Source organism: Methylomonas sp. MED-D, assembly GCF_050276835.1.
In the GTDB taxonomy this organism is placed as follows: domain Bacteria; phylum Pseudomonadota; class Gammaproteobacteria; order Methylococcales; family Methylomonadaceae; genus Methylomonas; species Methylomonas koyamae_A.
Genome location: NZ_CP189965.1, coordinates 2639365 through 2697035 on the forward strand (window position 1 = coordinate 2639365; position 57671 = coordinate 2697035).

Here is a 57671-nt window from a genome sequence, read left to right on the forward strand (position 1 = left end):
CGTTTATCCAGGCCCGCTGCCGAAATCAATATCGGCGCGGTGGTGCGGGAAGTGGAAGGCCGGTTTCAGATGGCCGAATGTTTCAACCCGCAAAAACAAGGGGTTTGCGCACTTCAAAACGGTTGCCGCTTGACCGGTTTATTGAGCGACGCGGTCGAACAATTTCTGGCGGTACTCGACGGCGCGGCGCTGAGCGACGTAGCGCTGGAACCGTAAATCCCACGCGGTTAGCGGTAATGATCGCCGACGTATGGGTTGCTTTTGCGCTCCGCGCCGAACGTCGACATCGGCCCATGTCCCGGGATGAATTTTACGTCGTCGCCGAGCGGCCAAAGTTTCAGACGTATCGAGTCCAACAACGCCTGATGGTCGCCGCGCGGAAAATCGGTACGGCCGATCGAGCCCTTGAACAATACGTCACCGACAATGGCCAAACGCGCGTCGCTATTGTAAAAAACCACATGACCCGGCGTGTGGCCGGGGCAATGTAGGACTTGTAAGGTATTGAGTCCAACCTGAACGCTATCGCCGTCCCGCAACCAGCGGTCCGGTTTAAATATCTTGGTTGGCGGAAAACCGAACATCCGGCATTGCTCCGGCAACAGCTGTATCCAGAAATCGTCGTCTTGATGGGGACCGGCGATCGGCAGGCTCAGCTTTTCCGCTAGCGCCGCAACCCCGCCGACGTGGTCGAGATGACCGTGAGTGACCAATATCGATTCCAACTCGGCGTCGTGTTGCGCAACGGCCGCCAAGAGCAGTTCCAGGTCGCCGCCCGGATCGACCAAAGCGGCCTTGCGGCTGCGTTCGCAGACCAGCAGCGTGCAGTTTTGCTGGTAAGCGGTGACCGGGATAATCTGATATCGCATCGTTAAATGTTCAGCAACAAATGTGCCGGCGCCTCCAGGCATTCCTTGATGATGCCGAGAAATTGCACGGCTTCCTTACCATCCACCAAGCGGTGGTCGTAGGACAGGGCCAAGTACATGATGGGCCGGATCACGATTTCGCCGTTCTCCACGATCGGCCTGTCCTTGATCGCGTGCATGCCTAAAATCGCGCATTGGGGCGGATTCAGGATGGGCGTGGACAGCATCGAACCAAATATCCCGCCGTTGGTGATTGTAAACGTACCGCCGCTGAGATCCTCGACACTGATGGAGCCATTGCGGGCTTTTTGTCCAAAGTCGTGTATGCCTTTTTCGATGCCGGAAAAATCGAGTTGATCGGCGTCGCGCAGAATTGGAACGATCAGCCCGCGCGGGGTGGTGACGGCGATACCGATGTCGTAATAGCCGTGGTAGATGATGTCGTTCCCGTCTATCGAGGCGTTGATGGCCGGGAAACGCTTCAAGGCTTCTATCGAGGCTTTGACGAAGAAGGACATGAAGCCGAGCTTGATATTGTGCTTGGCTTCGAAACGGTCTTTGTATTGGTTACGCAAATCGATGACGGCTTTCAGATTGACTTCGTTGAAGGTCGTCAACATCGCCGCGTTTTGCTGGGCGTGCAGCAAGCGTTCGGCGATTTTGGCGCGCAACCGGGTCATCGGTACCCGTTGTTCCGGACGTAGACTGGCCACCGCCGACGTCGACAGCGGGGCGGGGGAGGCTTCGACGGCGGCGTCGACCGGCTTGCTTGCCTGTTGCTCCTGCAAATAGTCCATCACGTCGCTCTTCAATATCCGCCCATGTTTGCCGGATGCTGGAATGGCCTGTGGGTCGAGTTCGCGTTCGGCGACGATTTTGCGGACCGACGGGCTCAGAACCGGCTCGACGCCACTAGCCGTCAGCGATCCGCCGGGTTTGTCGGCTTGTTCGTCCAGTAGCGCCAGGACCTGACCGGCGACAACCGTCGAATCGTTCGGAATCAAAATTTCCTTCAGGACACCCGATCGAGGTGCAGGCACCTCGAGAATGACCTTGTCGGTTTCCAGATCGGCCAGGTTCTCGCCGGCCTCGGCCCAGTCCCCGGCTTGCTTGTGCCAAGCGACCAAATTGGCATCGGAGATGGATTCGGGGAGGCTGGGGACCAATATTTCAAAGCTCATGAGTTGTTCCTTCGTTGCTACCGTAAAGTGCGGTGTGAACCACCGCTTTTTGTTCGTTGAGATGGGTTTTGTAATTGCCAACCGCCGGTGCGGCGGAAGCTACTCGGCCGGCATAGCCGATCGTAATCTCCGGGGAAACGTGTTCGATGAAATGGTGTCGGCTTTGGTACCAGGCGCCCTGGTTTTTCGGCTCTTCTTGACACCAAACGATGTGTTCGACGTTGGGGTATTTGTCCAGTTCCTGCTTGAATCGCTCATTCGGGAACGGATAAAGCTGTTCGATCCGGACGATGGCAACGTGATTCAGACTGTCTTGGCGCCGGGTTTCCAGCAGATCGTAATAGACCTTGCCGGCACACAGTATTAGTCGAGTCACATGAAACGGATCGATATCGTCGATTTCCCCGATAACGGTCTGAAATCCGCCGCTGGTCAATTCGTCCAGCGTAGATACCGCCAATCTATGGCGCAGCAGGCTTTTCGGACTCATCACGATCAACGGTTTGCGGTATTGACGCAGCATTTGCCGCCGCAATAAATGAAAAATTTGCGCCGGCGTCGTCGGCACGCAGACCTGGATATTTTGGTCCGCGCACAACTGTAAATAGCGTTCCAGACGCGCCGAGGAATGCTCCGGCCCCTGACCTTCGAAACCGTGCGGGAGCAGCATCACTAAGCCGCTGAGCTTGCCCCATTTGGTTTCGCCCGATGCGATAAACTGATCGATCACGACTTGCGCGCCGTTGGCGAAATCGCCGAATTGCGCTTCCCAAATCACCAATTTGTCCGGCTGCGTGGAACTGTAACCGTATTCGAAACCCAGCACCCCGGCTTCCGACAGTAGCGAATTGAAAATTTGCGGCCGGCCTTGCCGATCGCTCAAGTGTTTAAGCGGGATATAGTTCTCGCCGTTGGCCTGATTCAATAAAATAGCGTGGCGATGGGAAAACGTGCCGCGGCCGATGTCCTGGCCGGTCAAGCGAATGTCGTAACCGTCCATCAACAACGTGGCGTAGGCCATATTTTCCGCGAAGCCCCAGTCCATAGGCAAATCTCCGTCGGTCATTTTTTGGCGATCGTCCATTACCTTGGCGACCCGAGGGTGCAATTCGAAACCGGACGGCAGACTTTGCAGCCGCAAATTGCAGAAGCGGATGCGTTCGATGCTGACCGTGGTGTCGATCGGGATATCCCAATGTTTATTCAGGTAGGGTTCCCAACGTGCCGAGTAGGAATACACCTTGTTTTCGATGATAGGCCGGGAAACCGGCTTGCCTTCGTTCAACAACTGCATGTAATTCTGTTCGAGTTGCTGAATGCCGGCCTCGTCGATCACGCCTTCCTGCACGAGTCTTTGACCGTAGATTTGCGGCGGCGTGGCGTGTTGGTGGATGGCTTTATACATCATCGGCTGAGTCGCCGCCGGCTCGTCGGCTTCGTTGTGGCCATGACGGCGGTAGCAGATCAAGTCGATGACGACGTCCTTGTGGAAGGTCATTCGATAATCCAGCGCCAATTGGGTGATGAAGACCACGGCTTCGGGATCGTCGCCGTTGACGTGGAACACCGGCGCCTGAATCATGTTGGCGACATCGGTGCAATACAGTGTCGAACGGGCGTCGAACGGATTGCTGGTCGTGAAGCCTATCTGGTTGTTGATGACGACGTGCACGGTACCGCCGGTCGAAAATGCCCGAGTCTCCGCCATGTTCAAGGTTTCCATGACGATGCCTTGCCCGGCGAAGGCGGCATCGCCATGTATCAACACCGGTAGGATGACGTCGATACCGCCAATGCCGTGCCTATCTTGGCGAGCCTTGACCGAACCCTCGACCACCGGATTAATGATTTCCAGATGAGACGGGTTGAAGGCTAGCGTCAAATGTATCGGACCACCCGGAGTGGCGATATTCGACGAAAACCCCATGTGATATTTAACGTCGCCGGTGAGCGCGCCGGGCATTGAGGTGTGAGTGCCTTCGAATTCGCCGAATAATACCGCCGGACTTTTACCGAGTATGTTGACCAACACGTTAAGACGGCCGCGGTGAGCCATGCCGATCACAATTTCCGTGACCTTGCTTTCGCCGGCGCGCTGGATCAATTCGTCGAGTATCAAAATCAGCGATTCGCCGCCCTCCAGCGAAAAGCGTTTTTGACCGACATATTTACGATGCAGAAACTTTTCCAGGCCCTCGGCGGCAATCAATTGTTTTAACAACCATTGGCGTTTTTCCGGGTGACTGGAGAAATCCGGTTTGGCACCTTCCAATTTGTTTTTGATCCAGCGTTTGGATTCGTCGTCGACGATATGCATGAATTCGCTGCCGATGCTGCCGCAATAGATTTGCTGCAAAGTCTGGATGATCTCCCGCAACGGCAAACGATCCACCCCGCACAAACCGCCGGTATCGAACAGCGTACTCATATCCGCGTCGGTCAATCCGTAATAAATCGGCTCCAAATCGGCGGGCATCGCCGCGAGTTTGCCCAAAGGATTATTACGGGCGATTTGATGTCCCTTGACGCGGTAATGGTTGATTAAGCGAGCAACCGCGGATTGCTTTTTGACGCTTTGTTCGGTAAACCCGCGCATTTTGGCGAGGCGACCGGGTTCGGCGATCGCCAGCTTCTCGAAACGCTCGACGATGATGCTGTGCGGTGTATCCTCGGTGGAGCCGCGATGAATATCGTCGAAGCGCCGCCGCCAGACTTCAGAGACCGTACTGGGATCGTGCAGGTATTGTTCGTATAGGGATTCGACGTAAACGGCGTTGCCACCGTAAAGCGAAGATGATTCTTCGAACAGTTTCAAGAGGCTAGTCATATCCGGGGCGGCTGGAATCACAAGTAAGGAGCATTATGGTAGAGCTAAAATGATATATTACCAAGCAGTAAGTGCGGAACCGCGCCGGTCGATATTCCGGCTCGAGCGGTATTTCAGCCCTGGGAAACGTCGGTAAACACATGTCTGAAAATAAAGTCGTTATCAAAATAAACTACGATAAATCCAGAAGCGGTCAAGTACCCCAAACACCGAAGATGGTAACTGTTTGGCATACCGGGCGAATTGCCGCGGTAGCCGGGTTAATGGCGGCGGCTATCATGCTATCCGCGTGGTTATTCATCGACAATAGCGAGCAAACCCCGGCTAACCTTACGCCGGAAACCTTGCCAATGGCCCCGGAAACTAGTATGCGGTCTGACAACTCAATTGTGGCGCCGCAAGTTGAAACGTCGCCGTTGGCGGCGCGAAAATCTCCCGGAGAAACTCCGGTTTCTCCAAGCTCAATCTCGGAACAGAAACGTCAACCGGCCATCATTTACTCAAGGAAAGTGATCCGGGCATCGTTAACCTACGGTATAAAGGATACCGAGCCGACCGAGCAAGTCAAATCGGCTTCCGTTCAGATCAGGAAGGAGCCAATCGAGTTATATTACTTCAACGAGGTGAAAAACTTGAAAGGTAAGACCTTGTTTCATCAATGGTTCAAGGACGGCCAGCCGGTACTCAAAAAGACAATCGAGGTAAAAGATAATAAAGCCAAGGTTTGGACTGCTAAAAACTTGTCGTCCAGGGATAAAGGTCAGTGGCGAGTACAGTTGCTTGGAAAAAAAGGCGAACTATACTCAGAGACGGGATTCGATGTAATCCAATGACGGTATTTTATTTATTACAAGTTGATGATAGAATCCGTTGCGTCATTTAATTATCTGAGGAATATATGACTGATTTAACTACTTTATCCGAATCTGAATTGCAAGCAGTTATCGAAAACGCCGAGAAAGTCTTGAAAGACAGACAATCCAGCAAACGCAAGGAAGTAATTGCACAAATCAAGGACTTGGCGACTTCTATCGGCGTTGGCGTTGAAATACACGAACTCGACAAAAAAGCCGAAAGAAAAATCGGTAAAGTTGCCGCGCGTTATCGTAATCCGGCGGACGCCAACCAAACTTGGTCCGGTCGCGGATTGGCACCAAAATGGATGCAGGAATTACTGGCCGCGGGTCGCGACAAAGCGGAATTTGAGATCGCTTAATCGATCGCTTCGGTTCCCTGATTTGCTATCCAGGTCCGCAACCGATTAACTAGCCAGTCAGGGTCGTCCAGCGGTAAGTCGTGGCCAGCCCACGGATGGCTATCATTGGATAATTGCCAGCGTTGGCTAACGGCACTAGAGCAGGCCGGAGCGACCAGTCGGTCGCCGAGGCCGCTCAATACCAACCAAGGCATGCCATCGGGCGGGGTTTTCGGCCGAAATCGAGCCGCCGCGATCAATTGCTTGGCGGCGTTGCTCGGATTTACCGGGCGTTCGCTTTGAATATCGAGCCAAACCTTACTCAATTCCTCGATATTTCGAGTTTGATTCGAGACCAGCTCCAAAATTCGCCGTTCGCGGCGACCGATTTCCCGCTCCAGTAAAATATTTGCCAACGCCCCATAGCTTTGCCAGCGTAGCCGTCGATAAAACGGACTCACGCCCGCGAAACTCGTATTGATCAAGCACCCTGCGGCTACGTCTGCGGGATAGCGACACGCCCACTCCCAGGCCACCATGCCGCCCAGCGACAACGCCAACAGCGTGACGGGGCGTTCAAGCGCGCCGGCTCGATAGGCTCGCTCACGGGTTAGTTCCATGATGCTACCTATCGAAGTCGGGCAGGCCTCACGAAAATGACTGCCGGTACCGGGTAAATCCACACAGGTGACCCTGGAGGCTGGGAAGGCTGACCGCAGGCGTAAGGGAAAGTCGCCCCAATGCGCGGTTTCCCTCGCTAGACCGCGCAGCAGCAACCAATGACGACCGGCCTCACCCATACCAATTCGCCAAGGCTTGGCCGCGCAAGATTTGCTGCCGTTCCGGGTCCAGAATCGCCCAAGCGCCGGGATGCAGCAAACACCGGTATAAAAAATCGAACAACGTCAAGTGGCGGCGCATGATGCGTTGTTGACGATGCGGTAGTAACGGATGGAATAAGCCATGGCGTTGGAATAAATGGGTCGGATTTTTGCGCAACCACAACCAGGACCCCATTTCCAAGGTCAACGGTAAAAACAATTTGCCTCTGGCACGGCGCGCGACATGGTCGTCGTAAAGGTAATCCCATAAATCGCCGCTGATCACGTATTCCTGACTCATCGGTTCGATTTTGTAAACGTGATGAGGGTAGCAGGCGTCGAACAGTTGCTTCAATGCGCAGGCCTCGGCGATGTCCGGGTACGGGGTATGGTTGGAGGCATACGGAAACCACAGCCGGTCCTGGATCCCGAAGCCGGAATGCAGGTCCACGGCGATCGCTAGCGGAGCAGGAAACAGCTCGTCGTGGACGACTCGGCACAGTGCCTGGGCTTCCTTCTCCATCCGCGATTCGTCGCCCCGGTACCAAGGCAAGCGCGCGCTCAGTCGCTGGCCGCTGTATAAGCGGGTTTTGCCGACGCTTTCGATCGGCGAATTGCGCATCAAATCGACCCCGTTCCCGTTGCAGCGCGTACCCCGGAATACGCCGACCGGATTTACGATCGGCATAAACACCAGCCGCGACTTGGTCAAGCGAGTGTTGAATTCCTCGTCCCAGTCCAGCAAAGCCGCTATGGTCTGCATATAGGCCAGGATTACTTCGGTGCCGATTTTCTCCAGGCCGTGGATGCCGCCAAAAAAGGCCAGTACCGGAGCATCCGGGCGTTCGGAACCGAGGCTGATGCAGTGAATCGGGAATTCTCTACCCTTACAGGCTACGGTTTCGACAACGCGGCATCTGGCACGAGAGCCCAGGCGTGCGACGACCGTCTCGAGTTCGTCGAGTTCGGAAAAAGCACGTTGCATGATTGGCGTTACCCCGCCAAGGATCGCTCTATATAACGTTGGCGCTTTTTCGGCGCAATTTTATCGACCTCGACCATGATCAGGCTGTCTATGCAGTTATTGAAGTCCGGATCGATATTGAAGTCGATGAAATGACAGCCGTTATCCACGCATAATTCCACGTATTGCTTGTATAAGGTTGGCACCTTGACGCCCAGCTTTTTCAGTTCGGAATTGAGAATCTTGAAGCTGGTTGAATAGTCGCCGGCGAATTCGGCGGCCGCGAAATTCTGACCGGTTTCGGAAATCGTGAACGGCATCCTGGCAATCGCGTGGGGTAGGGTGGCACCGAATTGCTGGCGGTAAAATCCCACGATTAACTCCTTGGCGGCGTAAGGATAGGCGTTACTGATACTGACCGGCCCGAACAAATATTTAATATCGGGACGTTCGCGCAAATAGGCGCCGATGCCATACCAGAGATACTCCAGACTATGCTGCCCCCAATAACGCGGTTGCACGAAGCTGCGGCCCAGTTCGAGGCTGTTGGGCAGATAGTCGGCGAACTCGCTTTTCAAGTCGAACAAGGTTTGACTGTAAAAGCCCTCGACGCCGTGATTGGCCAAAATGCGCGGACCGTCGCCGACCCGGTAGGCGCCGACGATTTCCAGGTCGTTGTCGTCCCACAATACGATATGGCTGTAATACACGTCGAACTTATCCAGGTCCAGCGCCAACCCGGTACCTTCCTCGACAGTGCGGAAGGTCAGCTCGCGCAAGCGGGCGATCTCTCGCATCACCGGACAGTCGTCGCGAAATTCATATAGAAAGATCTTTTTGCCATCGCGGGTTTCGCCCAGCAGACGCGCTTGGAACAAGGCTTTTTTAATCGCCTTGGTATCGGACGGATGCACGACGGTCGCCACCGTGTCGAACAAGGCCAGTTGGTTTTTCTTGCCAAGATTCTGCACGTGCTTGCGAAAGCGCTGGCTCAGTTGTTTATTGGTTTGCTCGGTTTCGGCGTAAGCCTGGTAGGGGATAGGCGCACCGACCCGAAAGCTGATTTCTTGGCCTTTCTTATTGAACATTTCCTTGACCAACAGAAAGGTGCCGAGCGGTTTGTACAGCGTGGACATGCTGTAAAACAACGCGGAATTCTTGGCCTTGATATGGATGGGTAAGATCGGGCATTGGGCTTTGCGAGCCAGCTTCAAGAAACCGGTTTGCCATTTGCCGTCGCGTATGCCCTTGGGCGTGATCCGCGATACTTCGCCGGCCGGGAAGAAGATGATCGCTTCCTCGTTTTCCAATGCATCCAGCATAATTTTGTAGGTATTTTTCAGATTCTTTTGTTCGGACAGTACGTCCACCGGCAAGAATATCGATTGCAGCGGCTCCATGTGGTACAGCACGCGATTGGCAACGATACGCACATCTGGTCGCACCGAGCGGATCAATTTTACCAACGCCAAGCCGTCCAAGGTGCCGATCGGATGATTGGCGACGATCAGCAGCCGCCCCTCGGCAGGGATGTTGTTGTAGGATTCGTTACCGACTTGGTAGCTGAACTTAAAATAATTCAGCAATTTATCGAGAAACGCGAAGCCACGCAGATGTTGGTTTTCGCGAATGACGTCGTTGAAGTCGTCTTCATGTATCAGTTTTTTCAATGCCTTCAGCAGCAGTTTGTTGTCCTTGCCGAGTTTCAGGTCGGGGTAAGTCTCGTGCAAAATGCGTTCGGCATCGATCATGGGCGAATATCCTGGTCAAAACGGTAGTTGCCGGGATTCTAATGACAGAATATGTCAGAAATATGTCAACGCTTGGCGCGGCGGAAGCGCGCCGATTTGGATAGACTTGCTACTCGAGCGCGTTTTTCGCGCGCTCGAGTAGCGTGATCGCTTAGGTTTAATTTATTGAATGGCGCATTGCGTTCTGGTGCAGAGCAGGGCCTGGCGGCGGGCGTCCAGCAGGTTGATCACGCCGTTCCGGTCCAGATCGGCTGGGTCTTCGCTACCGCGCGCCGGTCGGTTACGTAACGCGAGCAGGGCGTTCAGATCTTGCTTGTCCACATCCTTGTCGGCGTCCAGGTCACCGGGTACGACCATGTTCTCGCAGCTGTCGGGCAGATGGTTGGCGTTGGTGTCGCCGGTTAGACGCAACTTGATGTCGCTGACATCGGAGACGCCGTTATCGTTACAGTCCGGATACACATTTAAATAATAGACGTCCTGTTCGCCGTTATAGGTCGCCGAATACGCCACGTGAGCACCCAATGCGTCCGAAACCAAGTGAGTGTAATCACCCAGTTTTTGCGCTCCCAGCGGATAGGCGATGTGGGTGTTGAACACCGGCGTCACCGGCCGATTCTTGCTCCAGGTCAGGCCGCCGTCCCAGGAGTAGGAATAATACAAGCGCGACAGCGCCGGCCGCAGATTGTCGCGGGTGTCGTACCAGACCGCGTCTATCCGGCCGTTCGGCGCCACGCCTTGCATTGCGAACCACTGGTAGGCGTCCTTGTGCGGTGTGTCGTCGTTGATTTTCACCGGCGCGGACCAAGTCAGACCACCGTCACTACTGCGAATGAATTTGACATCCTGGTTATCGGCGCCGGCCGGATCGACCGAAGACATCAAATAAATATTGCCGCGTAATGGCCCGTCGGACTGATCGACATTCACTTGGAGATCTCCCGGCGGACCGTATTGATTGGGATTGTTCTGAAACTGGAACATGACCGGCGAGCCGCCCATATCGACGGGTTGAGTCGTGAAACTCGGCAACGCGTCGGGATCGCGGGCGTTCAGCGAGGTCGCCAACAGATACTTGCCGAATATCAATTTGGCGCCGACCAATTCGCCATCCTCGCTACGGCCGCTGACATAGGTTTGACCCGCGGGGCCCACCGCGATCGTGCCGAACGCCGGACTCTCCGGAATCGCGACCGGCGCCTCGAAGCTAACGCCCCCATTGCTGGAACGCGTAAAACGGCGGTCGTCCAGACCCTCGCGCCAGACCAGATAGACGTGGCCGTCGCTGGAGGTGCCGCTACGATCGATGCCGATCCGGCCCTTATCGGCGCCTTCGCCGTAAGCGTGGACCGGTACGCCCCAACTGATGCCGCCGTCCGTGGACTTAAGGACCTGAACGTCTTGAGCGTAGCTGCCGGTTGCATCGTAGTGGAGGTTTTGATAGTAGAAATCGCCGGCCGAATCAACGTCCACCATGATATTGGTGCGCTGTTCGCCCGGCGTGACAACGCCGGGGAAATGCCAGGATAGCCCACCGTCGTCGCTGTAAGCCCAACCACCTTGGCGGTTACCGGACGCTACCGTCGCAAACTGCTTCCAGCCGGCGACCAATCGTTTGGGGTTATTGGGGTCTTGGGCGATGGTCGGCTCGTGCGCGGCGTCGCCGGTAACATTGCGGCCGACTGCATCGACGTTCATTTGCACACTAACGAACTGTTGGTAAGTCACGGCGTTTGCATTTGCCAGCGGCGCTTGCGCGCCCAGCAGCAGCATGCACGCGGCCGTGATCGGATCGAGACGGCCGCCGGTCATCGTTTGACTCCACGCCGGCGGATGCCGGTCAAGCCAATCAATCCCGTGCCGAACAACCAAACCGCCGCCGGCACCGGCACGGCGGCCACTTGACCGCAACCGGCGAAACTGCCGACACCCAAACAAAAGTCACCGACATCGGCTTGGCGGGCACCGCCTAAAAAATCGGCATTCTCCGGGCTCATCAACAAGTCGCCGCTCAATTGCCAGTTATTGGCGTCGGCGATTATCAGACTCAAATTCGCCAAATCGAACAACACCATGCTAAAGCTGATGTTGTTTTGCAGGTACCAGCCGCCCGGTGTGCCGGCCTGTCCCAAGTCGTCCCAAGCGGCTTGCCGGTTGGCGACGCTGTAACGCAAGCTGAAGTCGCCAGTCACCAGCGAACCGTTGTAGTTGCCGCGAAACAATTCCACGCCGGTCATGCCCAGACTACCGGTTCCGGTCAGAGTTTCGCTATCGATGGCGAAATTGGGCGTCGTCGCTTTTACGTAGCGATTTTGGGCCTGACCACTCGGATTGACGGCGCTGACCGGCGTGATGTCGTGAACCAGATTCACCGCCGGAATTTCGGTTCTGCTGGTATTGCCGAGATAGAAGTAGGAATCGCTGAACTGGGTGTAGTCGGATTGCGTCGTGTCGAAGTAAGCGACCAGAAACTCACCGGGCGCGCTGGAGCTGCCGCCCACCAGCACCGCCAAGGCCTCTCGGTCGTATTGGGTCGTAAACGTGCCGCCCAAATCGGCGTGCAGCGCGGTTGCGTTGGCCAGGGCCGGCATGCCGGCGCTCAACGCGGCTATCGCCGCCGCGCTATACCAGCGCGCTACTGACTGCTCGATGCGCTTAAACATGGCTAGCCTCCGAACCGAATATGGTCATTCGGCGGCCCTTGCCACCCAGAACCGCCAAGCCAGTGCCGAACAGCCAAATGGCACCGGGCAGCGGAACCGCGCTGACTTGACCGCATCCGGCAAAGCTGCCCGCGCCTAAGCAAAAGTCGCCGACATCGGCCAGCGCGCTGCCCCTCAGCATGCTGGCATTTTCCGGCGACATCGCCAGATCGCCGCTAAATTGCCAGTTATCGGCATCGATCCAGCTAATACTTAGGTTGCTGAAGTCGTAAACCGCCATCGTGAAATAAATATTGTTGTCCAGATACCAACCGCTGCCACCATGGTTTTGGCGAGCGGCATCGAAACGTACCGCGAAATCACCGTTGACCAAGCCGGCGCCGTTGGGTGGGTAGTTTGGCGCGAAGAAGCCTTGGACGCCCGCCAAACCGACTTGACCGGCGGTGCCGCCGGCCAGGTTTTCGGTATCGATGTGAAAGTCCGCCGACGTGGCTTGTTGAAAGCGTTGCGCGGCTTGACCGGCAATATCGCCGCCGATCGCGGTAATCGTGAAGGATTGGTTCAGCGCCGGAATTTCGGCGGTAGCGACTTGGCCGACCAGGGCGCCGCCACTATTGGCGGGATCGGTCGGGTCGGCCGCCACCGCGTCCCAATATGTGCTGAGGTAATAGCCACCGGCGTAAGGTGCCAGCGCGACAGCGTCCAGATTCATTGTAAACGTGCCGGAGTTCGGCGCGTTTAGAACCAAGGCCATCGCATTCGGCGACAGCGCCAACGCGGCAACCAAGGGTAGCCCGAGGCGGATTCGGTAAAAAGGCAAAATAGGCATCGCGATTCCTGTAAAAAACGTTGAGCAAGCGCCGCGCCGGCACAATCTGTCGCGGCGCTCTGATCGAACCAGCAAAAAGGTTGGCTTAATCCGCAAGGTTCTTACGGCGCGTCGCACCGACCAAGCCAATCAGACCACTACCGAACAACCAGACGGCGGTTGGCACGGGTACCGCCGCCGGAAGGTTCATCGAAAGGCTGCCGACGACTGCGTCGGTGGCGGAAATCCCCAGGAACGATCCCCAGGTCAGGCCGAATGGGCTGGGATACTTATTGCTGCCGCTTCCAAAAATCAGGTCGCCACTCAAGGTCAGTTCGCCGCCGGCGTTCACGGTTTCGCTGGTATTGGTCAGTTGCAAAAACGTGGTGCCCGAGAAAAATTGGTCGTAAGTCACCAGATTCCACACGCCGCCGATTTTTTGCAGACGAAAATCGTAAGGTGTCAATGAGCCGCTACTGGTGCCGGGTACCGACATGCGCATGCCGCCGCTGAGACCGATTTGGCCGCTGGCGGTGTTACCGACCTCCATCGTGGTCGCTTGCAGCGTGCGGTTGACGGCGGCGTAACTGGTCGTGGTGAAATTGGTGTTGATCGGTAGCGTCATGTCGATGGCCGATGCAACGCCGCCGACGGTATCGGCGGTAATGGCGATCTGGTTGTAGCTGGCATCAAAGAAGCTATCGATCCGCCAACCACCGGTGACGGCGGCTAACGCCGCGTTGTCGATTGAAATGCCGACGCTGCCGGTAACGAGCGCGGCTTCAGCGCTGGCAGGCGCGAGAAATCCGCCCAACATCGCGATGGAAAGAGCACCGGCGGTGGCTAGTTGCAATCGGTAACTGTGTTTTTGTGTCATGGCATGTCCTTAAAGGGTCGAAATAATGAAAATGTCTGGCCGCAAGGCGCACGTTTCCCGTAACGCCGGACCGAGTTTTCGGTCCGGCGCTGGAAGCGAACATGGCAGTACGGGCAACCCGGCGGTCTTTTGGTCCAAAGATCCGTGGTTTTCCGGCTCCGTCTCGCGGCGGATGTGGCGTTTTTGCCGCCGGTCCCGGCGGCTTCACTCTAGTTCCTTAAGTGATCCGTCCTTTAGCTCCGTGTGTTCAGGCGACCTAATAGCGGTACGCGATGTTGAAATACAGTTCGGTATCCGCGCCGGGTGCGACCCGGCCGTCGAAATAATCGAAAGGTCGATAATAATGTTCGCCGCTAAGGTTTTTGACGGTGGCCGCCAATTTCCATGCCGACGTTTCGTACCCCAGACTGGCGTCCACACAGTGGTAGCCGGAGGTCTTGAAGCGGTTGTCCTTGGATAAATAGGCGCCCGCGCTTAAATTCACGCCAACCCCGATTCGCCAACCGGGTAGCAAGGACGCCGGCAGTTGGTAATTCAACCACAGCCGCCCGGCCTGGTCGGGCACCTGAGGCAAACGGTTACCGGCCGGAACGCCGGCTTTATCGTCCTGGTAGCGCGCCAACGTGTACGCATAATTGCCAAGCAAATCCAGCCCTTCCGATAACCGCCAATTCAAGTCCGCTTCCGTGCCCTCGGCGCTTTGACCGCCGGAGGCGGTCGAGCGTAGCAAGGCGTCGCTCCCATCCGGCACCGCCACCCGTTCGCGGTCGATTCGGTACACGGCAAGTTGGCCGCGCCAAGTACCGTCGATATCGAATTTCAAACCGGTCTCAACGTGGCGCGCCAATTCCGGCAACGGCGTATCGGCAAACTCGACGAAGGGCTGGCCGCGCATACCTTCGCTGTAACCGGCAAACCAGGTCCAGGCTGAACCGATGTCGACGGCGACGCCCAACCGGGGCAACCATTTCTCGGCGTCGGTGCTGGTCGAGCGGCCGCTCGCGGTGTTTCGAAAATCGATGGACACCTTCCCTCTACGCAAGCCGGCCAGCAAATGTAGCCGATTGTAAAAACTGCCCTGCCATTGCAGATAGCCGCCGTAGGTCAGATTACCGATAAACTGGTTTGGCTGCGCCGGTTCGGGGACGGCATACCTTAACCCGAAGTTGGGTTGGGCAAGATCCACCAAACCGGTATTCGCCAAATCGGCGCCGACGAAGCCAATATCGTCGAGTTCGCCGCGGTCGGCACCGATGACCAAGGTGTGCTCGCTGTTTTCCGAGGCGAACTTTCCGGTCAGATAGCCGAGCACGCTGAACTCGCGTTGGCGTTGATACAGCTCGGCGTTAACCAGCCCCCATGCCGACGCTCCCAATGCGCTCAGCGGCCGATCGGCTATAAAGCCATCGTCGCCGAATAGCGTTTGCACCCGCTGATCGAAACTGGCTCGAGACACCCGGCTTTTCAGCGTGATCGTCCAGTGCTTATCCCAACGATGCTCGAACTCGCCCCAAATCGCTTGGCTGTCCGAACGGCTTTGGGGCGCATCGGCCGGGCCGATAAAGCTGTCCGGTGGGAGCCGAAACCGGCCGGCTAAGGTGCCGGTGGCCGGCAAGCCTTGATACTCGGTTTGCCGCCAATGCGACAATTTCCCGCGCAAGGTAAGCTTGTTACGATGGTTGTCGGTGAAGGTCAGGGCCGGATTCAAGTTGTAACGCTGGGTCTCGACCGCATCGACGCGGTTGCCGGCATCGGTAAATTCACCGGTCATCCGCAGCCAAACCCGGCTATGCAAAGGCTGATTGATATCGAAATTCGGTTGAAAGTAGTCGTGAGATCCCGTTCGGAAGCCGAATTCGCCGAAAGCCTCGGGCCGAGCTTGCTTGGAAATCAAATTCACGACACCGCCGACCGGGGCGCCCGAGCCGCCGGCGTAGAGCAGGGCGTTGCTGCCCTTGAGCACTTCCAGGCTGGCAACGTTAATCGTGCTTTCCCGGTCGCCGGGATTGTAATACTGGGTAAAGCCGTCCAGCAGTTGCTCGGAGGGAAAGCCGCGAATGAGCGTCCCTTCCAGGACCGGCGAATACAAGGGATTGCGCGCCACCACGCCGCTGACGTTGCTTAAGGCCTCGCTGACCGTGACGGCTTGCTGGTCGTCCAGCAGGTCGCGGGTAACGCCGGCGACTGTTTGCGGAATCCGTCGCACCGGCGTGTCGGTCAATGTGGCGCTCTGCATTCGGTCGAGGGTATACGAGGCGACATCGTCGGCCGGTTCGGCAATCGGTTTGCCGATGACCGTGACTGGCGGCAACGCAACCGGAGCCCGTCGCGGGTTGGTGGGGCGCTCCCCGGTCTCGAGCGTGATCGTACGGGCGTCCAGAAAGCGGAATGTCAACCGGCTGTTTTGCAATAGGGTGCGTAGCCCTTGTTCCACGCTCATGCGTCCCTTCAGTGCGGGAGCGCTCAGGCCGCGCAAGTCGTCAACCGGAAATACCAATTCAAGGTTCGACTTGGCGGCGAACTCGATCAGCGCGTCGTTCAACGACTGAGCGGGTATGTTGTAGTCGAATCCGACCGGCTCGGCCAAAACCGGTATCCAAACCATCGCGCCGCTCAGTGAAGTGACCACGCACAGCAAAGCGACTTTGTCGACGCCTGTGGCCGGCGTGGCGACTTGGTCTGAGTGGTAGCTGCGGCTGGGTGCGGGTCGGTGTTTCAAACGTCTTCCTGTTTTGAAAATGACTGTCTTCAATAAGGAAGTCGTTCGAGCGAGAAAATCGACTACGAAAAAAACAAAAAAATATCCGAGAGCAACACAAGCGCCAAGATGAACAGGATTTCGCCGACTCACTATTCGAAACATTGCAGTCATGGCTTAAGTGCAAGCGGGAACGTAATCGTGGTGATCGGGCGTGGGGCGCGCCCAGCGGCAAGCGGGAGAGTAAGCGGATTAATGATGTAAAACCGTCCAAAACGGTCCTAGCCGAGACGATTTTAAATTCAAGGCCAAGGTTAGCGTTTTCAGCGCGCTATCCGGATCGTCCAAGGCAAACACGCCGCTGACGCGTTGCCTGGCCAATTCGGTATCGCTAAGAAAAATCCTGCCGTAACGATAACGTTCCAATTCGGCAACCAATTCCGCTAAGGGCTTGTCGTTGATGATTAGGCGACGCTGCCGCCACGCGCCGGATTGATCCAGCCGCACAGGGGCGGGTGCCGCCAAGGGCCGGCCTTCTCGCAGTTCGACGGCCTGACCGGCCGCGACTTCGAGTTTGGTCTCGCGGCCGGCGCTGACCGCGACGGCGTGTTCCTTGACTTCGATTCGGGTCAAGCCGGCGTCGGTTTTATAGACGTCGAATATCGTTCCCAGGGCGCGCACGGTCACATCGGCGGCCGCTACTTCGAACGGTCGCGTGCTGTCCGGAGCCACGCTGAAACTGGCCTGACCGTGATGCAATACAATACGGCGCAGCCCGGCATCGAACTGGACCGAAATCGCGCTGTCGGTATTCAACATCAGCCGGCTACCGTCGCTTAGGCGGATATCGCGCAATTCGCCGGTTTGGGTACGATAGTCGCTAAGCAGCGCGTCCAGCCAGTGGGCCTGACGCGGCAGAATCAACTGCGTTGCCAGTAACCAGGCCGCGGCGATGGCCGCGACGCCTTGTAACCGGCGCCAACGGTGTTTGCGAGGTTTGGGAGCGACCGAGCGCATCAAAGGACGTGTACTCGAAATTGGGGCGGCACTGCTCGGTCGTGGCTGTTCACGTCCCGCTAGAACCATATCGTGGAAAAGCGCTTCCGCTAGGTTATACGCGTCGGCGTGAGCGGGGTCGCTGGCTAACCAAATCGCGAAGTCTTCCAGATCGGCGTCGGTCAATTGGTCGTCGCGCAATCTGACCAGCCAATTCAAGGCTTGTTGTTTAGGCGAAGTATCGGGAAGCGCGTCGGAGGAATCGGACATGCTGAGATTAGGATAGGCGGAGAGTAGTTGTGGTGCGGCCGGTCAATCGGCCAAACGGTTCGCGCAGTGATGCATCGCTTGTGCCAACAGTTTGTTCACCAAGGACTTGGAGATATCCAAGCGCTCGGCGATTTGCGAATAGGTGAGGCCTTCGACACCATGCAGCAGAAAGACCGTTCGACATTGTAACGGCAGCTCGACTAATGCGCTATGAAGCGCTTGCAGACGCTCGCGCCCGATCAGAACACGTTCGGTACTGGAGGCGGGACAAGCGACGGTTTCGGCGATTGTATCGAACGCCTCCTCGGCGGTGTGACGGTCACGCACCATCATTTTACGCTGATAATCGACCGCCAGATTCATGGCGATTCTAAATGCCATGGCCCGCGTATTCTCCGGTGCTTGCTGCTCGACGACTCGCCGCAAGCCAAGATAGGTATCGTGAGTCAATTCGGCCGCGATGTCCGGACACTTGATCCGACCAGTCAAAAATCGCAGCAGTTCCGCGGCTAGCGAGTCGCTCCAATACGCATTGCTATCGGTTAAGTTTCTTACAGTCATGGATTTTAAGTAGCGGCGGCATTGGCTCTCGCCAATCCCGGTATCGGTGGCGGGGCATCACCGTCCAGCAAAAATGGGGCCGCTTAATTTAAAAGCCGCAAGATGCGGCCGTTTGCCGTTGTTGTGGAGCCGACAGACTTGCAAAAAACAAGGCAAATCACGGAACCAGGATCTGTCACATAACACAGATTAATTAACGGTAAAAAGTGCGGTGCGTATTCTGCCGCATAGCCAATCCGGTAGCGTTGAAATTGGCCTATACTTTGCCATTTTAAAGCTCAGGAGATCGCTAATGAAAAGCGTGTATTTTGTTCTTATTCCGACCTTAGTAATTGTGTTGCCGAACTTAGCGGTCGCCGAACTGTACAAGTGTAGCGAGAACGGTAAGATCACCTATCAAGCCAAACCTTGTCGGAACAAGTCCGCCGAAAAACAAGTGGATATTGAAATCAGCAACCCCGAGCGTAACGCCAAAGCGTTGGAAAGGCTGAAAGAAGTAGAAGCCGATTACCAAGCTAAAAAGGAACAAGAAGCCTTGCGGGAAAAAGCCCAACACGAGGCCGCGCTTAGGGCCGCCGAAGTGAAGGCACTGGAGCGCAACGCCAACGCCCAGGTCGATCAATCGGAAGCAATGCGCAAACAGGTCAAGGAACTTGACAGCGCCGAGAACGTGCGCGGCTCCATCGTCGGCGAAAAACTGCGCTGAATTCTTCCCGGCCGGACAGCCGCGCGGTTTGACCAGAGAGGCGGCGGGTTTACGCGTATTCGATATGTTGCAAGGTCAATTCGGCCTGTAGCCATTTCAACCAACCGTCCATGCCTTCGCCGGTTTTCGCGGAAACGGCCAACACTTTGATTTTCGGATTAACTTGCTTGGCGTAGCGTATGCACTGCTCGCTGTCGAAATCCAGGTAGGGCAGTAGGTCGATCTTGTTCAATAGCATTAAGTCGGCCGCGTAAAACATATCAGGGTACTTAATCGGCTTATCCTCGCCCTCGGTCACCGACAAAATTACCACCTTGTGAGCTTCGCCGAGGTCGAAGGCCGCCGGGCAAACCAGATTCCCGACATTTTCGATGAACAACAGACTGTGCCGCTCGAGTTGCAAGTGCTCGAATGCGTGGCCGACTCGGTGAGCGTCGAGATGGCAACCTTTACCGGTGTTGATTTGTAGAGCCTTGACACCGGTGGCGCGTATCCGTTCGGCGTCTCGCGCGGTTTGCTGGTCGCCCTCGATGACCGCGATAGCGAATTGGCTTTTCAGGCGTTCTATCGTTTCGGTCAACAGCGTGGTTTTGCCTGAACCGGGGCTGGATACCAAATTCAACGCCAAGATGCCGCGCTCAGCCAAATAGTTGCGGTTTTCCGCGGCGTAGCGGTTGTTGCCCGCCAGAATATCCTGTTCGATCTGTACCATCCGCGCCGGCGTTAAGCCGCTGGCGTGCGCGTGCTCCGGACTCTCCGCGGGATGATGCAAGTGATGATGGTCGTGGTCGTGGTCGTGGTCGTGGTCGTGGTTGTGATCGTCTCCGTGACCGTGGCCGTATGTATGAGAATGCTCGTGATGATCGTGGTCATGCGAGTGATTTAGGCCCTCGCCGCAGCCGCAGACGCCGCACATTATTCTACCTCCAGTTCTTTGATGCGCATTTGATGACCGTCGGTCACCTGTAATTGATGACTGCCGCAAAAAGGGCATTCGTCGTAAAGTTGCTGAACTTCGACGGTTCGGCCGCAGGGCAGACACCAAGCCATTCCGGGTACCGTCACTATTTCCAACCCGGCACCTTCCGCTAAAGAGCCTCGGACTACCAAGTCGAAACTAAATCGCAAGGCTTCGATTTCTACCCCGGCCAGCGCGCCAATTTCCAGCCAAACGGCTTTCACCTTGCGGTACTGTTGAATGGACGCTTGCTGTTCAAGGGTTTGCAAAATGCTCTCGCAAAGCGACATTTCATGCATGTGTTAATCCGTTGAAATCTCGAACAACTAAAAATAAAGGATTCCGAAACCCGACCATGATTCATTCATACGACAGGACAAGGCTTCGACCGGAGAACTTCTGCAACAGCCGATCAAACGGGGCATACGGCATACGGCATACGGCTTAACGAGCGTCGGTATCGTAATCCCATTCCAATCGATATTCCACGCACGGATCGATGGCTGCTATCCAAAGTGAGGCTTGCCGTTTAAGCATCCCACTATCGCCGTGCAAACGATACAATCCTTGGGCGACGACGCCGTCCGGATGAAAATTCCATTCGGTCGGCGCCACGATCCGGTAATCGTATACCCGGCCTTGGCGCAGATCCAATCGATGCAGCAACAATCCACGCGCGGCAACTACTTGGCTCAAGGCCAAGCCATCGGCCACCGGGAAAGGCGGTGGAATGATGCTGGTATCGCCCAAATGTTGAGTCAATGCCAACATTCGAATCGGCAATTCCGCCAGCTCGCGCAATCTGGCTGCGATTCGTACTAGCAAACCATTGCCGTAATGTTGAGATAAGCCGGCAATCGCCGGGCTGGCGGATTGCCGGTTCAGCACCGTGGTTTCCCAGCAACGGGCTTGCCACCGTGGCGCTCGGCAAAATTCCGATGGAGCCTCACCGATCTCCGTCGCCAGCTTGGCCGCAGGCAAGGGCGGTAGAAGTTCGACTGAATTTCGCCCCAAATCCGCCCATCCAAAATCGACGATCTCGCGCATTAGCCGAGCGGCGGGGGCCTGACAGTACCGCCACCAGTCTTTCCAGTCCTCGAAGTCGGCGATTTGCAAAACAGTTGCCAAACTGCCGGCGAATACGGCCTTATCCAGCGTGTATCGCAGATCATCGAGTAGTTCGATGACGTCTCCACTTGCGATGGCCGTGCTGCTTAAACTAAAGGCGTCGCCGTCCTTGAACAGTATGCGCTTCAGTTGGTCGTCGCTCCGCAACAGGGTTGCCATCGCTGCCTTCTCGGCTTTTTCGGCCAAGACCTCTGGCCAATCCAGCAAAATTCGCCAAGCCAGTTCCCGCATGCATTCGGCGAGAACCAATATTTGGCGGGCCGATTCGCTGGCTATGGTCTCTGGGTGATCCAAAACGGCCCGACAAACTTGTCGGGCCGCATAAGCCTGAGCATTGCCGCACACCGAAAACAACACTGGTAGCGTATGCAACAACTCCCGCGCCGACAGGCCGTGTAGAATCTGAGTTGCCGCAATCGGGCGGCTGGATGCTAAGCGAACGCCGCTTATGCTCTCGCCAGTAACGGTTAAATGAATATCGATGCGGCCGGCGGGTGTCACGACGCCGCGTTCTCCGACCATGCGCCACGCAACCAGTCGCGCCGACTCAGAGACGGCGGCTTCGGGCCGGCAAGCAAGGCTAGCAATGCCGATTCGGCGGTTGCTTGCGCGGCGGCTTGATCGGCAAATTCGAACATTGGGGAAAACAACGAGCATAACGCATAAGGGCCAACGCCGTCGGCATGGCTGACCAAAAAGCGGTAATTGCCGTAGGGGAACCGGCGTTCGAACGCAGCGCCCGGTACGTAATCCCAGTCGTCACAACTGATCGGCAGCATTGTCAAATTCATGCTCCACGGCGTGATTAATATACCGAGCCACTCGTTGCCGTAACGTTGCAATGCCGAGGTTTGCACGCTTAATAGCGGATTTATAATCGGTAATTCCCGCATTCGGCTTGCTAGTATATTCTCGAACGTTGCAGTCAGCGCGCAACGGATCGATTCTCCGTCTGGGGTAAGCATTTATTCGGCCAGTAATAGAAACCCTTGCTTAGGACTGTCGCATTGAGGGCAGGTCCAATGTGCCGGCAAATCGGCAAAGGCCGTGCCGGGAGGCGTTTGCGACTCCGGATCGCCGTCGGCAGGATCGTAAACGTGCCAGCAGATTTTGCATTCCAGTCGGGCGTCGGCGGGCAGGGTGCCGCAATCGCCGCCGTAGGCTCCACCGAAAAATGAGGCGTTCACGAATATGCTCCGACGATTTCCCGCAAGCGTTGACTGCTATCGGCAATATCTTCGGCTGAGGCTTGGGCCACGCTAGGAATGTCGCAAATTTCCAAGGTATTGAGTATCAGAGTATCTTGCGAATTGTAGTATTGCACCCACCAGACGTAAGTCGTAGCAGTAGCGGTTATTCGACAATTGCCGTAGCCGCGCGACAGTATCGTCACTTTACCGCGGCCGAGACTTTGGTCAAGAAAGACCAGGTCCTGTTCGGTTTGCGGTAGCAAACTCAGGTTGATTACATGCGCGTCATGGCCGGATTGGTAGCTCGCGATGTGAGCGTTGAGTTCGGCGATCAACGGCGGCGCGTTCATGACGCCTTCCGGCAAAGCGGCCATGTTTACATCGAGCGATGGAGCCGCGCCGGCGAAAGCCGTTTCCGCCACCGATGGTGGGAATGCGCCAACTTCGAGACTATCCTTGACCAGTCCGCCAAGTGAGTCGCGATGCTGTAAGCGCCAAACGCCGGCCAATATCGATTCCTGCACCCGGCCGTTGGCGCCTCCGTCAATCAACACCGCGACCTCGCCCTCACCAAGCAGTTCGTCAATGAATTGGCGATTTTCGTCATCCAAGCTCAGTAAATCGATGGTATTTCCGGCAGCCGGAAAGTTGTCCAAGTTCGCTTGAAGTTGTATGGAGAGTTGTCGCGCCGCTGAGAGAGCTGGCGAATTGAGGCTGGTTGAAATCCGCGGCATTGCATACGTCAGCATCTCATTCGGCATGGACAAATAGTCGAATTCAGCGCCGTCCGGTTCTGACGGTTGACTGCCGCGACCGAAAATAGGGAGAGTGTCTGTGGTCATGGATAAATAGGAATAGGACGGACGAAGCCAGTCGTTTAGTTTTTGAATACACGCGAGAGACGATTATTCCCGCAGTAGCGCTAAGGTTGTCAGCTAACTTTGCCATAATAGCTGCCGAAGTCAAACTGTTTTTGCCAACCCAGTGACGTCTTTTCCACCGGAATTGGCGACTTAACGAGGGCAGCGCGAAACTGGCTCGACCACAAATGTCATTCATCTGACAAAAGACTTGTCATGTCTGTAAATACCTGTATAATTGCTCAAATCAATCGCGGGGTGGAGCAGCTTGGTAGCTCGTCGGGCTCATAACCCGAAGGTCGTAGGTTCAAATCCTGCCCCCGCTACCAGACAGATTAAAGGCCTAGGTTTAACGACTTAGGCTTTTTTTTTGCACGAATTATTGCGTCATCATTGCCTTCAAAAGCAGGATAACGGCTAATAAACCATCGGAAAAACCGCTGATTTAAAAAATTACTGGACACTACAACGAATTCCGTTTCCGTGTTTTTTACTGATCGCCTCGGTTTAAATGAGTTATGAATGCGCTATATTTGAAGACTGGCCGAAGGAGGAGCATTAGACCATCTGGTCTTCGTCTGAATACAGATTAGCAGCATCAAAAAAACTCAACTGTACAACACTGACGGTTTTGTCATCACTCCGTTTTAGGAAATCCTATGTATTCGTCATCCGATGAAATTGGCATTATCACAGCCTACGTTGAGCAACTGGAAAAGGAGTCGATTCCATATGCTTTGACCATCAAAAAGCGGGTTTCTGCTGGCGACACATTAAATGAAATCGAGATTATGCATTTCGAGCAACTATTATCCGAGGCGCGAATGATGATGCCGATGTTAAAGCACCATTCAGAGTATCAAAAATTAATAGCAGAACTCGCCAGCCTATATCATGAAATCTCGGAAGAAGCCTTGCGAAACGAACTCAACAAGAAAAATAACTAATCGTTGTATTCCACAGATATGGGATGCGGAACTGAATAGTTATTATTTAACATAATATACATTATGCGAAGTCTCGGTCTTAGGAGGCGGGCGGCCGCGAGGCCGCTGGTTCGGCTCGGGTTTCGCGGCCGCTCCCAGCATGCGCAACGCTGGCCGGCGCGTCGCGGTAAGGATCGAAACGGCCGTACTTCACGAACGCACGGCACTGGTCCGGGCTGACGAAGTACGGCGTGGCTTGTTGCGTGTAGCAACGACAGCCCTCGGGCTGGCGGCGATCGACGACGCAACCGGATAAGCGCGGGAACGTGACCGGCCTGGCAAGGTCGGCAAACGCCGGCGCGGACTCGGGCACGTTCGCAAGCTTGGGGTTGTGTAGTCAAACTTGGCCAGGTCGTCACCGTCACGATGACCTGGCTGATCGGAAAATGGCCATCCGACGCCTGACCATCGCTTCCGGTGTTTCGTAAGCGGTCCTTTAACAGCATCTGTATAAACAGCTCGAAAGGAACGAAGATAGTGTCCACTTATAATCAGGTGGACACCTATGAAGGAGCATAACACGCGATTATCGCGGCCATTAATCGTGGGGCACGGGCGAGACGGCCGTTGCCTTTATGATCCGGAAGCCAAGCGGGAGCTAGTGAAAGTTTGCTTGCATTCGGGCACATCGGTTGCCAAGATCGCTCTGCAATACGGTATCAATGCCAATCTGCTGCGCAAGTGGATGGGGCATTACCGAGAAACAGGACATCCGAATCCGAACAGTCCATTAACGTTGCCGGCTTTTGTGCCCGTTCAGTCGCTGAGCGCAGAGAAACCGGCTGAGTCAGCGCTCAGTGCGGAGTTGCCCAACGGCGTTAAACTCGCGTTACAGCCTGTCGCACTGAGCGACCTGCCGGTGATTTTGAAGGCGTTGGCCGAGCTGCCATGTTTCGTTTCGACGCAGGATTGAAGGTCTACCTGCACCGCGAGCCGGTCGACGGCCGCAAGGCCATCAATGGTTTAGCGCTGCTGGTTGAGCAGGCATTAGGCTTGAATCCGTTCGAGCCGGCCATCTACGTGTTCAGCAACCGCCGGCGGGATCGGATCAAACTGCTGTTGTGGGACCGCACCGGTTTTTGGTTGATGCTCAAGCGGCTGGAAGCCGACCGTTTTCACTGGCCGAAAGAGGCAGCAGTTGTGATGTTGACGGTCGAGCAACTCCACTGGTTGTTAGCCGGTATTGACTTGGCCGCGATGCGGCCGCATCCGGCACGAACCTATACCCAAGTGGGCTGAAACGCGGATGTAAAGCCGGTAAAATAACGGCATGACGCCCACCATCACGCTGTCCACCGAAGACTACCAAGCCTTGCTGGCCGAGCAGCAACGGCTGGCGAGTCAACTGCGGTTGGTGACGGTCGAGCGGGATTTATTGAAAGAACGTGTGGATGCCTTTCTGCATAGGCTGTATGCCGCAAAATCCGAGGCGCGGGCCAATCCGGCCCAGCGCGACCTGTTCCTGAACGAAGCCGAAGTGTTGGCGCCGAACGGTGCTCCAATCGCCGAGGAAGCCACGCCCGAAGCGGTCGAGGTGGCCGGTCACCGCCGTAAGAAACGCGGTCGCAAACCGCTCGATCCGCATCTGCCGCGTGAGATCGTGCGCCATGAATTAGCGGAAGCCGAACGCATCTGTGCGCATGACGGTACTCGTCTGGTGGAAATCGGCGCTGAAATCAGCGAGCAGCTCGACATCGTGCCGCAACAGGTGCGAGTCATTCAACATCACCGCGTCAAATATGCCTGCCCGTGCTGCGATGAAAGCATTCGCGTGACGCCGGCACCGGTTCGCATCATCCCCAAAGGCTTACTCACCGAAACGGCATTAGCCTGGGTCGTCACCGCCAAATACCAGGATAGCCTGCCGCTGTATCGGCAAGCCGCGCTGTTGAGCCGTTTCGGCGGCGATCTGTCGCGCAACACGCTGGCGGCTAGCATGGTGCGGGTTGGCGACGCAGTGCAACCCATCATCAACTTGCTGCGCGACCATCTGCTCGATGCCGATCTGATCCTGGGCGACGAAACCGTGGTTCAAGTGCTCAAAGAATCCGGCCGAGCCGCGCAAAGCAAAAGCTATCTGTGGGCACAAATGACCGGCTCCGGACCGCCGATTCGGCTGTTCAGCTACACGCCGGGGCGCGGCGGAACGCATGCGCAGCCGTTGTATGAAGGCATCAAACCCGGCGCGGTACTGATGAGCGACGGCTATGAGGTGTATAACGCCATTGCAGCCAGCCGGGGTGCGATTCACCTCGGCTGTTGGGCGCATGCGCGGCGTTATTTTGTCGAGGCCGAAGCCGCCATTCCTAAAGCCGCGCGCGGCCCGGAGCAACTGGCGACGCAGTTTATCGCGGCGATGGGTGAACTGTACGCGATTGAAACTCAGACGGAAGACCTGAGCGTCGAACAGCGTGGGCAGCGGCGCCAGGAGCAAAGCCGACCGGTTTTGGTCAAAATCGAAGCCCTGCTGCTACAACATCTGCATGCGGTAATCCCCGGTAGTTTGCTGGGCAAGGCTTTGCATTACTTGTCATCGCAGTGGTCCAAACTGATCCGCTTCGTCGACAACGGCGCTTGGCCCATCGACAACAACCTCTGCGAAAACGCCATACGCCCCTTCGTGGTGGGCCGCCGCAATTGGTTGTTTTGCGATACGGTGGCCGGCGCCCGTGCCAGCGCTAATCTTTACTCGTTGATCGAAACCTGCAAGGCCAATAGCGTCGACCCTTACACCTATCTGGTCGATCTGTTCCGAAAGCTTCCCACCGCAAAAACTGTCGAAGAGTTCGAAGCGCTGTTGCCTTGGAATCTCGACGCCCTAACGGACTAATCGTACGCCAACGGTTAAGTCATTGTCCGTTTCAGTTCTAGTGCGTCCTTCAAAGATCGCTTACGGTGTTTCGTACACGTTCTGCACCTCGTTAAAGAACAACACGGCCTCGTCAGGCGCTCACTCATGCCAGGTTTTCGCAAAAGGTAAATATCCCCCGGCAAAGCGGGGGGCTTTATGTTGTGAACCGCTCAAAGCGGTAAATAGGGTCGCTGACGCGGCCCTTTAACTTTAGCCGCCAATAGGCGGCGACTCATTGGCAAAGGTTCATTTGTTCGATGCGTTGGTCTTCCTGTTCTTGATGACGGATATACTCCCGTATCATCGTTTCATCCCGACCCACTGTCGAAACAAAATACCCCCGCGCCCGGAAATGCTGACCTACAAAGTTCCGCTTCTTTTCACCATAAACACGGGCCAAGTGAATCGCACTCTTCCCTTTGATGTAGCCAATCACCTGCAACACCGCATATTTCGGTGGGATCGATATCAACATATGCACATGATCCGGCATCAAATGCCCTTCCAATATTCGGCTTTCTTTCTGGCTCGCTAACCTTCGAAACACCTCGCCCAAATGCTTGCGCAACGCCCTATACAGCGTTCGGCGACGGCACTTGGGAATAAACACAACGTGATATTTGCACTCCCATTTCGAGTGGCTTAAGCTTTCGTTCTCGTCCATCAGGTAGGTTCTCCTCTTGCGTTTGCTTGGCGGCTCACGCTCTCGAGTTTCCTGATGGACTCCTCTAAATGTCAAACTCCTGCTGTCTCCCCGGCTAAGCCGGGGGATTTCTCATTTTTGGTTAAAAACCATCAGCGGTGATCCGACTGCCTTACGGCTCCGGTGCTTCGCGTCCGGACAGTCTCCCAATGTAGCTACACGTCACGGCGCGCTTCTGCCTTATCGAGGTTCGAGCCTTGTTGAAAAGCGGAACGCGTGAAGCCCTGCTGTGTTGTAGATCCGGCTATCTGGTAATTGGCGTAGCGGACATGTTCGAGGCGCTTTCCCGTGCGGGCGTTCCTCTGGCTGCGCTGGCCGGACTGCATGGAAGTTTGGCTGGTTTATCGTGACAGCTGACGATTATTCCGGATACTAGGCAGAATCGGTGATTTGCGACCAATCCCAAGGGCAAATCACCGTAAAGACATCAATATCGATACCGGTTTCTTGAAAGGCTTCGCATCCACGCTCAGAGCCCCCACCCAAAAAACTAACGCCTAATCGGGCGGACAGTTATCATGAGCGACCATCGCGATAAACGCGCCGCTCTGCCCCAATAATCGACCCATTGTGAATACACCTGAATTTTGTTCCCTGTCGTTAAAGCCGGCTCTGCTGGAAAACATCGAATCCCTGGGTTATACCCGCATGACAGCCATCCAGGCCGAAACTCTACCGCATATACTTGAAAACAAGGACGTCATCGCCCAGGCAAAAACAGGTAGCGGCAAGACCGCCGCGTTCGGCATTGGCTTGTTATCGCGACTGGATTCGAACAGTTTTAAAGTCCAGGCAATGGTGATTTGCCCTACGCGCGAGCTAGCCGATCAAGTTTGTAAGGAAATCCGCCAGCTGGCCCGCCTTACCCAAAACATCAAGGTACTCGTATTGTGTGGCGGAGCGCCGTTTACGACACAACGTGCCTCGCTGGAACACGGCGCGCACGTGGTGGTCGGCACGCCGGGCCGCTTATGGGAGCATCTGCAAAAACACAGCTTACGGCTGGAGCACCTGAAAGTGTTGGTGCTGGACGAAGCCGACCGCATGCTGGACATGGGTTTCGCCGATATCATCACCGATGTGATTTCCCACGCGCCTAGCCACCGCCAAACCCTGTTGTTTTCGGCAACGTATTCAGAGGCCGTGCGAGCCTTGAGCCAACGCTTTCAGTTCAGACCGGTGTCCGTCAGTGTCGAAGCCAGCCACCGCGACAACGACATCGAACAGCGTTTTCACCGGATCGACAAGAACAAGCGGCTAAATGCCTTGGGTTATATGCTGGCCTATCATCGCCCCGAATCGACGGTGGTGTTTTGCAACACCAAACGCGAGTGCCAGGACGTAGCCGACACCTTGGCTCACTGCGGTTTTTCGGTACAAGCCCTACACGGCGACCTGGAGCAAAAGGATAGAGATCAGGTATTGGTGCGCTTCGCCAACAAAAGTTGCTCGATCTTGGTCGCCACAGACGTGGCGGCCAGGGGCTTGGATATTAAAGACATGCAAGCGGTGATTAATTACGAGCTGCCGTTCGATCCGGAAGTCTACGTGCATCGCATCGGTCGCACCGGCCGGGCCGGCGCCAAGGGGCTGGCGTTAAGCCTGGTCGGCGATGCCGAGTTGAACCGGGTCAAAGCCATCGAAGACTACATGAATGTCGGCGCGCAGTGGGACGAAGTCGCGCCGTTCCGACTCGACCGCGAGGAACGCTACGAGCCGCCGATGGTGACTTTGTGGATAGACGGCGGCCGCAAGGACAAGATGCGGCCCGGCGACATTCTGGGCGCCCTAACCGGCGCCGGCGGCATAGCCGGCGGCGAAGTCGGCAAAATCGACGTGTTCGATAAGCAGGCTTACGTCGCGATCAAACGCGACCGTGCCGACCTGGCATTGGCCTGCTTACGCAAAGGCAAGATCAAGGGCCATCGTTTTAACGTGCGCCTATCGTAATGGTAATCTGCACCGATCTTCATCCCGGCCTACCCTCGCTGCTTGACCGGCCGTACGATTGTGCTCGAAAACCGCGATTGGGTAACGCCAATTTTCCGTTTCATAAACTCGGCGGACATGGTCTCGCCGGATACAAACGCCACCGGGCCAACAATTGAACATCCAATCGCCCGACGCCGTTGTTTCGGCGTTTGCTTTGCGATATGCTGCGAACCCAAGCAGTTTCGAGGCTTGCACTCGCCGTAGGCTTAGCCATACTCAAACATGGCGATATTCTCGTTTCCCGAATAATAACGGTAACTCGCGACAACACCCCAAAACCGGTGCCATCCAACCGAATAGGACAACCACATGACTCATTCCACAGCCGAGCTAGAAGAGCTGCTGATGCAGCGATCTCTCTCCGATCCGCAACTGTTGGCGGCGGCCGAGGCCGCCCCGGATTTTCGCATCCTGCCGGATGCCACCGTCATCAAAATCGGTGGCCAAAGCGTGATCGATCGCGGCCGCGCCGCCGTTTATCCATTGGTGGACGAAATCGTCGCCGCCCGCAAACACCACAAGATGCTGATCGGCACCGGCGCGGGTACCCGAGCCCGCCATCTGTATTCGATCGCGGCCGGCGTCGGCCTGCCGGCCGGCGTACTTTCGCAACTCGGCGCCTCGGTTGCCGACCAAAATGCGGTGATGCTGGGACAACTGCTGGCGAAATACGGTATTTCAGCGGTTGACGGCGCCGGCCTGTCGGCGGTGCCTCTGTACTTGGCCGAGGTCAATGCCGTCGTGTTCAGCGGCATGCCGCCCTACAACTTGTGGATGCGCCCAGCCCCCGAAGGCGTGATTCCGCCCTACCGTACCGACGCCGGCTGCTTCCTGCTCGCCGAGCAATTCGGTTGCAAAGCCATGATTTACGTCAAGGACGAAAACGGTCTCTACACCGCGAATCCGAAGACCTCCAAGGACGCCACGTTCATCCCGAAGATTTCGGTGGACGAAATGAAGGCCAAGGGCTTGCACGACTCCATCCTCGAATTCCCGGTGCTCGATCTTTTGAAAACCGCGCGCCACATTCGCGAAATCCAGGTGGTCAACGGACTGGTCCCCGGCAACCTATCCCGCGCGCTCGCCGGCGAGCACGTCGGCACCATCATTACCGCGAGCTGAGAATACAACAATGGCTGAACATACCAATACCATCAAACACGTAGCTTCGCCGCTGGCCCGCCAGACCTTGCTGGACGGCGATCTTACCCGTCCGGTCGCCGGCAGGCGCCCTATCCGATTACTGCCTTGGCTGCAAGTCGTCAAGATCGGCGGCCGTTCCATCATGGATCGCGGCGCCGACGCCATTCTGCCCATTGTCGACGAATTGCGTAAAATCCTGCCCGAGCACCGCCTGCTGATCCTTACCGGAGCCGGAATCCGCGCCCGCCATTTATACGGTGTTGGACTGGATCTCGGTCTGCCGGTGGGTTCGCTCGCGCCGCTCGCCGCCAGCGAAGCGGGACAAAACGGCCACATTCTGGCTTCGTTATTGGCGCCGGACGGCGTATCCTACGTCGAACACCCGACCATCGCCAGTCAGCTGGCCATCCACCTCGCCGCCGCCCGAGCGGTGGTCGGCAGTGCCTTTCCGCCCTACCACCACCACGAGTTTCCAACCTCGCGGTTGCCGTATCATAGGGCCGATACCGGCGCCTTTTTACTGGCCGACGCGCTTGGCGCGGCCGGCCTGACCATTGTCGAGGATGTGGATGGCGTCTACACTGCCGACCCCAAAGCCGACGGCGAGCAAGCGCAGTGGATTCGCGAAACCAGCGCCGCCGAATTGGCCCAGCAGGCAGGCCCTCTGCCCTTCGATCCGGCCCTGCTCGAAGTGATGGCGACCGCGCGGCACCTGGAACACATTCAGATCGTGAATGGCCTGGTGCCGGGCCGACTGACCGCCGCGTTGCGCGGCGAACACGTCGGCACCATCATTCATAGCGGCGCGAACCCGCGTTAAAGTCGCATTCGGCGATTCCACCTTGCGGAGAAACGCTCGTTCATACCAGCCGGGCAAGCTTGCCCGGCCAACCTTGCCAGCCACCCCCACTGATTCCGATACAGTCAGCCGTATTTTGAACGCCGGAGATCGGCCATCAACGGACCGTCGTCACATTTGATTTGCCCTCAGCAAATCTAAAGAAATTCCGCCAAAGCGGTCATTCCAACGCAAGAACAGGGTTGCGCAATATAAATCGTCGTTTCCAAAATACTATTGCCGCAAATTTAAAAAAACACTTAAAAATTTCTTGCACTAAATACAAATGTCACATATTCCTGATATAGTCCGCGCAGATTCTACCTATTTGGAACGTTAGCGGGAATTGAAGTTGACCGATTACATTGAGCTATAGTGCCTTATATTAACTTTGAGAAAACTAAATGTGCAATAATTTATGTAAGATAGCATTTGCAATGCTTTTTATGTTTCTTACAATCAACATAGCTGTAGCTGATGATTTTGATAAAGCTGCTGAGGCGTTATCCCGCAATGATTTTGATACAGCACTTCGATTATGGCGACCATTAGCGGAAAAAGGTGAAAAACGAGCTCAGAGTAAATTAGGTACTATGTATAGCAAAGGATTAGGTGTTGATCAGGATTTTAAAGAAGCGATAAAATGGTATCGTTTAGCAGTCGATCAAGGTTATGCTGACGCACAGTATAATCTTGGCTATTTGTATTTAAAAGGCAAAGGAGTCAGCCAAGATTACAAAGAGGCCGTAGAATTATTTCTAGCAGCAGCTAACCAAAATCACCAGGCGGCGCAATACAACATAGGTCGTTTATTATTAGAGGCTCAAAGAGAGGAAGAAGCCGAAAAATGGTTTCGTTTGGCGGCAACTCAAGGGTTTAAAGAGGCACAAAATGACCTTGGAAATCTTTTTTTCAACGGAGAAGGTATTAAAAAAGATTACAAAGAAGCAGCCAATTGGTATCAATTGGCTGCTGAGCAAGGGGATGCATCATCTCAACATGCACTAGGCTATATGTATAACGAAGGACTTGGAGTAACTAAAAATCCTTTAGAAGCTGAAAAATGGTTTCAATTAGCTGAAAAACAAGGGTTAAATTATTCGCGAACGCCATTCCCGGCTCCTAATACTCCAGGTTTGGTTTTAACTGCAGAAAAAAGACCCGTTCTTCATATTGATAAAAGTAGTTTGAATTCACAATCGGAAGCTGGTTTTGATGATAAGGATACAGCCGTCAAACATGATGGCAATCCTGTTAAATATTGATCTTTTCTTTACTCATCACCCGGAAAATACCCATGACTCAATTCAAGGCACTCATTTCAATCATAGTGTTAATGAATATTGTTTTGTCAGGTTGTCAAACCTCTTAGCAAAAAAACCAACCTATCGCTGATACACCCGATCCTGATATTGTAGGACCGTAGGGTGGATAAGCAAAGCGCCATCCACCTATTTAAAATTCTTCTATTTCATGGTGGATGACGCTCCGCTTATCCACCCTACAATTTTCATTATTTGAATGGCCGCTTTAAATTTCAAACCGGCATTCAAGATTAAATGCATCAATTTCCGCTTTGGGTCGATTCCGGTATTTCACCACTTCGATGAACGGTCGCTAAACATTGGCGCGATCTTATCGGAATCGATGGCTTGGTTTGCGTCGGAACCGATGGCGGTTTTTCAAGAGGTGGGTTGGCGTTGCCATTGATAAACACGAGCTCGCCGCGCTCAAGGATGAGCGATGACCAACAAGGTGTCGGCTCTGGCGAGCGCGCAACTCAAGCATTGTTCCATCGTCTCCGGATCGAGTGCCGCGAAACTCTCGTCCAATACCGTCAATGCGGTGTTCCGCAGCAACGCGCGCGCCAGGAAAATCCGGCTCCGTTCGCCGTGGGAAAGTTGCCAACCGGTTTCGCCGACCCGCTGATGAATACCGGACGGCATGCGCTGCAACAAGGGTTCCAGCCCCAACGCGACACACAATTCCTCGGCCTCCAGAAGATCCGGCTTGTCGGCCGGCCAATGACGGCCCATCAGTAGGTTGAAAGCCAACGTGCCGGTCAGGATGTGGTTCTCGTGAAATTGCGGCGCCTCGCCGGCCAGCTTGTGCCAGTTATCACCCAAGGTATATCGGTCCAAGCCGTTCAGTAGCAACAATCCGGACTCCGGTTGGCGTAATCCGACCAGCAAGGCCGCCAACGTCGATTTTCCACCGCCGGAAGGACCTTCGAGCAAGCAGCGTTCGCCGCGCCGAATCGTCAGATCGACACCGCGTAAGACCGGCTCGCCGCCCGATCTATACCGATAGCTCAAATCGCTGGCATCTACCAGTTTGCCAGACCCGGCGATGCCGACTTCGCCGCGCAAATCGGCGGCCGCCAAAAACGGCTGGCTGGGCGGCGCTCGATAGGCAGCATGAAACAAAACCGCCACCTGTTGCCAGGCAATAAAGGCCCTGGCAAGCACCGCCAAGCCGGTTGCGACGTTCGAGAAAGCCCGGCCGGCCAATAAAATGCCGCCCAAACTGATCGCCAAACCGATCGATGCGGTTTCGCCGCTGACGAAAGCCGGCGACAGACCCAGCAAGGCCAGCACCAGCCAGCCCCTTGCCAGCGAGCCGATCAGCGGTATTAGCGCGGCGTCGGTTTCGCTGGCGCTAAGCAAATAGTCGTTGAGCAGGCTGTCATCGTCGGCATCGCGGCGTTCGGGTGATTCCTGGGCCAGACAGGTACGATGACCGACCATGCGCTCGACCAACTGCTCGGTCATGGTCATCCGCTGAACGGTGGTGTGTTTCAGCCGGCGCAGATAGCGTCCGGTCAGCCACAAGGCCAAAACCGTCCAGCCGGCCAGCATCAACAAGTGGCCGAAGCGTGCGACGCCGGCGCTCAAGATCCATGCGGCGAACAGCCACTCGACCAGGCCGATCAACGTCGAAAATCCGCCGTTCAGCGACAAGGACTCCAAGGCCTGCGATTCCATGACCCTTCCCAGCAATTGTCCGCTACCCTGCTGTTTGACAGCTTCCAGCTCCAAACGCAACGCACCGGCCAGCATGCGCTTCTTCAGCAAGATTCCAACGTCCAATGCAAAGCCGGCGTCGAGCCAGCCGCTGATCCAATGCAGCGGAATTAGCGAGAACACCGCCAAACCCCAAGCCGACAGCCAACCGAAATCCAGCCGACCGTTCAACGCCGCTGCGCCAATCAAACGCCAGCCGGCAATTTCCAGCGCATAGACCACCGCTAGCGCGACCAGCAAGCCCAATGCCCGTCTCGGCAAACCCGATTCGGCCAATTGGCCGCGCAGATTGGCCGTCGCCGGCTGACGCAACAACCAGCAGTTTTCAATCTTTTGGGTTGCCAGGCGCTGGTCCAGTAGCAATGCCTTTACAGCCTTCCGCCGTCGTTCCGGCACGTCGGCCAAGGCCAGCAAGCCTTCGATTTCCGCTTGCAACGGCGCTTCGAAATCCGCGCACAACGCATTGCGCAAACCGGCAACCGAGCACGTCGACCATTGTAAATCCGGCCCCAACATTTGCAGACCGCCAAAGCGCGAGCGCAATAAAAACAGGCAGCGCGCTTCCCCGGCAATATCGATTTGTAAGATAGCCGGCCCGATGTCGCGCAACCACTCAGCGACCTGGGGAACGAAAGTCTCGATCGGTTCGGCTTCCAAACCCAAGCGTTCGCCGGCCCACTCGATCCAAGTTCCGAGCTCGGCCCGGTGCTGCGGAGGTGAAGTAGCGGTGAGCGGATTCCGAGGGCCGGTAGTCAGTAAGTTGGCACCGCGCGCGAGTTGTTCGATACCCTCCCCCAATCGGGCGAGCGGCCAACTCAGCGCGGCAATTGTCGAACTCACGCCGAGCTCCCAGCCCGATCGCTCGACAAGCGCCGGTTAGCTATCGCCAAACGCCGCCAATGCTTGCCTTGCCAAAGCCGATCGCGCAGACGGCGTTCGCTGTTCAACATCTCGCGATACCGGCTGTCTCTGCCGGCCAGGACCCTTGGCGCGGCGTCCTCGACGATGGCACCGTTTTCGACGACCAACACCCGCTCGAAACTCAGGGTTTCCTCGACATCGTGCGTCACGCACAACAGCGTCGCGGCGCGCCACCATTGTCGGGCTTCAAGCAGTAGTTGACGACGCTGAGCGCGGTCCATGCCGCGAAAAGGCTCGTCCAGCAAGGCCAGCCGCACCTGGGTTTGCATCAACGCTCTGGCTAGCCGGACACGCTGGCCTTCGCCGCCGGACAACAATGCGCCGCTTTCGCCCAAGTGAGCCTGCAAGCCGGCCGGCAAGTTTTGCAACACCGGGCGCAAGGTCGCCGCGTCGATGGCCTCGCCTATCCGGCCGAATCCGCCATGCTGGACACCGAAAGTGAGGTTTTCCAAAAACGAACGGTTCCAAAGCTGCACGGCCGGGTCCAGCCAGGCGGTTTGCCGGCGCAACGCGGCAAGATACTTGCCGCTCAACGGCTTGCCGTCGACCAACAACCTGCCCGCCGCCAAGCGGTGCCAGCCCAACAACAAACCGACCAAACTGGACTTGCCTGCGCCGGAAGGACCGACTATCGCGATATGCTCGCCGGGAGCGATGCTTAAATCGACGTTCAGCAAGATATCGTGGCCTGCGGCAACTAGGTGGCCTTCGCTGATGCGGATGGCGGACGGCCGCGTAAAGCCGCCTAGCCGATGCGCCCTCTTTTTATCGGGGCCCCGCTGGCTCGTTCCAGGCAGTTTGGCCCCGAATCTGGCGGAAGAAGGCCGGGAAGCGCCCGCCGCCCGCCGCGCCGCACCGTTTCGCCGCATCGCTAGCCGGCCAACAGCGTTTCTGAAATCTCCGTCAGGCGTACACGAATCGTTACCAATAAGCGCGCCGTCCGCCAAGCCGAAGGGCCAACCCAGGACCGAGTCGAAGCGCGTGCCCTGAGCGGAGCCGAAGTGCTCGCCCTGAGCGGAGCCGAAGGGGCTGCCCCCGCCGCTGTCGCTGCCGCCAATAACCTCACTCGCCGACCGCGGCCGCGAGCCGACCACGGCATCGCGGGTATCGAACGACGGCGACACTTCCGGATCATCCGCTTCTTCCGGCGTGGCCAACGGTTCCAGCAAACGCAACAGGCTATTGCGCTGGGCCGGATATTGATGCGCCAGCGTCGTCAATTTTTGACCCAGCGCCGGCAATTTCAAAGCCCAATATACCAACAACAGGTCAGAACCGGTGACGCTGCCGGTCCGAATAAAATGTTGGCACAGCATCACACCGATCGCGCTCAAACTGGCCGCTCCCTGCACCGCTTCTATCGTCAACGCCGAACGAATTAAACCGCGACAGGCGAGCGCCCAATCCACCAACAGTCCTTCATGTTCGCGGCGCACCGCCGGTTCGGCTCGGTGAGTGCGTATAGGCACCAAGCCCAGCAAGGCGTCGAGATAAAAGCCGATCATTGCGCCGGTGTGATTGCGCACCCGTAAATCGCGCTCGTTTAACCAGGCTTGACCAAATAAAGGCACTGCCACCGCCAACCCCGCGGCGAGCGCCGCCCAAGCGAATCCGGCGCGATCCAGCAATAGAATGCCGATCAACGTCAAGCATAAGTCGCACAGGGTTTGCATGAATTGAATCGCCAAGCCCGGAATCTGTCGGGTTAGCGCAATGGCGTGGCTGCGTTCGGCCATGTCGGACACCGGCCGACTTTGAAAATAACGATCGGGTAAACGCGGCAGTTTACGCAGCAATGCCATACGCAGTTGAATTTCCAGATGCCGGCCATAACGTAGTGTTTCCATCGCAATCGGCACTTCGATCGACAACAGCAACGTGACAAAGGCCAATAAGCTACATAACGCCCCCAGACGTTGTTCGGCAGCTTTCAGTTCCCAGGCAATATCGAACACGCCCCGGAACAACAAGGTCTCCAGCAGTACCGCGGCCACCGCCACGCTCAAGGCCCCCAGCAAGGCTAGCGGCGACAACAAGCCGTCGGCTTTCAACAAGTCGAAAACAGTTCGTTCCGGATTCACGGGGCGCTGGTTCAGCGCGGTTGTCAACTCGGCTTCCAGCGCATCTTGCACCGGCGGATCGGCTTCCAACGCGGGTTGCCGACCTCGGATTTGCAACAACACCGCGCCGTGCAGCAGCAATAGGGCTTCGTCGGTCCCCGCATCGTACGGCGCCACCGACCAATACGCCGCCGGAACGGTACGGTTTAAATCCTGGCTGGAAACCGCGCCGAGCACGGTCCTCAGCAAGCGAACCGCCACCGCGCCGGCACCGATACCGCCGACGGATTGCAGTGTGGACACCAACCGCAAACCGGCGTCCAATTTGGCGAAACCTAACCAATCGGGGTCTTGTTCCGCCTGGTCTATGATCGCATCGACCACTGCCCTTCCGGCCCCAAGCGCGGCCAGGCGCTGTCTGAGTGGATTCACAAACTCCGTGGAGGCGGCCCAAGCCCGCCAGTTGTCCGCCGAAACCGGCAGTTTATGCTGCAATATCTCCTCGGCGAATGACTTGCAACGCAGCCAGCGCCGGCCCACCGCCGGGTCCATCACTTGCAGCCAATCGCCGTGCCGGCGCCAAACGACGACAAAGTGCGTCGATCCGTCGGCCCGGTGCGCCACGACCATCGCCGGCAGGACGGCGGCATCGGACAAAAACACATGATCGACCGGCACCATCACTTGCTCTGCTTGCAGGCCCAAGCGATTGGCGACCAGTTCCAACATGTCGATCGAAGTGCCGTCCACATTAGTTTGGCAGGCTTCCCGCAAGCGCCCGTAACTGACCGGAATTCGAAACCCTTCGAGCAGGGATTTCAGTGCCGCCGGCCCGCAATCCATCGCCGAGGTTTGCACCACCTCTGGCACCAGCCAACACCGCTCGCCGAACCAGCTCATGACTCTGGCGCACCGGCGGACGAACGCGGTTGGCGAATGCCGTCGTCAAACAATTGTCCGGCCTTGCGCAATACCAGTAGCGCCGGGCTGAGTTGTTCGATGACGACTTCGATGGAGCCCGGCAGACCGTGTTGCAACACGATGGCCGAGTTCGCCGCCTGCTCGGGCGCGAATTCGACCCGCACTCGGTTGTCGCGAATCTCCGAAGCAACGGTGCTCACTTTCGCCGCCAGCGTACCGAATTGCGCCCACGGAAATCCGTCCAGCCGCATCGTGGCGGCTTGGCCGGGCTTAATTCGCCCGATTACCGCCGCCGGCGGAAAATCGGCGACGATACGCAGTTCGCTGTGCGGCACCACCGAACCCAGCTTGTCGCCGATCGCCACATAGCCGCCGACTTGCAACGGCGCGATATCGCCGATTTGCCCGGCGGCCGGCGCGCGGATCCGATGTTTTTCGATCTCTTCGCGTAAGCGGTCTATCGTGATGCGGCAGGTTGCCTGTTCGCCGCTCAATTTAGCGGCATCCTGTTTTAACTCTTCGATTTCGGCCAGTTTTTGGTGGGAATGGGTTTGCGCATCCATTTGCAGGCGTTGAATGTCGGCGGACAGCGCGGAGCGGGCGGAACTGAGTTTTTGCACTTCGGTGCCGGCCCGGAGTGTATCGATCAAAGCGCCCTTGCCGGCTCCCTTCAACTCGCTCAAGCGCCGCTCGTAATCCTTGGCGAACGACACCGCCGCGTTGGCCTCGCGCTGCCGGGAGCGAGCGCTGTCGATAGCCGCCAACGCCGCTTGCTGGTCGTCCAGCCTGGACTGCTCCAATGCAGCGATTTGCTTATGCAACGCCTCTATTTGCGGCGGCAAGGCCGTCAATCTCGCCTGTTCTTCTTGCAAACGCAAGGTTTCACTGACCGTGTCCAATGTTGCCAACACCTGACCGGCCTCGACTTGCTGACCTAACGAAAAGTCGATCGAGACGATTTTGCCGGCGACCGGTGCAGCGATCGGATGTACCGAGCGATTGACCTCAAGACGGGCTTGCGAGCTGATCTCGTAAATTGTCAACCGCGCCATGCAAAACCAAAACAGCCAAGCCACCAGCAAAACGCCTGCCAGCGACCAGACGAGAATGGCATGCCGCGCGGAATCGCGCGCCAGGGAGCGGGTGGTGCGAGAGAAACGGGTAGGCAAACGAATTCTCCGGTAACGGTCGTTGAATGCCTGGAGATTTCGAACGTTTTGCCGGCCCGACGCAATGAACTAATTCACAGCGGGGCAGGATTTGCTTGTGGTGTCGGTAAGGTTCTGTGCCGGCCGCGACCGCCGACGCCGTTCCCCCGGTTATTAAAGGTCCGCCGCTGCCGCGAGCTTACGGATCGACTGAGCGGAAACTAGGAGTGCCGAGTTGGCGTTTATTACTAGGGAGTCGCTACCGAAGCGTTTCAAAGTCTCGGAAGACTAGCGTTTCTCTGGACGATTTTGCGGAGCATGCGGTAGCGCGCTGGCCCAAAACGATACACCAACGCCGAGCCTATCCGCCCAAATACTCGATAGTGACCTCAGCGGTACCGCGCATGCCGATTCGCTCGGCCGCCGCCTTGGACAAATCGATCAAACGATCTTCCGCAAACGGCCCCCGATCGGTGATCACCACGTCAACCTGGCGACCGTTACGCAGATTAGTAACTCTAACCTTGCAGGGTATCGGCAAGGTCTTGTGCGCGGCCATCAAGCCGCGCGGATCGAAGCGTATCCCGCTCGCGGTCCGCGGGCCGGATTCAGCGCCGTACCAGGACGCCCTGCCCTGTTCCTTATAACCCACCGCGCTTTGCAACGGTACATAGGTTTTACCCTTAACCCGATAGGGCCGGTTGTAGCGGGCACCACTACCGGCCGGCCTGTTCGCGCTATCATCGCTTTCGTCCAAATCGGGCAATAGCGAACAACCGGCGAACGCCAGTACCGTTAAGGCCAATACGCAGCGTCGCAACATCAGGCCGGGCCGAGTTAGCCGCTTGGTTATAGACCTAGCGAGATTCGCACGGTGAAATCCCGCGCGGCCAATCCTTAAACCGATGTCTGCGCGGGATTGCAGGCGCGAAGAATAATTGTCGAGAGCTTCGACGCCAGCTACACGATGTTTGAGCATACTAATTTAGTCAATGGCGATTCGCGGAAACTCAACACTTCCGGACCAAACAGAATGCGTAAACTGGCAACGTTGGTTAGTTGACAACAGTGTGTCCGCGCTGCCGCAAACAACTGTTGTAAGCATTTTTGAAGCGGTCTTCGGATTGGATGCCTTGCTTGGCGCCGCCGCCGATACCGCCCGCCGCCGCGCCTATCGCCGCTCCGGTACCCGGATTTCCGATAATCGCACCCAAGGCCGCGCCGCCCGCGGCGCCGATTAATCCACCGACGCCAGCGCCGATCGCGGCTTCCTTGGCGGTACCGCCAGAGGCTTGTTCGGCAAGTTGCCGGCATTCCTGCATGTCTTGATTCAGACGATAGCTGTTCCGGTCGTTATAGGTATCGACGGTCGGGGTCCATCCGGTTTGGGTAGCGCAGCCGGACGCGCCGAGCGCGACGATGATCAAGCACGAAAACGAACGTAATGTCATCATCTGTTCATCCCATTGCCCAGCCAGGAACCCGCCGCCGCGCCAATCCCGGCGGCCAGCGGATCGCCGCCGCCCATTCCGTATCCCAACGCACTGCCGATCATGCCGCCGACCAAGCCGGATGGGTTGCGTTGATCGTAATATCCGTAGCGCACCGGTGGAGGTGGCGGAGCGTAATAAACCGGAGGCGCCGGTACATATTGCACGACAGGCGCCGGCACATATACTCGTTCCACCGGATACGCCGGAAAATAGTCGCGCTGATAATGATGGTGGTGATGGCGGTGGTGATGCTCACCCCAACCGTCGTCGGCGCTGACGGTCGACGAAAACGCGATACCCAATATTGCTAAGCTTGTTAATCTGAACATTGCACTCCCTCTTTGGATAATTATTCAGTTGCGGAAAATTCTAAAGACGGGGGCTTAAAGCAAAATTAAGGCGGGATTATGAAACGATTAAGACGGCGAAACCGAGCTCCGCTCGGGACTAACGATCCTCCTCGGGAACGGCTGGTGCTTGCCAGCTTCCGCGCTCGCGGGCATCCATGACGGTTTTCCAGCCATCGGCAACATCTTGCCGGGTCAAACCGAAGCGTTCCAATATCGAATCCAACATACCGGGTGTCTCCAAACCGGGCAAGCCCGGTAATGTCGGAGCAGCCGCCTTGGCTTTCGGCGCGATAATCACATTCCCGGCTATCGGCAGTTTGTCGGCATTCCGGCAACGCGCCGCGTCGTCGGTATACAACATTTTACCGTCAACCAGACATTTAACCGGCGGCGCGGCGGATGCCGCGACGGCGATCAGGCTCAAGACCGGCGTTAAAAACCTACTTATCCGCATACGTCCTCCCACCGGCAATAAGCGCGTCAGGTCTCGTCATTCGCCAGCCACTGCTTGGTCGGTGGGGCTTGATACGCGGCATAGCGCGTCAACAGCGTTTCGGGATCGCCGGCGACCATCAACAACTCGCGTTGCTCGGGCTTGACGAATTGTTCGGCGCGAACATGATCCAGAAACCCGAGCAGACCGTCGTAATAACCGGCAACGTTCAATAAACCGCAAGGTTTGCGGTGAAAACCCAATTGCGCCCAGGTCCAGATTTCGAACAATTCCTCCAAGGTACCGATACCGCCCGGTAACGCGACAAAGCCGTCGGCCAATTCCGCCATCCGGGTCTTGCGTTCATGCATCGACGCGGTCACGTAAAGCTCAGTCAAGCCGGCGTGCGCGACTTCCTTATGAGCCAGTGCCTTGGGAATCACGCCGACCGCTTCGCCGCCCAGCGCCAGGACCCGATCCGCCACCGCTCCCATGATGCCGATGCCGGCGCCACCGTAAATCAAGCGAATGCCCCGCCGCACCATCGCCTCGGCCAGCGCGTTGGCCGAGGCGGTATAGACCGGTAAGCGGCCCGGACTGGAACCGCAATAGACACAAAGACTGCGAAAGGACATCGTGACCCCAAGTGATCGGCAACGGTGCTTGAAAGTGTAGTGCAAAGTCGCTCGCTCGCCGGCGCCAGAGCGCCGGCTAAATGGGATCGAACGATACACGCCGTTCCCTTATTTGTGGTAAAACCGGTCCAAGGCAAAGGCCTCGGCGACTCGACGCGAATCCGCCCGCGAATGGCCCCGGCTGGCGTGGACCGGGGCAACACTATCCTAATAATAATGAGCGTAACCCGCAGCCTATTTATCCGTTTGATCTGGGGCATCATCCTGATCGATATCCTCGCCGTTTCGGTGACCGCCCTAGCCTTGCGCCACGGCTATACCGCCTATCGGCAGCGCGCCGAAGTGGCCACCGATAACCTGGCCAGCGTCATCGCCCAAACGATCGAAAGCACGATCGACCAAGTCGATTTGGGTTTGCAATTGGCGGCCGAGCGGATAGAACAGCAGCTTGCCACCGGCCATCCAGATTCGGCGGCCTTGTCGGCGCACATGGCGTGGCTGCAGACCAAGCTGCCATGGGTCATCGGACTGCGGGCCACCGACGCGCGCGGCACGGTGGTGTTTGGCACCGACGTCCCCAAGCAATCGCCTCCGAGCATGGCCGATCGCCGATATTTCACCGAGCTGCGCGATCGCCCCGAGTTGGGTCTGTTTATCAATCAACCGGTCATGTCGCGGATCAACCGGACCTGGGTGATCAATTTCGCGCGCCGTTTGCGGTTGCCGAACGGCGATTTTGCCGGCGTGGTCTTCGCCAATATTTCGCTGGACAATTTTGGCAAGATGCTGGGCCGGGTCGATGTCGGCCCACACGGCGCGATCAATTTGCGCGACGCCGAGTTACGCTTGATTGCACGCTTGCCGTTTTCCGGCGACATTGCCAGCCTGATCGGTCAGCAAGACATTTCCAAGGAATTTAAACACCAACTTGCCAAGGATTCCAGGCAAGGCACTTTTTACAGTCCGCACAGTTTCGACGGGACGGCCCGGATCGTGTCGTTTCGACGAGTCGACGTCTATCCACTCTACGTCAGCGTCGGCCTCGCCGAGATCGATTATTTGGCGGAATGGCGCAAGCAAGTCTGGCAAATCGCCGGCTTGTTGTTTTTGTTCATCGCAATTTCCTGGATCGGTGCCTGGTTAATCATCCGGGCATGGCGCCAACAACAACGCATCATCGAACGTCTGGCCGCCGAAGAAGAAAAATTCCATATCGTTGCCGATTATCCCTACGACTGGGAATATTGGCTCAGCGAGAACGGCACGTTGAACTATATGTCGCCCTCTTGCAAACGGATTACCGGCTACCCGCCGGAACACTTCCTCGAGAATCCGGATCGATTGCACGACGTCGTGCATGCCGATGACCGCGATAACTATCACCTGCATCGCCACGACGCCGGACACGCCAGACCGGCCGAGCTGGATTTCCGCATCGTGCGCCGGGACGGAGAAATCCGCTGGATTTCGCACTGTTGCCAAGCGGCGTTCAGCCGCGACGGCCGTTACATCGGTCACCGGGTGTCTAACCGCGACATCACCGATCGACGCTTATTCGAACATGAGATCAATCGCTTGGCCCAAGCCGCCGACCAAAATCCGGTCGGCATTCTAATCACCGAGCGCGGCGGCACAGCCGTCTACACCAACGCCGCCTACACCCGCATCACCGGCTATCGATTCGGCGAAATCTACGGCAAAAGCCACCGCGAACTGATCGCCTCCGAGATGACCGAAGCCGAATTCGCCGATAGTTTGAAGACGGTCAAGGCCGGCCGGCTTTGGCAGGCCGAACTGCGCAACCGCCACAAAAACGGCGAATTGCGTTGGGAACAGATCATTGCCTCGCCGATCTTCGACAGCGAATTCAAGGTCGGCAACTTTCTCTATCTGCGCACCGATATTTCCGAGCAAAAAACCCTCCGCCAGCAACTGCAACTACTGAACGACGCGATGGATCAAGTCGGCGAAACCGTGTTCTTGATGGCCGAAAACGCCGCCGACTTTTTGTACGTCAACCAAAGCGCCACCAGCGTGCTGGGTTACAGCCGCGAAGAGATGCTAGGCCACGTCACGGTATTCGACATCGATCCGGACTGGTCGCCGACCAGACTGACCGAATTTTGGCCGCGATTGCGCAACGAACGCCGAATTCGTTTCGAGACCAGCCATCTGACCAAGGACGGCCGAACCATCCCGGTCGAAATTACCGCCAATTTCGTCGAATACGCCGGCCAGGCCTACAATTTGGCGATCTGCCGCGACATCAGCGAACGCCAGCGTAACGAAGATGAATTGCGGCGCTTGAATCGGGAGCTGCAAGCAATCGGCAGTTGCAATCAAATCTTGCTGCGCGCGGACACCGAACAAACCCTGCTCGACGAAGTGTGCCGGATCGTCTGCGAACAGGCCGGTTACCGAATGGCTTGGGTCGGGTTTTTGATGCGCGACGCCGAGCAAACAGTCCAACCGGTGGCTTGGGCCGGTGCTGAACTTGGCTATTTGCGCAACGCCAAATTGTCCTGGGGCGATAACGAACGAGGACAAGGGCCTTGCGGTCTAGCCGTTCGCTCCGGACAAGTGGTGTATATAGAGGACATTGCCGGCGATCCGCTGATGGCGACTTGGCGGCAAGCGTGTTTGCGTCGCGATTACCGGTCCTGCATCGCGTTGCCGCTGAAGGACACCGGTAATGTCGTCTTCGGGATCGTGTTGATTTATGCCGATCGGGTGGGCAGTATCACCTCGGCCGAAATACGTCTGTTAGGCGAATTGGCCAACGATTTGGCGTTCGGGATCAGCGTGCTGCGGGCCAGGTCGGAACGTCAACAGATCGAATCCAAATTGCACGATTCCGAAGAGCGCCTGAGGCTGACGCTGGAAGCGACTCAAATCGGCATTTGGGATTGGGATATCGAGAACGACCTCTGGTACGCTTCGCCCGCCTATTTCACGATGCTGGGTTATCAGCCCGAGACCGGTCCCGGCGATCGCCAGGAATGGATAGCGCGGCTACACCCCGACGATCGCGCCCGAGTCCTCGGTAAAATCGAAAGCGTGCTGATCGACGGCTTCCTGGAATATCAATACGAAGCCCGCCTCCGTCATGCCGACGGTCAATACCGTTGGCAGCAAGTGCGCGGTTTCGGAATACGCCGAGATAGTCACGGCAAGGTCACCCGTGTGCTCGGCACGCGGATGGACATACACGAACGCAAACTGGCCGAACAGGCCATGCGCGAAAGCGAAGCCAAATACCGGCGCATTGTCGATACCGCCACCGAAGGCATCTGGGTGGTGGGCCCGGACGGCCTGACCAACTTCGTCAACGGCCGGATGGCGGAACTGGTCGGTTACCGGGCCGAAGAACTGAACGGCCGGCCGATGAGCGATTTCATGCCGGCCGAAGACGCCGACGATCACTTAGAAAAACTTCGCCGCCGGCGCGCCGGTATCACCGAGAACTACGAGCGGCGTTTCCTGACGCGGCGGGGCCAGTTCATTTGGGCGCAAGTGTCGGCGGCCCCAATTTTCGACGACGACGGCGTATTCCAAGGTTCGTTGGCAATGGTCACCGACATTAGCGAGCGTAAGCGTAACGAGGAAGAACTGCGGCGCTATAAAGACCATCTCGAAGACACGGTTCTGCAACGCACCGCCGAGTTGTTGGAAGCCCGCGATGCCGCCGAAGCCGCGAATAAAGCCAAAAGCGTGTTTCTGGCGAATATGAGCCACGAGCTGCGCACGCCGCTCAACGCGATCCTGGGCTTTTCCGGACTGATGCGTACCGACGCGCAATTGACCGACAATCAACGGGATAACCTGGACATCATCAACCGCAGCGGCGCGCATTTATTGAACTTGATCAACGATGTGTTGGAAATGGCCAAAATCGAGGCAGGCCACTTGCAAGTCGAAATAGCCCCGTTCGATTTAGGCGGCTTGGTTCGCGATGTGACCGAACTGATGCAAGTTCGCGCCGAGGAAAAAGGTCTGCGCCTGACGCTGGATCAATCGTCGGAATTTCCGCGTTACATCAAGAGCGACGAATCGCGCTTGCGGCAAATCCTGATCAACTTGATCAATAACGCCATCAAATTCACCGAACAAGGCGGCGTCACGGTGAGGCTAGGGGTTAAGGAAAACGCCCGCCACCATCTGATCATCGAGGTGGAAGACTCCGGGGCCGGCATCGCGCCGCAAGATCGCCAGCGCCTATTCGAACCCTTCGTCCAGCTCGCCGACAGCCGCTTGCCGCAGAGCGGCACGGGCCTCGGCTTGGCGATCACCCGCCAATTCGTCGAAATGCTGCACGGCCGGATCGAGGTCGACAGCCAACCCGGCAAAGGTTCGCTATTTCGGATCGAATTACCGGTCGAGTTGTCGGATACCGTCGACATACCCAGCCAACACGCCGACAAGCTCGGACCGATCGTCGGCTTAGAGCCAGGGCAGCCGCGCTACCGCATCCTAATCGTCGAAGACCAACCGGAAAACCAGTCCTTGCTCAGTCGCTTGATGCACACCCTGGATTTGCCGGTCAAAATAGCCGAAAACGGCAAGCAAGGCGTCGAGCTATTCGAAACCTGGCAGCCGGATTTGATCTGGATGGATAGACGCATGCCGGAAATGGACGGTATCGAGGCGACGCTACGCATCCGCCGCTTACCGGGCGGCGATAAAGTGAAAATCGTGGCCGTGACCGCCTCGGCCTTCAAGGAACAACAGCGGGAAATGCTGGACGCCGGCATGGACGACTTCATCCGCAAGCCCTACCGGTTCGAGGAAATTTACGACTGCCTAGCCAGGCAATTGGGGGTGAAATACGTTTACCTCGGCGCGCCACCGCGAAACACGCCAATCGACAACGAACCCGACCTCGAACGCTTGGCGGCGCTGCCGGCACCGCTAAGATTCAATCTGCGCGCGGCCGTGGAAAGCCTGGATGCCGCGCGCATCGCCGCCGCGATCGGCGAAATCGCCGAAGTTGCTCCCGACTTGGCGCAAACTCTGAGCCGATGCGCCGACTATTTCGAGTATCCGACGATATTGACCGCGCTGGATCGCTGCACGGCCTTAATCCGGGCGCCAAACAGCTAGCCGAGTGGCTTTCCCTAACATTCCGGTATTGAAACAACCCGTGACCGATAAATGTGTCGGATCGCCGCGATGCTCAAACCGGCGCGTCGCGCCATCACCGCTGCGGCGCGATGGCGCAAAGGCTACAATTGCAGCCGAGTCCAAGTTGTCGCAAAGCGGACAGGTACCCCATAACGCTAAACCGTCGCCACCAGGACCGCTGAAGCCAACGCCGACCCTAGTCCGCCGCGACCGGCCGGCGGCGGCGATTTCAGTATTAACCCGAAATGGGCAACGCCCAGACGGAGGATATTTAACAATGTTTGCGCCAAGCTTACGATGGGTCGGTGCCTGGGTTTTGGGGCTGACCTGCGCCTGCCTGCCCTGCACGCCGTCAATAGCCGACGACAAGCCTGCAACGACTGAAGCGGAATCAGCATCGAACGCCTCGTCGTTCGACACCGCATGGGGCGGCGCCCGGAACGGCCCGCCGGCGCGCATCGGGGCGCGGGTGGCGATCGTCTGCGAAGACTTGCGCAATGGCGGGGTACTCGGCGTCACCCGGGGCATCCGCGAGGCGGCGGGCGAAATCGGCTGGCAAACGAAAATATTCGACGCGGGCGGCAACCCGGCCGGACGCGACCGGGCCTTGACCGCCGCCAACGCGCAGCAGCCGGACGGCGTGATCGTGGTCGGCACCGACGCCCGCGCTATCGGCGCCGGACTGGCGCCATTCGCCGAGCGCGGTATCCCGGTGGTCGGCTGGCACGTCGATCTCAAGGCCGGCGCGCTGGATAAAGGCCCTATCGCGATAAACGTGTCCAGCGACCCGCTGGAAGTTGCCCGCGTGACCGCCGCAGCCGCCGTTTCGGACGCGCGCGGCGCCGGTGTGGTGATCGTCACCGACAGCAACTTCGACATTGCCCTAGCCAAGGCCGAAGCAATGGCCATCGTTGTGCGACGTTGCGCGGAATGCAAGTTGCTGGAAATCCGGGACATCGCGATTTCCACGGCGGCCGAAACGATGCCGAAAATCACCCGCGAATGGTTGGCGCGCCACGGCACCGGCCTGACTCACCTATTGGCGATCAACGATATTTATTTCGACTACGCGGTGCCGGAACTCACCCAATCCGGTCGGTCCAGTGCCAGTATCGCCTTGCTGTCGGCCGGCGACGGCAGCCCCGCCGCCTTTCTGCGTATCCGCGCCGGCGCCTTTCAAACCGCCACCGCCGCCGAGCCGCTGAATCTGCAAGGCTGGCAGCTAATCGACGAATTGAACCGGCTACTGTCCGGCCAAGCGGTCACCGGCTACGTGGTTCCGGTACATCTGGTCACGGCCGCGAATATCGCGTCGGAAGGCGCGCCCGACCTGCTGTATGATCCGAACAATGGTTACCGGGAAATTTTCCGGCACATTTGGAAACCTTGAAACCGACATGAGCCTGTCACGCCGTTATCTGCCCCGTACGCTACGCCGGCAATTTCTGTTCACATTGGCCGCGCTGGCGGCCTTAATTCTGGCCGGCGGCCTGACCGCGGTCCATGCCTTGCGCGGCTCGGCGAACACCGTCGCCTGGCTGGCGGAGGAACGCTTGGAAAGCCTGCGGCAAGCGCAACAGATGGTCGACCAGACCTTGCAGATCGAACGCGCCTCCTACCAATTGGCAAGGACCGGCGCACTCGCCCCAATGCGGGCGAGTTACGCCGATATTGCCAAGCGCATGGAAATCTTCGATGTGTTGGTGGACAAACTGGCCGCCGGCGGCGAAGACGCCGCGTTGCTGGATTTGCGGCAAGCCAGTCAATTGTTTCGCAATACCGCGAATGTCGTCGCGCAGTTGCGGGAAAGCGCCGTGCGCGAATCCCTGGCGCCCCAAGACGCAGCCGACAGCGCCGCCCGCCATCGCGTGGAACAGGAATTCGACGAGGAGCTCCGCCGCCAGGCCACCGCGATGGTAGACGCCGCCCGGACCTTGAACGATCAATACACCGAAGCCTACCGGAACAGCGTGAGGGAGCTGTGGCAAACCGCCCGCGACAAGGAACATTGGGTGGAAATCCTGCTGGCCGGCAGCTTGCTGCTGGCCTGGATGATCGCCCAAGTTTTCGTCGGCCGGCACGTGCTGGCGCGTCTGCAACACATTAGTCGCCAATTACGCGAAGACAATCCCGACAACGCGACCGGGAGTACGCCGCGATCCGACCTCGACGAAATCGATGAGATGGCCCAGGCCGTGGCGCAATTTCGCGAGGATAGGCGACAACTGGCGCTACGCACCGAGGAATTGGCGCGCGCCCGCGACGCGGCCGAATCGGCCAACAAAGCCAAGAGCGCGTTTCTCGCCAATATGAGCCACGAACTGCGTACGCCCTTGAGCGCGATTTTGGGCTTTTCCAGCATGTTGCGCGACGATCCCGAACTGAGCGAAAGCCAGTTGGAAAGTCTGGACATCATTAATCGTAGCGGCGAGCACCTGCTGGATTTGATCAACGATGTGCTGGAAATCGCCAAGATCGAGGCTGGTCAACTTAAATTGACGGTCGCGCCGTTCGACCTCGGCGGCCTGGTCAGAGACGTGACCGACATGATGCAAGCACGGGCGTCAGCCAAAGGTTTACGGCTCGGCGTGGATCAATCTTCCGAGTTTCCCCGTTTCATCAAGGCCGACCAAGCTCGGCTCCGCCAGATATTGGTGAATCTGATCGGCAACGCGCTGAAGTTCACCCCAGCAGGCGGTGTGACGGTAAGGCTGGCGACGCTGGAAAACCACCGCCAGCACTTGCTGATGACGGTCGAAGACACCGGACCCGGCATTGCCCCGGAGGATCAACAACGCTTGTTCGAACCGTTCGTGCAGTTGGCGGATAACGGCGATCAAAAAGGCACCGGACTTGGCTTGGCCATTACCCGACAATTCGTCGAATTGATGGGAGGCCGAATCTCGGTGACCAGCACGCCCGGCAAGGGCTCGCTATTTTCCGTCGACGTGCCGGTCGAACTAGTGGCGGATGAGGCATTTCCGGTAAGCATTACCCCCAGATCGGGGTCGGCGATCCGCCTGGCGCCTGGCCAACCGACTTATCGAATCTTGATCGCCGACGACCAAATCGAAAACCAGATTCTACTCCGGCAATTGATGAACCGTCTTGGCCTGGAAACCCGAATTGCGGGCAACGGCCAACAGTGTTTGGATCTCTGTCGGGACTGGCAACCCGATCTGATTTGGATGGATAGACGGATGCCGGTGCTGGACGGCGTCGAGGCGACCCGGCAAATCCGCCGCCTACCAGGCGGCAACCGGATCAAGATTATCGCCGTTACCGCTTCCGCCTTCCGGGAAGAACAGCAGGAAATGCTCGACGCCGGCATGGACGACTTCATTCCCAAGCCTTATCGCTTCCAGGAAATTTACGATTGCTTGGCCAGGCATTTGGGTGTCGATTTCGTTGACGACCGTTTATCGAATATGGTTGAACCTCCCGCCAACGCTCCGATCGAGGACTCGCTGGCCGACTTGCCGGCGCCGTTGCGCCTATCGCTGCGGCAGGCACTGGAGAGCCTGGACGCTGCCCAAATAGCGGCGGCGATAAGTCAAATCGGCGTCGGACACGCCGCGCTGGCGGAGCGGCTGGCCGCATTGGCGGTGAATTTCGACTATCCGGGCATTTTGAAACTCCTGGAAACCGCGGACCTCGACTAACCGGCGGCACGCTACGCGGCCGCGTCGCCGCCAGCTCGGCTAGCCTAACTTGAATATTCGCGTGGTTTTCGACCTATCGGCTATGCTTATCGGCTAACGTAAGTGGCGTGGTGACGCTGAAAATCCGTATGCGGTTTAACGAATTTTCCGGGGGCTTCGAATGAAAGCAGGTAAGCATGACGCCGACTTAACGGCGATTGCCAAACTGGCGTTAGCGCTGAGTTTGTCGCAGTTGGCTTCGCTTGCGAGCGCGAACGAACCCGAGGACACCGCAATCTCGCCCGCTAAACCGGCCAGCGCCACCCAGCCCGATTCGGCCCCCTCAAACTCCAACGCTCTCGAAAGCCTAAGCGAAGCGCTAGCCGCCGTCGACGAATTCAACGGCCCGTTAAAGGATGTCGCGGACATGGACATCGACGAGCTAGTCAAGGTCAAGGTCTCGCCGTTCGAAGTGTCCAGCGAGCTCGATAGCGGTTACCGGGCTTCCAACTCGGTGTCCGGCTCGCGTTTCGACGCGCCGATTCGCGAATTGCCTTTCGCGATCCAAAGCTTTACCGAAGCCTTTATCAAGGATCAACGGCCTCGCGAGATTTTCGACATCGCCCGCTATTCTCCCGGCGTCACCTATCGGAGCAACGATTTCAACGAAGGTAACGCGAATCTGGCGATCCGCGGCTTTACCGTTGGCTCGTTGGCCGGCGGCAATATTCAGACCTTGCGGGACGGGGTGCATGGTCCGTCGATTCTGGATTTCACGAATGTGTCGCGAGTGGAAGTCGTCAAGGGGCCGGCCTCGTTTCTGTACGGGCAAGTCGCGCCGGGCGGTATCGTCAACGTCATCACCAAAACGCCTCGGCGCCAATTCGCGGCGAATGCCGCCGCCCGTTACGGTTCCTACGGCCAATACCGCTTCGAAACCGATGTAACCGGGCCGGCCTCGAAAACTCTGTTCTACCGAATGGCGGCCTCTTACGACCAAGATTTGCACTATTGGGAGCCTTACGACGCCCATGCCTGGAATATTTCGCCATCCCTGCTTTGGCAGCCCATCGACCGCTTCAGCCTATCGCTGAAATACGAGCGGTTCGAAAAGATCGAAGCGCCGCAATTAATGCAAAAGCCCGGTTACGGTACTTGGACCGGCATCATGCCCAGTGCAACCGATCCCAACCGATCCGGCGTCGACGTGCCGGGCCTGCCTGACACCTGGAACGGCATGGCCTACAGCGATTATCGCCATAGCAATACCGATAACCTCAGCACCTGGTTAGACTTCAAAGCCGACGAACACTGGAATTTGCGGGCAGGCTATTCCCATATGGAATACGACGTGGATGCATTGGCCACCGGCAATTTCGGCATGGCGAACAACGTCACGACCTTACAGGGCCGGCGGGTTCGCCATCAGGTCTACAGCAACCGCGACGACACGATCGAACTGCAAGGCGTCGGCCGTTACGACGTGGGCTTCGCCAGTCTGCGCCTGTTGTTCGGTGGGCAGTACGTGGACCGCAATTTTCACCGCTGGGCCGGTCAGGCGCCCAACGATCCAAGCCTGGGCGGCAATCCGACCGCGTCGCCGCTGCCGCTATGGGATTTGAGCGATCCCTCGACCTGGAATCGCCACACCTCGATCGGCTTGTCGGGATTGACCGCTTCCCGGTTCGACCAAAACCTCAACGCGGCGGATAAGTCGGTTTACGGCGGCTCGACCTTCGGATTTTTCGAAGATCGCTTACTGGTGCTGACCGGCTGGCGTTGGACCGAGACCGAAAGCCGGCTTAGCGACGTCTTGAACCAGAGGTCGCAGCCGCGGGTTAGCGCCAGCCGAGTGACGCCACAGTACGGGCTATTGTTCAAATTGACGCCGGAATGGTCCTGGTTCGCCAGCTATGCCGAATCCTTCGTCCCCGGCACATTTTCCATCAACCGTCTTGACGGCGGCACAGCCATTCCGGACCCCAGCGAGGGCCGGGGCTACGACGTCGGCATCAAAGCGGAATGGCTCGACGGCCGCCTGTCCAGCACCTTGAGCTACTTCGACATCGAAAATAAAAACATCGTCAACGACTTGGCCGTTACCGACGCCAACGGCGTCGTGACGATCTACGGCGTACAGACCGGCAAGCAAACTTCGCGCGGCATCGAATGGGATGCCACCGCCCAATTGACCGAGCAATGGCAGCTCTATCTATCCTATACCTATATGGATGCCAAGATTACCGAGTTCACCGGCCGGGACGATGCCATCCTGGCCCGGAACCCCGATACGCTGGACGCCACCGGCCTAGCGTATTACAAGAATGCGCTGCGATTTCATAACGCGCCGCTGCAAATGAGCGCGCCGCATCTTGCCAATCTGTGGACGCGTTACGACTTCAAGGCCGACGCCTGGCGCGGCTTGCATATCGGTGGCGGCTTCAATTTCGTCTACGATCAAACCTTGTTATCGGATACCCCAAGCTCGGACCGGCAAACCTATCTGCTGTTGAACGCGTTGATCGGCTATAGCTGGCGAATCGGCGAACACGAACTGAGCGTGGATTTCATGGGGAAAAATCTGCTCGACGAACAATATCGTCCCTCGCAAAGCAGCCGCGGCCGGCCGCGCGAGCTGACGATCAGTTTCTCCGTCAAGTTTTGATGGCGGCACCTGAACCATGAAACACGCCGACCTCGCCTGTTTCGACGCCACCCCGCGACTCAATCGGCGTTCCCGGCGCCGCTTGGGCATCGCGGCACTGTTGCTGGGTATGTTGGTTCCGGCGGTGAATGCCGACCCGACGCCGGGGCAGAGCAGCGCGATTCGCGTCAAAGCCGCGTTTTTACGCAATTTCGCCCGCTACGTCACTTGGCCGGAGCCGGTTTCCCCCAGCGTCGATAGGCCTTGGTGCATCGCGGTGTTGGGCCCGGACCCGTTCGGCGAGGTACTGGAAACCAGCGTCAAGGATAGAAGCGAGCAAGGTCACGCGTTTGAAATCGTTCGAGCGGAACGCACGGTGGATTTGCCTATCTGCCATATCGTCTTTGTTGCGTACACCGACATTACGCTTCGCCACGCCGCGTTGGCCGAGCTGAAACGAAAACCGGTACTGACGGTCGGCGATGCGGAAGACTTTATTGCGGATGGCGGCGTTATCCGCTTTAAAGTCGACGAGCGGGTCGGCATGACCATTAATCTCGATCAAGCCCGCGCCGTTTCGCTGACGATTCAAACCAAGCTGCTGGAAGTCTCCAACGAAATCTTGATCAACGGTATTTTTCGCCGGGTACGCTAAGCGATGACGATGCCATCCAACATCCAAGGCCGGCTGGTACTGATTCTGTGGGGCAGCGCCCTGCTGGCGTTTCTGTTGGCAGGCGCCGGCTTGGCAATGTTTCAAAACCTGACGCGGGAGCAAAGAGCCGCGCAAATCATCGAACCCTACGCGCGAATGATCGCGGTTGGCACCGATACAGCCATCGCCTTCGAAGATCCGACGCGTGCGCAGGAAATCCTCGACACCTTAAAATCCAATCCGCAAATTCAAGCGGCGGCGATCGTGTTGGACAACGGCCGGGTGTTGGCGAGTTTCGAGCGCTTGCCGCAAAGCTCTCTAGCGCGGGCACTTCCCGAAAAGGACGGGATTTTCGTGAATCGCGAGCGCGCCGACTGGTTGCAAACCTTATCCAGCGGCGCCAGGCTGTATCTGGCCATGAGTATGGCGGCCATCGAGCAGCAAACCCGCGAAATCTTCGCTTTATTCGGCGGCGGCGTGCTGGTGCTGCTGATCGCCACGATAGGCCAACAACTGATGCTGAAGCGCGCCATCGTCGCGCCGATCGCCGCACTGACCGACGCAAGCGAACGGGTGAGGTTCTCGGCCGATTACCGCCACCGCGTGCCGGCCGGCGGCGCCGAGGAACTGGCGCGCTTGGGACAAAACTTCAACGCGATGATGGCGGCAATCCAGGAACGCGAGCAGGCATTGCGCCATGCCAACGTGTTCCAACACACGATATTGCAAAACATCGCCCACGGTATCATCTCCACATCCCCGGACGGCACCGTCACCAGTTTCAATCCGGCCGCCGAGCGTTTACTGGGTTATGCCGCAAGCGAAGTCGTCGGCCGCGCGACACCCGCGCTTTGGCACGACGGCGAGGAAATCGCCCGCTACGCTCGCGAGCTTTCCGCGGAACTCGGAGTAACCCTATCGCCGGGCTTCGAGGTATTCACCGCCAAGCCGATGCGTCATCAACCGGAGGAACGCGAATGGACCTTCATCCGTAAGAACGGGCAACGGATTCCGGTGTATTTGTCGATTACCGCTTTGCGCGACGATGCCGGACGGATCGGCGGCTTCGTCGGCCTGACCTACGACCTTTCCGAACGCAAGCAAACCCAGCAACGCCTGCACTTGCTGAGCTTTGCGCTGGATCGAGTCGAGGAGACGATATTGTTGATGGGCGAGAACGACCCGCGTTTTTTGTATGCCAATCTAAGTACGGTGCGCACCCTGGGCTATAGCCGCGAAGAACTCACCGGCGGCATGAGCCTATTCGACATCATCCCGGATTGGACCGACGCGATGTGGGCGAGCTTCCGGCGGGAACTGAGCGAGCGGCGGCGCGCGCAATTCGAAACCCAGCATCAACGCCGGGACGGCCGACGCTTTCCGGTGGAAGTGACGGCCAATGTGTTCGAATTCGCCGGCCAAATCTACAACTTGGTCATTTGCCGGGACGTTAGCGAATGCAAGCAAGCCGAGGCGGCCCTGGCGAAAAGGGTGCGCGAGTTTCGCACGCTGACCGAGAACCATCCCGACGGCATCGTACGCTTCGACACCCTGGGCCGCCATCTGTACATCAATGCGGCGGCCGCGCGCAGCTCGGGAACTGCCGGAATGTCGCCGATCGGCAAGACCGTATGCGAATTGCCGATACCGGGCAATCCGGACCTGACGCAACCATTGCTGAACGCCGTGTTGGGGGTTGTCGGCAGCGGCGCGCCGAATTTGATGGAATTTACCTGGCCGACCGGACGTACCACCGAAATTCGCCATATTCCGGAACTCGGCGAACATGGCGAGGTAGCCAGCGTGCTGGCGATCGCCCGCGATGTTACCGAGCGCAAGCGTATCGAGGCGGAGCTGGACCAATATAAGCTACAACTGGAAGACACCGTGCGGCGCCGCACCGACGAATTGCGGCTGGCCCGCGACGCGGCGGAAGCCGCCAACAAGGCCAAAAGCGTATTCCTAGCCAATATGAGCCACGAATTGCGGACGCCGCTCAACGCGATCTTGGGTTTCTCCGGCATGATGCGCCACGACCCGCAGATCACCGAGCATCAGGCGGAGAGCTTGGATATCATCAATCGTAGCGGCGAGCATTTGCTCAATCTGATCAACGACGTACTGGAAGTCGCGAAAATAGAAGCGGGCCGCCTGCAACTGGACATCGCCGCGTTCGATTTATACGCGCTGGTCAAGGACGTCACCGAGATGATGCGCATCCGGGCTCGCGAAAAAGGTTTGTCGCTGGTGCTCGAGCAAGCCGACGAATGCCCTCGCTACGTCAGTTCCGACGAAGCCCGCATCCGCCAGATATTAATCAATCTGATCAACAACGCCGTGAAATTTACCGAGCACGGACACGTCACGCTGCGGATGGGGATCAAACACAACGCCAAACATCATTTGCTTATCGAGGTGGAGGACAGCGGCCCCGGCATCGCGGCGGAAGATCAATCGCGCTTGTTCGAACCCTTCGTACAGTTGGCCGACGGCGTCTCTCAACAAGGGACCGGCTTGGGACTGACGATTACCCGCCAATTCGTCCGGATGCTGGGCGGCGACATTCGCGTTAAAAGCGAATTGGGCCAAGGCTCGCTGTTTCGAGTGGAGTTACCGGTGGCGCTGGCCGGCGCGGAGGGTATTACCGAGTTATCCTCCGCTTCCGGCGGCAAGGTGATCGGCCTGGCCGGCGGTCAACCCCGTTACCGGATACTGATCGCCGAGGATCAGCACGAAAACCGCTTGCTGCTGGGACGCTTGATGACCGGCTTGGGCCTGGACACGAAATTC

Annotated in this window: 46 protein-coding genes, 1 tRNA gene and 1 riboswitch (2 of these 48 only partly in view); of the genes, 19 read left to right on the plus strand and 28 right to left on the minus strand. The window is 57.4% G+C overall.

Annotation, left to right across the window (positions count from 1 at the left end; genetic code table 11):
* Positions 1-216, plus strand: the 3' portion of a protein-coding gene (locus tag ACQE3E_RS11690; RefSeq protein ID WP_071156885.1) for an Rrf2 family transcriptional regulator. 192 nt of this gene lie to the left of the window's left edge; 216 of the gene's 408 nt are visible here — the last part of the coding sequence; the start codon falls outside the window, past its left edge; its stop codon occupies positions 214-216.
* 11 nt (positions 217-227) lie between these two features.
* Here ACQE3E_RS11690 and ACQE3E_RS11695 read toward each other — a convergent pair whose 3' ends face one another.
* The 3 genes from ACQE3E_RS11695 to ACQE3E_RS11705 are packed head-to-tail and all read right to left on the minus strand — an operon-like array spanning position 228 to position 4877.
* Positions 228-869, minus strand: coding sequence for an MBL fold metallo-hydrolase (locus ACQE3E_RS11695; protein WP_313727852.1), 642 nt, complete (start codon positions 867-869; stop codon positions 228-230).
* Between the two features lie 2 nt (positions 870-871).
* Positions 872-2050: a 2-oxoglutarate dehydrogenase complex dihydrolipoyllysine-residue succinyltransferase gene (gene odhB, locus ACQE3E_RS11700; protein ID WP_064027599.1), complete on the minus strand. Its 1179-nt coding sequence runs from the start codon at positions 2048-2050 to the stop codon at positions 872-874.
* Complete coding sequence (locus ACQE3E_RS11705) at positions 2040-4877, minus strand: 2-oxoglutarate dehydrogenase E1 component (RefSeq protein WP_281023278.1); 2838 nt, start codon at positions 4875-4877, stop codon at positions 2040-2042. The genes odhB and ACQE3E_RS11705 overlap by 11 nt, the downstream gene beginning before the upstream one ends.
* Positions 4878-5017: 140 nt before the next feature.
* On the opposite strand from ACQE3E_RS11705, the gene ACQE3E_RS11710 reads away from it, so the two are divergent.
* Positions 5018-5710 (plus strand): DUF2914 domain-containing protein, encoded by a 693-nt coding sequence (locus tag ACQE3E_RS11710; RefSeq protein WP_313727851.1) that lies wholly within the window; start codon positions 5018-5020, stop codon positions 5708-5710.
* A 65-nt stretch (positions 5711-5775) separates the two neighbouring features.
* A complete protein-coding gene (locus ACQE3E_RS11715; RefSeq protein WP_064027593.1) occupies positions 5776-6093 on the plus strand; it encodes an H-NS family nucleoid-associated regulatory protein in 318 nt (105 codons plus the stop codon).
* On the opposite strand, the gene ACQE3E_RS11720 is transcribed toward ACQE3E_RS11715, so the two are convergent.
* The 10 genes from ACQE3E_RS11720 to ACQE3E_RS11765 all read right to left on the minus strand — a co-directional run bounded on the left by ACQE3E_RS11720 (position 6090) and on the right by ACQE3E_RS11765 (position 18481).
* Entirely contained in the window at positions 6090-6872 is a 783-nt protein-coding gene (locus tag ACQE3E_RS11720; RefSeq protein ID WP_313727850.1) for an alpha/beta fold hydrolase, read from the minus strand. The genes ACQE3E_RS11715 and ACQE3E_RS11720 overlap by 4 nt on opposite strands.
* Positions 6865-7878, minus strand: coding sequence for a M14 family zinc carboxypeptidase (locus ACQE3E_RS11725; protein ID WP_064027589.1), 1014 nt, complete (start codon positions 7876-7878; stop codon positions 6865-6867). Before ACQE3E_RS11725 ends, ACQE3E_RS11720 begins: the two co-directional genes overlap by 8 nt.
* 8 nt (positions 7879-7886) lie before the next feature.
* Positions 7887-9608 carry a lysophospholipid acyltransferase family protein gene (locus ACQE3E_RS11730; RefSeq protein ID WP_427500562.1) on the minus strand — a complete coding sequence of 574 codons (1722 nt, stop codon included), beginning with the start codon at positions 9606-9608 and terminating at the stop codon, positions 7887-7889.
* A gap of 162 nt (positions 9609-9770) precedes the next feature.
* Positions 9771-11420: a sialidase family protein gene (locus tag ACQE3E_RS11735; protein WP_313727849.1), complete on the minus strand. Its 1650-nt coding sequence runs from the start codon at positions 11418-11420 to the stop codon at positions 9771-9773.
* Complete coding sequence (locus ACQE3E_RS11740) at positions 11417-12271, minus strand: VPLPA-CTERM sorting domain-containing protein (RefSeq protein ID WP_313727848.1); 855 nt, start codon at positions 12269-12271, stop codon at positions 11417-11419. Before ACQE3E_RS11740 ends, ACQE3E_RS11735 begins: the two co-directional genes overlap by 4 nt.
* Positions 12264-13100, minus strand: a complete 837-nt coding sequence (locus tag ACQE3E_RS11745) for a hypothetical protein (RefSeq protein WP_313727847.1) — start codon at positions 13098-13100, stop codon at positions 12264-12266. Before ACQE3E_RS11745 ends, ACQE3E_RS11740 begins: the two co-directional genes overlap by 8 nt.
* 85 nt (positions 13101-13185) lie before the next feature.
* Positions 13186-13956 carry a hypothetical protein gene (locus ACQE3E_RS11750; RefSeq protein ID WP_313727846.1) on the minus strand — a complete coding sequence of 257 codons (771 nt, stop codon included), beginning with the start codon at positions 13954-13956 and terminating at the stop codon, positions 13186-13188.
* 109 nt (positions 13957-14065) lie between these two features.
* Positions 14066-14145, minus strand: a riboswitch (cyclic di-GMP riboswitch).
* Positions 14146-14212: 67 nt separating this feature from the next.
* The gene (locus tag ACQE3E_RS11755; RefSeq protein ID WP_313727845.1) at positions 14213-16675 is read right to left on the minus strand and encodes a TonB-dependent siderophore receptor; all 2463 of its coding nucleotides are present in this window, start codon (positions 16673-16675) and stop codon (positions 14213-14215) included.
* A 231-nt stretch (positions 16676-16906) separates the two neighbouring features.
* Positions 16907-17920 carry a FecR family protein gene (locus ACQE3E_RS11760; protein ID WP_313727844.1) on the minus strand — a complete coding sequence of 338 codons (1014 nt, stop codon included), beginning with the start codon at positions 17918-17920 and terminating at the stop codon, positions 16907-16909.
* 42 nt (positions 17921-17962) lie between these two features.
* Complete coding sequence (locus ACQE3E_RS11765; RefSeq protein ID WP_281023288.1) at positions 17963-18481, minus strand: sigma-70 family RNA polymerase sigma factor; 519 nt, start codon at positions 18479-18481, stop codon at positions 17963-17965.
* A gap of 292 nt (positions 18482-18773) precedes the next feature.
* On the opposite strand from ACQE3E_RS11765, the gene ACQE3E_RS11770 reads away from it, so the two are divergent.
* Entirely contained in the window at positions 18774-19187 is a 414-nt protein-coding gene (locus ACQE3E_RS11770) for a hypothetical protein (protein WP_071156858.1), read from the plus strand.
* A 49-nt stretch (positions 19188-19236) separates the two neighbouring features.
* On the opposite strand, the gene hypB is transcribed toward ACQE3E_RS11770, so the two are convergent.
* The 6 genes from hypB to ACQE3E_RS11800 form a co-directional block, all read right to left on the minus strand.
* Positions 19237-20103: a hydrogenase nickel incorporation protein HypB gene (gene hypB / locus ACQE3E_RS11775; protein WP_427500563.1), complete on the minus strand. Its 867-nt coding sequence runs from the start codon at positions 20101-20103 to the stop codon at positions 19237-19239.
* Positions 20103-20444 carry a hydrogenase maturation nickel metallochaperone HypA gene (gene hypA, locus ACQE3E_RS11780; RefSeq protein WP_071156854.1) on the minus strand — a complete coding sequence of 114 codons (342 nt, stop codon included), beginning with the start codon at positions 20442-20444 and terminating at the stop codon, positions 20103-20105. The genes hypB and hypA overlap by 1 nt, the downstream gene beginning before the upstream one ends.
* Positions 20445-20589: 145 nt before the next feature.
* Positions 20590-21795, minus strand: a complete 1206-nt coding sequence (locus ACQE3E_RS11785) for a Ni,Fe-hydrogenase I large subunit (protein WP_313727842.1) — start codon at positions 21793-21795, stop codon at positions 20590-20592.
* Positions 21771-22238 (minus strand): [NiFe]-hydrogenase assembly chaperone HybE, encoded by a 468-nt coding sequence (hybE, locus tag ACQE3E_RS11790; RefSeq protein WP_064027578.1) that lies wholly within the window; start codon positions 22236-22238, stop codon positions 21771-21773. The genes ACQE3E_RS11785 and hybE overlap by 25 nt, the downstream gene beginning before the upstream one ends.
* Positions 22239-22460 (minus strand): rubredoxin, encoded by a 222-nt coding sequence (locus ACQE3E_RS11795; RefSeq protein WP_064027576.1) that lies wholly within the window; start codon positions 22458-22460, stop codon positions 22239-22241.
* Complete coding sequence (locus ACQE3E_RS11800; RefSeq protein ID WP_254786722.1) at positions 22457-23119, minus strand: hydrogenase expression/formation protein; 663 nt, start codon at positions 23117-23119, stop codon at positions 22457-22459. The genes ACQE3E_RS11795 and ACQE3E_RS11800 overlap by 4 nt, the downstream gene beginning before the upstream one ends.
* Positions 23120-23575: 456 nt before the next feature.
* Between ACQE3E_RS11800 and ACQE3E_RS11805 the strand changes: the two genes are divergently transcribed.
* The 5 genes from ACQE3E_RS11805 to tnpC all read left to right on the plus strand — a co-directional run bounded on the left by ACQE3E_RS11805 (position 23576) and on the right by tnpC (position 27139).
* Positions 23576-23652: transfer RNA gene (locus ACQE3E_RS11805), tRNA-Met, on the plus strand.
* Between the two features lie 330 nt (positions 23653-23982).
* Positions 23983-24270 (plus strand): hypothetical protein, encoded by a 288-nt coding sequence (locus ACQE3E_RS11810; protein ID WP_071156846.1) that lies wholly within the window; start codon positions 23983-23985, stop codon positions 24268-24270.
* A 544-nt stretch (positions 24271-24814) separates the two neighbouring features.
* Positions 24815-25222, plus strand: a complete 408-nt coding sequence (locus tag ACQE3E_RS11815) for a transposase (RefSeq protein ID WP_231883784.1) — start codon at positions 24815-24817, stop codon at positions 25220-25222.
* Positions 25198-25548, plus strand: coding sequence for an IS66 family insertion sequence element accessory protein TnpB (tnpB, locus tag ACQE3E_RS11820; RefSeq protein WP_313727828.1), 351 nt, complete (start codon positions 25198-25200; stop codon positions 25546-25548). Before ACQE3E_RS11815 ends, tnpB begins: the two co-directional genes overlap by 25 nt.
* Before the next feature lie 31 nt (positions 25549-25579).
* Complete coding sequence (gene tnpC / locus ACQE3E_RS11825) at positions 25580-27139, plus strand: IS66 family transposase (protein WP_313728405.1); 1560 nt, start codon at positions 25580-25582, stop codon at positions 27137-27139.
* Positions 27140-27392: 253 nt separating this feature from the next.
* Here the strand turns inward: tnpC and tnpA are convergent, their stop codons facing one another.
* Entirely contained in the window at positions 27393-27824 is a 432-nt protein-coding gene (tnpA, locus tag ACQE3E_RS11830) for an IS200/IS605 family transposase (RefSeq protein ID WP_313727825.1), read from the minus strand.
* A 609-nt stretch (positions 27825-28433) separates the two neighbouring features.
* Here tnpA and dbpA point away from each other — a divergent pair.
* The 4 genes from dbpA to ACQE3E_RS11850 all read left to right on the plus strand — a co-directional run bounded on the left by dbpA (position 28434) and on the right by ACQE3E_RS11850 (position 33101).
* Positions 28434-29813, plus strand: coding sequence for an ATP-dependent RNA helicase DbpA (gene dbpA, locus ACQE3E_RS11835; protein ID WP_427500564.1), 1380 nt, complete (start codon positions 28434-28436; stop codon positions 29811-29813).
* A 351-nt stretch (positions 29814-30164) separates the two neighbouring features.
* Entirely contained in the window at positions 30165-30977 is an 813-nt protein-coding gene (locus tag ACQE3E_RS11840) for a uridine kinase (RefSeq protein WP_071156806.1), read from the plus strand.
* A gap of 10 nt (positions 30978-30987) precedes the next feature.
* Positions 30988-31818 carry a molybdenum storage protein subunit alpha gene (locus ACQE3E_RS11845; protein WP_071156804.1) on the plus strand — a complete coding sequence of 277 codons (831 nt, stop codon included), beginning with the start codon at positions 30988-30990 and terminating at the stop codon, positions 31816-31818.
* Positions 31819-32240: 422 nt separating this feature from the next.
* On the plus strand, positions 32241-33101 hold the full coding sequence (locus tag ACQE3E_RS11850; RefSeq protein WP_083385773.1) for a tetratricopeptide repeat protein: 861 nt from the start codon (positions 32241-32243) through the stop codon (positions 33099-33101).
* Positions 33102-33566: 465 nt separating this feature from the next.
* Here the strand turns inward: ACQE3E_RS11850 and ACQE3E_RS11855 are convergent, their stop codons facing one another.
* The 8 genes from ACQE3E_RS11855 to ACQE3E_RS11890 form a co-directional block, all read right to left on the minus strand.
* Positions 33567-35699 (minus strand): ABC transporter ATP-binding protein, encoded by a 2133-nt coding sequence (locus tag ACQE3E_RS11855; RefSeq protein ID WP_313727823.1) that lies wholly within the window; start codon positions 35697-35699, stop codon positions 33567-33569.
* The gene (locus ACQE3E_RS11860) at positions 35696-38740 is read right to left on the minus strand and encodes an ATP-binding cassette domain-containing protein (RefSeq protein WP_427500565.1); all 3045 of its coding nucleotides are present in this window, start codon (positions 38738-38740) and stop codon (positions 35696-35698) included. Before ACQE3E_RS11860 ends, ACQE3E_RS11855 begins: the two co-directional genes overlap by 4 nt.
* Entirely contained in the window at positions 38737-39930 is a 1194-nt protein-coding gene (locus ACQE3E_RS11865) for an HlyD family secretion protein (protein ID WP_313727821.1), read from the minus strand. The genes ACQE3E_RS11860 and ACQE3E_RS11865 overlap by 4 nt, the downstream gene beginning before the upstream one ends.
* 340 nt (positions 39931-40270) lie before the next feature.
* Complete coding sequence (locus ACQE3E_RS11870; protein ID WP_313727820.1) at positions 40271-40732, minus strand: septal ring lytic transglycosylase RlpA family protein; 462 nt, start codon at positions 40730-40732, stop codon at positions 40271-40273.
* Between the two features lie 232 nt (positions 40733-40964).
* Entirely contained in the window at positions 40965-41363 is a 399-nt protein-coding gene (locus tag ACQE3E_RS11875) for a glycine zipper family protein (protein WP_396641977.1), read from the minus strand.
* Entirely contained in the window at positions 41360-41731 is a 372-nt protein-coding gene (locus tag ACQE3E_RS11880) for a hypothetical protein (protein WP_427500566.1), read from the minus strand. The genes ACQE3E_RS11875 and ACQE3E_RS11880 overlap by 4 nt, the downstream gene beginning before the upstream one ends.
* 118 nt (positions 41732-41849) lie before the next feature.
* A complete protein-coding gene (locus ACQE3E_RS11885) occupies positions 41850-42206 on the minus strand; it encodes a hypothetical protein (protein WP_313727819.1) in 357 nt (118 codons plus the stop codon).
* A 26-nt stretch (positions 42207-42232) separates the two neighbouring features.
* On the minus strand, positions 42233-42820 hold the full coding sequence (locus ACQE3E_RS11890; protein WP_168030793.1) for a TIGR00730 family Rossman fold protein: 588 nt from the start codon (positions 42818-42820) through the stop codon (positions 42233-42235).
* 216 nt (positions 42821-43036) lie between these two features.
* On the opposite strand from ACQE3E_RS11890, the gene ACQE3E_RS11895 reads away from it, so the two are divergent.
* The 6 genes from ACQE3E_RS11895 to ACQE3E_RS11920 all read left to right on the plus strand — a co-directional run.
* Positions 43037-47920, plus strand: coding sequence for a PAS domain S-box protein (locus ACQE3E_RS11895; RefSeq protein ID WP_313727818.1), 4884 nt, complete (start codon positions 43037-43039; stop codon positions 47918-47920).
* Positions 47921-48218: 298 nt separating this feature from the next.
* Positions 48219-49331: a substrate-binding domain-containing protein gene (locus tag ACQE3E_RS11900; protein ID WP_313727817.1), complete on the plus strand. Its 1113-nt coding sequence runs from the start codon at positions 48219-48221 to the stop codon at positions 49329-49331.
* A 7-nt stretch (positions 49332-49338) separates the two neighbouring features.
* The gene (locus tag ACQE3E_RS11905; protein ID WP_313727816.1) at positions 49339-51603 is read left to right on the plus strand and encodes an ATP-binding protein; all 2265 of its coding nucleotides are present in this window, start codon (positions 49339-49341) and stop codon (positions 51601-51603) included.
* 160 nt (positions 51604-51763) lie between these two features.
* On the plus strand, positions 51764-54247 hold the full coding sequence (locus ACQE3E_RS11910; RefSeq protein WP_427500567.1) for a TonB-dependent siderophore receptor: 2484 nt from the start codon (positions 51764-51766) through the stop codon (positions 54245-54247).
* Positions 54248-54263: 16 nt separating this feature from the next.
* The gene (locus ACQE3E_RS11915) at positions 54264-54881 is read left to right on the plus strand and encodes a YfiR family protein (protein WP_313727814.1); all 618 of its coding nucleotides are present in this window, start codon (positions 54264-54266) and stop codon (positions 54879-54881) included.
* A 9-nt stretch (positions 54882-54890) separates the two neighbouring features.
* Positions 54891-57671, plus strand: the 5' portion of a protein-coding gene (locus ACQE3E_RS11920; RefSeq protein WP_313727813.1) for a PAS domain S-box protein. It continues 534 nt past the right edge of the window; the window shows 2781 of its 3315 coding nt (coding positions 1-2781); the start codon lies at positions 54891-54893; the stop codon falls past the right edge of the window.

Excerpts from the sequence above, each read along its gene's own strand:
- ACQE3E_RS11695 (WP_313727852.1), bottom strand. The coding sequence starts at position 869 with ATGCGATATCAGATTATCCCGGTCACCGCTTACCAGCAAAACTGCACG.
- odhB (WP_064027599.1), bottom strand. The coding sequence starts at position 2,050 with ATGAGCTTTGAAATATTGGTCCCCAGCCTCCCCGAATCCATCTCCGAT.
- ACQE3E_RS11705 (WP_281023278.1), bottom strand. The coding sequence starts at position 4,877 with ATGACTAGCCTCTTGAAACTGTTCGAAGAATCATCTTCGCTTTACGGT.
- ACQE3E_RS11710 (WP_313727851.1), top strand. The coding sequence starts at position 5,018 with ATGTCTGAAAATAAAGTCGTTATCAAAATAAACTACGATAAATCCAGA.
- ACQE3E_RS11715 (WP_064027593.1), top strand. The coding sequence starts at position 5,776 with ATGACTGATTTAACTACTTTATCCGAATCTGAATTGCAAGCAGTTATC.
- ACQE3E_RS11720 (WP_313727850.1), bottom strand. The coding sequence starts at position 6,872 with ATGGGTGAGGCCGGTCGTCATTGGTTGCTGCTGCGCGGTCTAGCGAGG.
- ACQE3E_RS11725 (WP_064027589.1), bottom strand. The coding sequence starts at position 7,878 with ATGCAACGTGCTTTTTCCGAACTCGACGAACTCGAGACGGTCGTCGCA.
- ACQE3E_RS11730 (WP_427500562.1), bottom strand. The coding sequence starts at position 9,608 with ATGATCGATGCCGAACGCATTTTGCACGAGACTTACCCCGACCTGAAA.
- ACQE3E_RS11735 (WP_313727849.1), bottom strand. The coding sequence starts at position 11,420 with ATGACCGGCGGCCGTCTCGATCCGATCACGGCCGCGTGCATGCTGCTG.
- ACQE3E_RS11740 (WP_313727848.1), bottom strand. The coding sequence starts at position 12,271 with ATGTTTAAGCGCATCGAGCAGTCAGTAGCGCGCTGGTATAGCGCGGCG.
- ACQE3E_RS11745 (WP_313727847.1), bottom strand. The coding sequence starts at position 13,100 with ATGCCTATTTTGCCTTTTTACCGAATCCGCCTCGGGCTACCCTTGGTT.
- ACQE3E_RS11750 (WP_313727846.1), bottom strand. The coding sequence starts at position 13,956 with ATGACACAAAAACACAGTTACCGATTGCAACTAGCCACCGCCGGTGCT.
- ACQE3E_RS11760 (WP_313727844.1), bottom strand. The coding sequence starts at position 17,920 with ATGTCCGATTCCTCCGACGCGCTTCCCGATACTTCGCCTAAACAACAA.
- ACQE3E_RS11765 (WP_281023288.1), bottom strand. The coding sequence starts at position 18,481 with ATGACTGTAAGAAACTTAACCGATAGCAATGCGTATTGGAGCGACTCG.
- ACQE3E_RS11770 (WP_071156858.1), top strand. The coding sequence starts at position 18,774 with ATGAAAAGCGTGTATTTTGTTCTTATTCCGACCTTAGTAATTGTGTTG.
- hypB (WP_427500563.1), bottom strand. The coding sequence starts at position 20,103 with ATGTGCGGCGTCTGCGGCTGCGGCGAGGGCCTAAATCACTCGCATGAC.
- hypA (WP_071156854.1), bottom strand. The coding sequence starts at position 20,444 with ATGCATGAAATGTCGCTTTGCGAGAGCATTTTGCAAACCCTTGAACAG.
- ACQE3E_RS11785 (WP_313727842.1), bottom strand. The coding sequence starts at position 21,795 with ATGGTCGGAGAACGCGGCGTCGTGACACCCGCCGGCCGCATCGATATT.
- hybE (WP_064027578.1), bottom strand. The coding sequence starts at position 22,238 with ATGCTTACCCCAGACGGAGAATCGATCCGTTGCGCGCTGACTGCAACG.
- ACQE3E_RS11810 (WP_071156846.1), top strand. The coding sequence starts at position 23,983 with ATGTATTCGTCATCCGATGAAATTGGCATTATCACAGCCTACGTTGAG.
- ACQE3E_RS11815 (WP_231883784.1), top strand. The coding sequence starts at position 24,815 with ATGAAGGAGCATAACACGCGATTATCGCGGCCATTAATCGTGGGGCAC.
- tnpB (WP_313727828.1), top strand. The coding sequence starts at position 25,198 with ATGTTTCGTTTCGACGCAGGATTGAAGGTCTACCTGCACCGCGAGCCG.
- tnpC (WP_313728405.1), top strand. The coding sequence starts at position 25,580 with ATGACGCCCACCATCACGCTGTCCACCGAAGACTACCAAGCCTTGCTG.
- tnpA (WP_313727825.1), bottom strand. The coding sequence starts at position 27,824 with ATGGACGAGAACGAAAGCTTAAGCCACTCGAAATGGGAGTGCAAATAT.
- ACQE3E_RS11840 (WP_071156806.1), top strand. The coding sequence starts at position 30,165 with ATGACTCATTCCACAGCCGAGCTAGAAGAGCTGCTGATGCAGCGATCT.
- ACQE3E_RS11845 (WP_071156804.1), top strand. The coding sequence starts at position 30,988 with ATGGCTGAACATACCAATACCATCAAACACGTAGCTTCGCCGCTGGCC.
- ACQE3E_RS11850 (WP_083385773.1), top strand. The coding sequence starts at position 32,241 with ATGTGCAATAATTTATGTAAGATAGCATTTGCAATGCTTTTTATGTTT.
- ACQE3E_RS11860 (WP_427500565.1), bottom strand. The coding sequence starts at position 38,740 with ATGAGCTGGTTCGGCGAGCGGTGTTGGCTGGTGCCAGAGGTGGTGCAA.
- ACQE3E_RS11870 (WP_313727820.1), bottom strand. The coding sequence starts at position 40,732 with ATGTTGCGACGCTGCGTATTGGCCTTAACGGTACTGGCGTTCGCCGGT.
- ACQE3E_RS11875 (WP_396641977.1), bottom strand. The coding sequence starts at position 41,363 with ATGATGACATTACGTTCGTTTTCGTGCTTGATCATCGTCGCGCTCGGC.
- ACQE3E_RS11880 (WP_427500566.1), bottom strand. The coding sequence starts at position 41,731 with ATGTTCAGATTAACAAGCTTAGCAATATTGGGTATCGCGTTTTCGTCG.
- ACQE3E_RS11885 (WP_313727819.1), bottom strand. The coding sequence starts at position 42,206 with ATGCGGATAAGTAGGTTTTTAACGCCGGTCTTGAGCCTGATCGCCGTC.
- ACQE3E_RS11890 (WP_168030793.1), bottom strand. The coding sequence starts at position 42,820 with ATGTCCTTTCGCAGTCTTTGTGTCTATTGCGGTTCCAGTCCGGGCCGC.
- ACQE3E_RS11895 (WP_313727818.1), top strand. The coding sequence starts at position 43,037 with ATGAGCGTAACCCGCAGCCTATTTATCCGTTTGATCTGGGGCATCATC.
- ACQE3E_RS11900 (WP_313727817.1), top strand. The coding sequence starts at position 48,219 with ATGTTTGCGCCAAGCTTACGATGGGTCGGTGCCTGGGTTTTGGGGCTG.
- ACQE3E_RS11905 (WP_313727816.1), top strand. The coding sequence starts at position 49,339 with ATGAGCCTGTCACGCCGTTATCTGCCCCGTACGCTACGCCGGCAATTT.
- ACQE3E_RS11910 (WP_427500567.1), top strand. The coding sequence starts at position 51,764 with ATGAAAGCAGGTAAGCATGACGCCGACTTAACGGCGATTGCCAAACTG.
- ACQE3E_RS11915 (WP_313727814.1), top strand. The coding sequence starts at position 54,264 with ATGAAACACGCCGACCTCGCCTGTTTCGACGCCACCCCGCGACTCAAT.